Origin of the sequence: Oceanisphaera ostreae (assembly GCF_042676125.1) — a bacterium.
Classification (GTDB): domain Bacteria; phylum Pseudomonadota; class Gammaproteobacteria; order Enterobacterales; family Aeromonadaceae; genus Oceanimonas; species Oceanimonas ostreae.
This window is the reverse complement of record NZ_JBHTJS010000041.1, coordinates 1-57671: the sequence shown is the minus strand read 5'-3', so window position 1 is coordinate 57671 and position 57671 is coordinate 1. Positions and strand designations below refer to the sequence as shown.

The 57671-nt window shown below is 51.1% G+C and carries 53 protein-coding genes (1 of these 53 running past the window's edge); 39 read left to right on the top strand and 14 right to left on the bottom strand.

The window, feature by feature from the left end:
* The 3 genes from betB to ACFQ1C_RS11465 all read right to left on the bottom strand — a co-directional run.
* Positions 1–1309: the 5' portion of a betaine-aldehyde dehydrogenase gene (gene betB / locus ACFQ1C_RS11475; RefSeq protein WP_379558754.1), read on the bottom strand. The gene continues 155 nt to the left of window position 1, outside the view; the window shows 1309 of its 1464 coding nt (coding positions 1–1309); its start codon is at positions 1307–1309; the stop codon falls past the left edge of the window.
* Positions 1300–1908 carry a transcriptional regulator BetI gene (gene betI / locus ACFQ1C_RS11470; protein ID WP_379558753.1) on the bottom strand — a complete coding sequence of 203 codons (609 nt, stop codon included), beginning with the start codon at positions 1906–1908 and terminating at the stop codon, positions 1300–1302. Before betI ends, betB begins: the two co-directional genes overlap by 10 nt.
* 264 nt (positions 1909–2172) lie before the next feature.
* Positions 2173–3207, bottom strand: coding sequence for a GlxA family transcriptional regulator (locus ACFQ1C_RS11465; RefSeq protein ID WP_379558752.1), 1035 nt, complete (start codon positions 3205–3207; stop codon positions 2173–2175).
* Between the two features lie 357 nt (positions 3208–3564).
* Between ACFQ1C_RS11465 and glyA the strand changes: the two genes are divergently transcribed.
* The 7 genes from glyA to ACFQ1C_RS11430 all read left to right on the top strand — a co-directional run bounded on the left by glyA (position 3565) and on the right by ACFQ1C_RS11430 (position 11517).
* Complete coding sequence (gene glyA, locus ACFQ1C_RS11460) at positions 3565–4818, top strand: serine hydroxymethyltransferase (RefSeq protein ID WP_379558751.1); 1254 nt, start codon at positions 3565–3567, stop codon at positions 4816–4818.
* Positions 4819–4885: 67 nt separating this feature from the next.
* Positions 4886–6139 carry a sarcosine oxidase subunit beta family protein gene (locus ACFQ1C_RS11455; protein WP_379558750.1) on the top strand — a complete coding sequence of 418 codons (1254 nt, stop codon included), beginning with the start codon at positions 4886–4888 and terminating at the stop codon, positions 6137–6139.
* A 10-nt stretch (positions 6140–6149) separates the two neighbouring features.
* Positions 6150–6437, top strand: coding sequence for a sarcosine oxidase subunit delta (locus ACFQ1C_RS11450; RefSeq protein WP_379558749.1), 288 nt, complete (start codon positions 6150–6152; stop codon positions 6435–6437).
* Positions 6434–9463 (top strand): sarcosine oxidase subunit alpha family protein, encoded by a 3030-nt coding sequence (locus ACFQ1C_RS11445; RefSeq protein ID WP_379558748.1) that lies wholly within the window; start codon positions 6434–6436, stop codon positions 9461–9463. Before ACFQ1C_RS11450 ends, ACFQ1C_RS11445 begins: the two co-directional genes overlap by 4 nt.
* Complete coding sequence (locus ACFQ1C_RS11440; protein ID WP_379558747.1) at positions 9456–10085, top strand: sarcosine oxidase subunit gamma; 630 nt, start codon at positions 9456–9458, stop codon at positions 10083–10085. The genes ACFQ1C_RS11445 and ACFQ1C_RS11440 overlap by 8 nt, the downstream gene beginning before the upstream one ends.
* A gap of 103 nt (positions 10086–10188) precedes the next feature.
* Entirely contained in the window at positions 10189–11055 is an 867-nt protein-coding gene (gene purU / locus ACFQ1C_RS11435) for a formyltetrahydrofolate deformylase (protein ID WP_379558746.1), read from the top strand.
* A gap of 117 nt (positions 11056–11172) precedes the next feature.
* Complete coding sequence (locus ACFQ1C_RS11430; RefSeq protein WP_319783727.1) at positions 11173–11517, top strand: cupin domain-containing protein; 345 nt, start codon at positions 11173–11175, stop codon at positions 11515–11517.
* Between the two features lie 311 nt (positions 11518–11828).
* Here the strand turns inward: ACFQ1C_RS11430 and ACFQ1C_RS11425 are convergent, their stop codons facing one another.
* The 3 genes from ACFQ1C_RS11425 to ACFQ1C_RS11415 all read right to left on the bottom strand — a co-directional run bounded on the left by ACFQ1C_RS11425 (position 11829) and on the right by ACFQ1C_RS11415 (position 13452).
* Positions 11829–12110, bottom strand: coding sequence for a hypothetical protein (locus tag ACFQ1C_RS11425; RefSeq protein ID WP_379558745.1), 282 nt, complete (start codon positions 12108–12110; stop codon positions 11829–11831).
* A gap of 209 nt (positions 12111–12319) precedes the next feature.
* On the bottom strand, positions 12320–12913 hold the full coding sequence (locus ACFQ1C_RS11420) for an efflux RND transporter periplasmic adaptor subunit (RefSeq protein WP_379558744.1): 594 nt from the start codon (positions 12911–12913) through the stop codon (positions 12320–12322).
* 44 nt (positions 12914–12957) lie between these two features.
* Positions 12958–13452: a MarR family winged helix-turn-helix transcriptional regulator gene (locus ACFQ1C_RS11415; RefSeq protein WP_379558743.1), complete on the bottom strand. Its 495-nt coding sequence runs from the start codon at positions 13450–13452 to the stop codon at positions 12958–12960.
* Positions 13453–13614: 162 nt separating this feature from the next.
* On the opposite strand from ACFQ1C_RS11415, the gene ACFQ1C_RS11410 reads away from it, so the two are divergent.
* A complete protein-coding gene (locus ACFQ1C_RS11410) occupies positions 13615–13743 on the top strand; it encodes a hypothetical protein (protein ID WP_379558742.1) in 129 nt (42 codons plus the stop codon).
* A 39-nt stretch (positions 13744–13782) separates the two neighbouring features.
* Positions 13783–15099, top strand: a complete 1317-nt coding sequence (locus ACFQ1C_RS11405) for an NAD(P)/FAD-dependent oxidoreductase (RefSeq protein WP_379558741.1) — start codon at positions 13783–13785, stop codon at positions 15097–15099.
* Between the two features lie 352 nt (positions 15100–15451).
* Here the strand turns inward: ACFQ1C_RS11405 and tyrR are convergent, their stop codons facing one another.
* A complete protein-coding gene (gene tyrR / locus ACFQ1C_RS11400) occupies positions 15452–17002 on the bottom strand; it encodes a transcriptional regulator TyrR (protein ID WP_379558740.1) in 1551 nt (516 codons plus the stop codon).
* Positions 17003–17223: 221 nt separating this feature from the next.
* On the opposite strand from tyrR, the gene ACFQ1C_RS11395 reads away from it, so the two are divergent.
* The 6 genes from ACFQ1C_RS11395 to ACFQ1C_RS11370 all read left to right on the top strand — a co-directional run bounded on the left by ACFQ1C_RS11395 (position 17224) and on the right by ACFQ1C_RS11370 (position 22836).
* On the top strand, positions 17224–17790 hold the full coding sequence (locus ACFQ1C_RS11395; protein ID WP_379558739.1) for an acyl-CoA thioesterase: 567 nt from the start codon (positions 17224–17226) through the stop codon (positions 17788–17790).
* Positions 17791–17802: 12 nt separating this feature from the next.
* Complete coding sequence (locus ACFQ1C_RS11390; RefSeq protein WP_379558738.1) at positions 17803–19221, top strand: aminotransferase-like domain-containing protein; 1419 nt, start codon at positions 17803–17805, stop codon at positions 19219–19221.
* A gap of 177 nt (positions 19222–19398) precedes the next feature.
* Entirely contained in the window at positions 19399–20787 is a 1389-nt protein-coding gene (gene ccoG / locus ACFQ1C_RS11385) for a cytochrome c oxidase accessory protein CcoG (protein WP_379558737.1), read from the top strand.
* Between the two features lie 57 nt (positions 20788–20844).
* Entirely contained in the window at positions 20845–21165 is a 321-nt protein-coding gene (locus ACFQ1C_RS11380) for a DUF4144 family protein (RefSeq protein WP_379558736.1), read from the top strand.
* Positions 21166–21295: 130 nt separating this feature from the next.
* A complete protein-coding gene (locus ACFQ1C_RS11375) occupies positions 21296–21694 on the top strand; it encodes a septal ring lytic transglycosylase RlpA family protein (protein WP_379558735.1) in 399 nt (132 codons plus the stop codon).
* 77 nt (positions 21695–21771) lie between these two features.
* Entirely contained in the window at positions 21772–22836 is a 1065-nt protein-coding gene (locus ACFQ1C_RS11370) for a metal-dependent hydrolase (protein WP_379558734.1), read from the top strand.
* 381 nt (positions 22837–23217) lie between these two features.
* On the opposite strand, the gene ACFQ1C_RS11365 is transcribed toward ACFQ1C_RS11370, so the two are convergent.
* Positions 23218–23937 carry a DUF1499 domain-containing protein gene (locus ACFQ1C_RS11365; RefSeq protein ID WP_379558733.1) on the bottom strand — a complete coding sequence of 240 codons (720 nt, stop codon included), beginning with the start codon at positions 23935–23937 and terminating at the stop codon, positions 23218–23220.
* Between the two features lie 86 nt (positions 23938–24023).
* Here ACFQ1C_RS11365 and ACFQ1C_RS11360 point away from each other — a divergent pair, with 86 nt between their 5' ends.
* Entirely contained in the window at positions 24024–24602 is a 579-nt protein-coding gene (locus tag ACFQ1C_RS11360; RefSeq protein WP_379558732.1) for a peptide-methionine (S)-S-oxide reductase MsrA, read from the top strand.
* Here the strand turns inward: ACFQ1C_RS11360 and mobB are convergent.
* Positions 24553–25098 carry a molybdopterin-guanine dinucleotide biosynthesis protein B gene (gene mobB, locus ACFQ1C_RS11355; RefSeq protein WP_379558731.1) on the bottom strand — a complete coding sequence of 182 codons (546 nt, stop codon included), beginning with the start codon at positions 25096–25098 and terminating at the stop codon, positions 24553–24555. The two genes, ACFQ1C_RS11360 and mobB, sit on opposite strands and share 50 nt — an antisense overlap.
* A 202-nt stretch (positions 25099–25300) precedes the next feature.
* On the opposite strand from mobB, the gene tamA reads away from it, so the two are divergent.
* The 16 genes from tamA to ACFQ1C_RS11275 all read left to right on the top strand — a co-directional run bounded on the left by tamA (position 25301) and on the right by ACFQ1C_RS11275 (position 47244).
* Entirely contained in the window at positions 25301–27016 is a 1716-nt protein-coding gene (tamA, locus tag ACFQ1C_RS11350; protein ID WP_379558730.1) for an autotransporter assembly complex protein TamA, read from the top strand.
* Complete coding sequence (gene tamB, locus ACFQ1C_RS11345) at positions 27013–30699, top strand: autotransporter assembly complex protein TamB (protein WP_379558729.1); 3687 nt, start codon at positions 27013–27015, stop codon at positions 30697–30699. Before tamA ends, tamB begins: the two co-directional genes overlap by 4 nt.
* Before the next feature lie 236 nt (positions 30700–30935).
* Positions 30936–32753 carry a PglL family O-oligosaccharyltransferase gene (locus ACFQ1C_RS11340; RefSeq protein ID WP_379558728.1) on the top strand — a complete coding sequence of 606 codons (1818 nt, stop codon included), beginning with the start codon at positions 30936–30938 and terminating at the stop codon, positions 32751–32753.
* Positions 32754–32949: 196 nt separating this feature from the next.
* Positions 32950–33300, top strand: a complete 351-nt coding sequence (gene hinT, locus ACFQ1C_RS11335) for a purine nucleoside phosphoramidase (protein ID WP_379558727.1) — start codon at positions 32950–32952, stop codon at positions 33298–33300.
* A 245-nt stretch (positions 33301–33545) separates the two neighbouring features.
* Positions 33546–34160 (top strand): penicillin-binding protein activator LpoB, encoded by a 615-nt coding sequence (locus ACFQ1C_RS11330; protein ID WP_379558726.1) that lies wholly within the window; start codon positions 33546–33548, stop codon positions 34158–34160.
* Positions 34150–34980, top strand: coding sequence for a phosphotransferase (locus ACFQ1C_RS11325; protein ID WP_379558725.1), 831 nt, complete (start codon positions 34150–34152; stop codon positions 34978–34980). Before ACFQ1C_RS11330 ends, ACFQ1C_RS11325 begins: the two co-directional genes overlap by 11 nt.
* A gap of 489 nt (positions 34981–35469) precedes the next feature.
* Positions 35470–36495 (top strand): beta-N-acetylhexosaminidase, encoded by a 1026-nt coding sequence (nagZ, locus tag ACFQ1C_RS11320; protein WP_379558724.1) that lies wholly within the window; start codon positions 35470–35472, stop codon positions 36493–36495.
* A gap of 281 nt (positions 36496–36776) precedes the next feature.
* Complete coding sequence (locus ACFQ1C_RS11315) at positions 36777–38069, top strand: NAD(P)/FAD-dependent oxidoreductase (protein WP_379558723.1); 1293 nt, start codon at positions 36777–36779, stop codon at positions 38067–38069.
* A gap of 544 nt (positions 38070–38613) precedes the next feature.
* Positions 38614–39099 (top strand): ferredoxin-type protein NapF, encoded by a 486-nt coding sequence (napF, locus tag ACFQ1C_RS11310; protein ID WP_379558722.1) that lies wholly within the window; start codon positions 38614–38616, stop codon positions 39097–39099.
* Positions 39100–39123: 24 nt separating this feature from the next.
* Entirely contained in the window at positions 39124–39402 is a 279-nt protein-coding gene (locus ACFQ1C_RS11305; protein ID WP_379558721.1) for a chaperone NapD, read from the top strand.
* Positions 39403–39428: 26 nt separating this feature from the next.
* Entirely contained in the window at positions 39429–41921 is a 2493-nt protein-coding gene (gene napA, locus ACFQ1C_RS11300) for a periplasmic nitrate reductase subunit alpha (protein ID WP_379558720.1), read from the top strand.
* Between the two features lie 96 nt (positions 41922–42017).
* Positions 42018–42494 (top strand): nitrate reductase cytochrome c-type subunit, encoded by a 477-nt coding sequence (locus tag ACFQ1C_RS11295; RefSeq protein ID WP_379558719.1) that lies wholly within the window; start codon positions 42018–42020, stop codon positions 42492–42494.
* Between the two features lie 26 nt (positions 42495–42520).
* A complete protein-coding gene (locus tag ACFQ1C_RS11290; protein WP_379558718.1) occupies positions 42521–43096 on the top strand; it encodes a NapC/NirT family cytochrome c in 576 nt (191 codons plus the stop codon).
* Between the two features lie 31 nt (positions 43097–43127).
* Positions 43128–43265, top strand: a complete 138-nt coding sequence (locus tag ACFQ1C_RS11285) for a TIGR02808 family protein (RefSeq protein ID WP_379558717.1) — start codon at positions 43128–43130, stop codon at positions 43263–43265.
* 768 nt (positions 43266–44033) lie between these two features.
* Positions 44034–45299, top strand: coding sequence for a group II intron reverse transcriptase/maturase (ltrA, locus tag ACFQ1C_RS11280; RefSeq protein ID WP_379558716.1), 1266 nt, complete (start codon positions 44034–44036; stop codon positions 45297–45299).
* Positions 45300–45831: 532 nt separating this feature from the next.
* Positions 45832–47244 carry an MBL fold metallo-hydrolase gene (locus ACFQ1C_RS11275; protein WP_379558715.1) on the top strand — a complete coding sequence of 471 codons (1413 nt, stop codon included), beginning with the start codon at positions 45832–45834 and terminating at the stop codon, positions 47242–47244.
* Positions 47245–47321: 77 nt separating this feature from the next.
* Here ACFQ1C_RS11275 and ACFQ1C_RS11270 read toward each other — a convergent pair whose 3' ends face one another.
* The 3 genes from ACFQ1C_RS11270 to ACFQ1C_RS11260 form a co-directional block, all read right to left on the bottom strand.
* Positions 47322–47615, bottom strand: coding sequence for a HigA family addiction module antitoxin (locus ACFQ1C_RS11270; RefSeq protein ID WP_379558714.1), 294 nt, complete (start codon positions 47613–47615; stop codon positions 47322–47324).
* A complete protein-coding gene (locus tag ACFQ1C_RS11265) occupies positions 47615–47893 on the bottom strand; it encodes a type II toxin-antitoxin system RelE/ParE family toxin (RefSeq protein ID WP_379558713.1) in 279 nt (92 codons plus the stop codon). Before ACFQ1C_RS11265 ends, ACFQ1C_RS11270 begins: the two co-directional genes overlap by 1 nt.
* A gap of 133 nt (positions 47894–48026) precedes the next feature.
* Complete coding sequence (locus ACFQ1C_RS11260) at positions 48027–48623, bottom strand: DapH/DapD/GlmU-related protein (protein WP_379558712.1); 597 nt, start codon at positions 48621–48623, stop codon at positions 48027–48029.
* 216 nt (positions 48624–48839) lie between these two features.
* On the opposite strand from ACFQ1C_RS11260, the gene ACFQ1C_RS11255 reads away from it, so the two are divergent.
* Positions 48840–49199: a hypothetical protein gene (locus ACFQ1C_RS11255; protein WP_379558711.1), complete on the top strand. Its 360-nt coding sequence runs from the start codon at positions 48840–48842 to the stop codon at positions 49197–49199.
* A gap of 122 nt (positions 49200–49321) precedes the next feature.
* On the opposite strand, the gene ACFQ1C_RS11250 is transcribed toward ACFQ1C_RS11255, so the two are convergent.
* Positions 49322–50443: a baeRF11 domain-containing protein gene (locus ACFQ1C_RS11250; RefSeq protein WP_379558710.1), complete on the bottom strand. Its 1122-nt coding sequence runs from the start codon at positions 50441–50443 to the stop codon at positions 49322–49324.
* 284 nt (positions 50444–50727) lie between these two features.
* Between ACFQ1C_RS11250 and ACFQ1C_RS11245 the strand changes: the two genes are divergently transcribed.
* The 6 genes from ACFQ1C_RS11245 to ACFQ1C_RS11220 all read left to right on the top strand — a co-directional run bounded on the left by ACFQ1C_RS11245 (position 50728) and on the right by ACFQ1C_RS11220 (position 56117).
* Entirely contained in the window at positions 50728–51153 is a 426-nt protein-coding gene (locus ACFQ1C_RS11245) for an OsmC family protein (protein WP_379558709.1), read from the top strand.
* A gap of 321 nt (positions 51154–51474) precedes the next feature.
* On the top strand, positions 51475–52401 hold the full coding sequence (locus tag ACFQ1C_RS11240) for a LysR substrate-binding domain-containing protein (protein WP_379558708.1): 927 nt from the start codon (positions 51475–51477) through the stop codon (positions 52399–52401).
* A 105-nt stretch (positions 52402–52506) separates the two neighbouring features.
* Positions 52507–53280, top strand: a complete 774-nt coding sequence (locus ACFQ1C_RS11235; RefSeq protein WP_379558759.1) for an ABC transporter substrate-binding protein — start codon at positions 52507–52509, stop codon at positions 53278–53280.
* A 16-nt stretch (positions 53281–53296) separates the two neighbouring features.
* On the top strand, positions 53297–54400 hold the full coding sequence (locus tag ACFQ1C_RS11230) for an NAD(P)/FAD-dependent oxidoreductase (RefSeq protein WP_379558707.1): 1104 nt from the start codon (positions 53297–53299) through the stop codon (positions 54398–54400).
* Positions 54401–54403: 3 nt separating this feature from the next.
* The gene (locus ACFQ1C_RS11225; RefSeq protein WP_379558706.1) at positions 54404–54721 is read left to right on the top strand and encodes a (2Fe-2S)-binding protein; all 318 of its coding nucleotides are present in this window, start codon (positions 54404–54406) and stop codon (positions 54719–54721) included.
* Positions 54711–56117, top strand: a complete 1407-nt coding sequence (locus ACFQ1C_RS11220; RefSeq protein WP_379558705.1) for an FAD/NAD(P)-dependent oxidoreductase — start codon at positions 54711–54713, stop codon at positions 56115–56117. Before ACFQ1C_RS11225 ends, ACFQ1C_RS11220 begins: the two co-directional genes overlap by 11 nt.
* Positions 56118–56167: 50 nt before the next feature.
* Here ACFQ1C_RS11220 and ACFQ1C_RS11215 read toward each other — a convergent pair whose 3' ends face one another.
* Positions 56168–56848 (bottom strand): SDR family oxidoreductase, encoded by a 681-nt coding sequence (locus ACFQ1C_RS11215; RefSeq protein ID WP_379558704.1) that lies wholly within the window; start codon positions 56846–56848, stop codon positions 56168–56170.
* Positions 56849–57671 lie beyond the last annotated feature (823 nt).

Below are 57671 nucleotides of genomic sequence, written 5' to 3'. Positions count from 1 at the left end.
AGCAGATGCCGGCTTGCAGCCGGTGAATAACCCTATGTGCCCGACGAATGTCGTTGGTGAATACCCCGGCCGCCAGACCCGTTTCTGTGTCGTTGGCGCGGGCAATCACTTCTTCTTCGTGCTCGAAGGTCAGCACCGACATCACGGGGCCGAAGATCTCTTCTCGGCAGATGGTCATGTCGTCACGACAATCGGTGAAGATAGTGGGTGCCACAAAATAGCCATTGGGTGCCGCCGCCGGATGCAGCGCTTCGCCGCCGTGAGCCAGGGTGGCGCCTTCTTCTATGCCTTTGTGGATGTAGCCCAGTACCTTCTGCTGATGGGCATGGGAAATGAGGGCGCCGAAGTTGGTAGCCGGATCCATGGGGTCGCCGACGATGATGTTGTTGCGAGTGCGCTCCAGCAGTCGCTCCATAAAGGCCGGATAGATAGCCTTATGTACGAACACCCGGGTGCCGTTGGTGCAAATTTCGCCCTGAGTGTAAAAATTGCCGAGCATGGCGGCGGAGACGGCCTCGTCCACATCGGCATCGTCGAAGATGATCAGCGGCGACTTGCCACCCAGCTCCATGGTGACCCCTTTCAGCGAGCTGGCGGCGGCGGCCATCACCTTCTTGCCGGTGCCTACTTCGCCGGTGAAGGACACCTTGGCGATATCCGGATGGTTGGTAAGCCAAGCCCCCACGACGCCGTCACCCTGTACTACGTTAAATACCCCGGCGGGGACACCGGCTTCGATAAAAATTTCGGCCAGTTTGAGCGCCCCCAGCGGAGTTTCTTCCGAGGGTTTGAAGATCATGGCGTTGCCACAGGCTAGGGCCGGGGCGGCTTTCCAGCAGGCGATTTGCAGCGGGTAGTTCCAGGCGCCAATGCCGGCACAGATGCCGAGCGGCTCGCGCCGAGTGTAGTAAAAATCGCCACCGAGATCCTGCTGGTTGCCTTCGAGGGAAGGGGCCAGCCCGGCGAAAAATTCGATGCTGTCGGCACCGGTCACTACGTCCACCACCGAGGCTTCTTGCCAGGGTTTGCCGGTGTCCAGCACTTCGATGCGGGCTAGCTCATCATTGCGCTCGCGCAGTAGCGCAACTGCTCGCAACAGGATACGACTGCGCTCCATGCCGGTCATAACGGACCACTGCTCGAACCCGCGGCGGGCCGAAGCGATAGCCGCCTGTTGAATGTAGGAGTCGGCCACTTCCATCTGGTAGGCGACCTCGCCGGTGGCCGGATTGACGACGTCGAAGGCATCGCCGCTTTCGTTGGCTAGGTAGCGTCCGTCGACAAAATTCTGATAGCGCATTAATGACATGCTTTTGCTCCATGCGAGTTTAACAGTTGTTCGATAAAGGACTTGCACAAGCACTCAGCTTGGGCGAAGTCGGCTGACGGATCGGTACTCAGGGCGCTACGCAGCCAGAAACCGTCGATCATGGCTGCGGTCTGCTGGGCGGCACGGGTCGCCGCCTCGTTGCCCAATAGCGGACGGAAGGAATAACGCAGATTGCTATACAAACGGCGGCTGTTGATGTGTTGCAGTCGGGCTAGGGCCGGATCGTGCATCGCCTGGGCCCAGAAGCTGAGCCAGAATTTGATGGTCGGCTGCGAGCGTTGAAACTCGGTGAAGTTGGCTTCTACGATAAGCATCAGCCGCTGGTGGGGCGAGTGTTGTTCACCGCCGTCTATTTTGCGCAGCAGTGCCAGTTTCAGTTCTTCAAGCAGCCGTCTGACGGTGGCTTCCATCAGGCCCTGCTTGCCACCAAAATAGTGGCTGATGATGCCCGATGACATTCCCGCCAGTCGGCTGATGCTGTTGATGGTGGTGTTATGCAGGCCATACTCGGCTACCGACGCTAGGGTGGCATCGATTAGCTGTTTCTTGCGAATTTCCTGTACTCCGACGATAGGCATATTATTTTCATTAATTGACCGTTCAATAAAAATAAATCCTAGAGGCTGGTACGAGAATGATCAACCCAGCTTGCCAAGTTTATGTCGGCGGGATCACAGATAAAGAGTTAACGTTTTGTTTTTAAAGATTAATTATTTTTTAGAAATGGATGTTAAGAGGGGGCAGAGGCAAGAAACAAAAGGAAAAGGAGTAGTGACCCCCGCCTTTGCTGGGGGTCGGTGATGCATGCGGCGTTTAACTAGGTTAACTAGGTTTAACTAGGTTTAACTACGATTCAGACGGGCCTGACTTGGGGGAACGCCAAAAAACTCTTTGAAACAGTGGCTAAAGTGGGTTGAGCTGACGAAGCCACAGGCCACGGCGATATCAGAAATACTGACGCTACTTTGCAGTAACAAACGACGGGCATGGGTAATACGCAGTTCTAAATAATAGCGCGACGGTGTGGTTTCGAGGTGGCTCTGAAACAGCCGCTCGATGCGTCGACGCGACAAGCCCACATAGTCGGCCAGCTCTTCGATGCCGAGTGGCTCTTCAATGTTACAGCTCATCAGTCGTAGCAGGGTACGCAATGAATCGGGTAGGGTTGGGTCGTTGTCGGCCGACGTATGGCCGTCGTTGGTAATGCCATCGCTGCTGAGAATTTCGCGAATGGCGCGCACCGTGTTGGTGCCGTGCAGTCGTTCGATTAACGTCAGCATCATCTCTAGCGCACTGTTGGAGCCAGCACTGGTTAGTATGCGCGATTCAATCACCATAGTGTGAGGCGACACCTGTACCTGAGGAAAACCCTCTTGCACGAAGGCATGGTTGTCTGGATGCAAGGCGCAGATAAGTCCGTTGAGCACACCGGCGTGAGCTAAAGGTACGGCGCCGTTCCATAGTCCCCCCAGTATCTTTTGTCGCTTGGCTGTCGCCTTCAGCAGCTGGCTCAGTGGCGTGTATTCACTCAGACTGCAGCGAAAGCCACCACACACAATCAACACATCCAACGCACCTTCACCTTCCAGCATCATTTCGCCCAAGATGCGGTTGGCCGAAATCTCGATACCTAAATCACTTTGTACTTGTGTGCTTTGCAAACCATAGGTCGTAAAGCTGAACAGCGGCGCGGCCTGCACTAGGTTGGCGGTAACTAACGCATCCACGGCGGCGGTAAAGGCCATCATCGAAAAATGCGGTTGCAGTACAAACCCCACGCTGATGGGTTTGGTATTCGTTTCGCGCTTCGGTAAAAAAGCACTGTTAGTGTCACGCAGCCGATGGCTAAAATGGCGCTGTTCATTACTGTTGGACATGTATAAATGCTCACCAAGTGAAAGGTACCGAGTTAACCGCTAAAGGTTAGTGAATTTGTATTAAATATTACCCCGCCCGATCTGGCTTTGCATCTTTAATCCTACCCAATCAGGTCGATTGTCACAGAGCAATGTTCGATTTAGATCTCAAATGTTACTTAAATGTGAATATGCGACGCAAATACATAGCTTTAAGCCGCACCCAGTCATCCCTTGGTGATGAACAGCCAGTAGTATCCAGTTATCGCAAAGCATTTCATTAACACTTAAGTAAATTATTAGTGTAGTGAGCAACGCTGAGCCAATAAGGATATTTCCACACCGGGCGTCACCCGAGTCTAGCAAGGAGGTCGTAAGATGTTTAACACCCGCACCCGTATTCAAGATATGGACCCTACATTGTGGGCGGCCATGGAAGAAGAAGCCGTTCGCCAAGAACAACACATTGAGCTGATCGCTTCAGAAAACTATACCAGCCCGGCCGTAATGCAAGCGCAAGGCTCGGTACTGACTAACAAATATGCAGAAGGTTATCCTGGCAAACGCTATTACGGCGGTTGTGAAGCGGTAGATAAAATAGAGCAGTTAGCCATCGATCGCGCCAAAGAACTATTCGGCGCCGATTTTGCCAACGTACAACCTCATTCTGGCTCTCAAGCCAATGCCGCCGTTTATATGGCGTTGTGTAACCCAGGCGATACCGTGCTGGGCATGAGCTTGGCCCACGGTGGCCACTTGACGCATGGCGCTAAGGTTAGCTTTTCTGGAAAAATTTATAATCCCGTGCAGTACGGTTTAGACGAAGCTACCGGCGAGGTGGACTACGACCAAGTTGAACAGCTAGCACTTGAGCACAAGCCGAAGATGATAGTAGCCGGTTTTTCTGCTTACTCCAAAGTAATGGACTGGGCGCGCTTTCGTGCCATTGCCGACAAAGTAGGCGCTTATCTGTTTGTTGACATGGCTCACGTGGCCGGCTTGGTAGCGGCGGGTCAATATCCAAATCCAGTGCCGCATGCACATGTGGTAACCACTACAACTCACAAAACATTACGTGGCCCTCGTGGCGGCTTGATCTTGACTAAAGGCCAGCCAGAACTCGAGAAGAAGCTTAACGCTGCTGTGTTCCCTGGCAGCCAGGGTGGCCCACAAATGCACGCTATTGCGGGCAAGGCCGTGGCTTTTGCCGAAGCACTAACACCTGAATTTGTCGATTATCAAAAAGCGGTAGTAGCTAATGCTCGCGCTATGGTTCAGGTCTTTCAAGACCGTGGTTTCGATGTAGTATCGAACGGAACTGATAATCACTTGTTTTTGCTCGACTTGTCGGCCAAAGGCATTACCGGTAAAGACGCCGATGCAGTGTTAGGTGATGCAAATATTACGGTAAATAAGAATGCCGTGCCTAACGACCCTCAGTCACCTTTTGTTACTTCAGGTTTGCGTTTGGGTACCCCTGCAGTGACCACTCGTGGTTTCCAGGAAGAGCATTGCCGCCAGCTAGCGGGCTGGATCTGTGACATTTTAGAACATATGGACGATCCGGAAGTGATTATTGCGGTGAAGGATCAAGTTGCCAGCCTGTGCAGTAACTTCCCAGTATATCGCTAATTTTTTGAATACAGGCAGGGGGTGCCAAGAGTGCCGCCGACAGCATTAACACGGATAGGTGATAACTATGCAGAAATATTCAGGATTTGGGCTGATCAAACACGCCCTTACGCACCACGAAAACTGGCAGCGGGTATGGCACAACCCTAAGCCCAAGGCTGGGGGTTACGATGTAATTATCGTTGGCGGTGGCGGCCATGGTCTGGCCACGGCTTATTACCTGGCAAAAGAACATGGCATCACCAATGTTGCTGTAATCGAAAAAGGCTATTTGGGTGGTGGTAACACGGCCCGTAATACCACTATCGTACGTTCCAACTACTTGTGGGACGAGTCGGCTCAGCTGTATGAGCACTCCATGAAACTGTGGGAAGGCTTGGCGCAAGAACTGAACTATAACCTGATGTTCAGTCAGCGCGGCGTGCTCAACTTGGGTCACACACTGCAGGATATGCGCGACATCGAGCGCCGGGTAAACGCCAATCGCCTGAACGGCATTGATGGCGAAGTACTCAATCCTAAGCAGGTGCAAGACATAGTGCCTATTCTGGATTGCTCTAAGAACTCTCGCTATCCAGTGCTGGGTGCCTCTTGGCAGCCGCGCGGTGGTACCGCTCGTCACGACGCCGTGGCCTGGGGCTATGCCCGTGCCGCCGATGCTTTGGGTGTACACCTGATCCAGCAGACCGAAGTGACCGGCATCCGCCGCGAAAACGGTGCCGTGACCGGTGTGGAAACCACGCAAGGCTTTATTGCTGCGCCTAAAGTAGCTTGTGTTACCGCCGGTAACTCGGGTGTGATGGCTAAAATGGTCGGCATGCAGTTGCCGCTAGAGTCTCATCCTTTGCAGGCCATGGTTTCCGAGCCGGTTAAGCCGATACTCGACACGGTAGTTATGTCTAACCACGTGCATGGTTATATCTCTCAGTCTGATAAGGGTGACCTAGTTATTGGCGCCGGTATCGATAGTTACTTGGGTTACGGCCAGCGCGGTTCCTTCCCGACAGTGGAAGAAACGATGGCTGCGATTGTGGAACTGTTCCCGATTTTCAGCCGAGTGCGACTCAACCGTACTTGGGGCGGAATTGTTGACACTTGTCCTGATGCCTGTCCGATTATTTCCAAGACGCACATCAAGGGCCTGTATTTCAACTGCGGCTGGGGCACTGGTGGCTTTAAGGCCATTCCAGGCTCGGGCAACGTATTTGCTCACACTGTCGCCAAGGATGAGCCGCATCCTCTGGCCAAGGCATTCCACGTAGACCGCTTTACCAGCGGCCACTTAATCGATGAGCACGGCGCGGCCGGCGTAGCCCACTGAGGAGATAGAAATGTTAAATATTCACTGTCCGCATTGCGGCGAGCTTCGCGAAGAAGAAGAGTTTCACTATGGCGGCGAGGCACACATTGCCCGCCCGGCCGACCCCAGCGCGCTGAGCGATGCAGATTGGGCTAAGTATTTATTTATGCGTAAAAACCCGCGTGGCCTACACCATGAAATGTGGTATCACGCCTCAGGTTGTCGCAAGTTCTTTAACGCAACGCGCCACACTGTGACCTACGAAATTCAGGAAACTTACAAAGTGGGCGAACTGCCCCAGAAAGGAGACCAGTCATGAGTCAGCCGCATCGTCTTCAGGGCAAAGGTCGAGTAGACCACGGTAAAACGCTTAGCTTTATTTTTAACGGCAAGCGTTATCAGGGCCTGTCAGGCGACACTATCGCCTCGGCCTTGCTGGCCAATGGCGTCGACGTCGTCGGTCGCTCTTTCAAATATTCACGTCCGCGCGGCATTATGGCCGCCGGTGCCGAAGAGCCGAACTGCATCTTGCAGGTAGGTTGCTCAGAAGCCACCATGATCCCCAATATTCGGGGTACTCAGGCCGAGTTGTACGATGGTCTGACGGCTACCAGCACTAATGGCTGGCCAAACGTAGACAAAGATATCATGGGCGTAATGGGTAAGCTCGGCGGCAGCATGATGCCCCCCGGTTTCTACTACAAGACCTTCATGTATCCTCAGTCCATGTGGCCGAAATACGAACATTTGATCCGTAAAGCTGCCGGTCTGGGCCGCGTGCCTAAAGCCAATGACCCGGATACCTACGACAAGCTGAACCACCATTGCGATCTGTTGGTGGCCGGTGGTGGCGCCGCAGGTTTGGCGGCCGCGTTAGCGGCGGGCCGACGTGGTGCACGAGTGATTCTGGTTGATGAACAAAACGAGTTTGGCGGTCATTTACTGCACAGCACTCAGCCCATCAACGGCCAAGCGCCGCAGTTATGGGTGCAGGCAGTCGTAAAAGAACTGCAGGCGTTGCCTGATGTTACCTTGCTGCCTCGCAGCACGGTGGCTGGCTACTACGATCATAACTTTTTAACTGTATTAGAACGACGTACCGATCACTTGGGTGAGCGTGTTTCTGATAAAACTCGCCAGCGTTTACACCGTATTCGCGCCAAGCAAGTGCTACTGGCCACCGGTGCACACGAACGTCCATTGGTTTATGGCAACAACGACTTGCCCGGTACTTATGTAGCCAGTGCGCTGTCTACCTACGTTAACCGCTATGGCGTGACCCCAGGTCAGCGCTTGGTGCTGATGACGTGTAACGATTACGGCTATCAAGCTGCTATCGATTGGTTGGATGCGGGCCGCGAAGTTGTGGCAGTGATCGACAGTCGTCCTCAACCGAGCGGCATGCGCTATTTGGCACTCAAAGCTCGCGGCGTGAAGATTTATACCGGTCACGGCTTAATTGAAGCTGTTGGTAAGAAGCGAGTAACTGCGGCTAAAGTGGCAAAACTGTCTAGCGATGCCAGCCAAGTTACCGGTAAAGCCGAGACCTTAGCTTGCGACATTATCGCGACTTCAGGTGGTTGGAGCCCGGTAGTACACTTGTCGGCTCACACCGGTTCGCGCCCCGTCTGGAACGACGACATTATTGGCTTTGTACCTGGCGAAACCGTGCAAAAGCAGTTGTTGGCCGGTGGTGTACAAGGTAGCTACCAGTTATCGACTGTATTGGCCGAAGGTCTGGCCGCGGGCAAAGCTGCCGCCGAGGCTACTGGCTATGGCGAGATTTCTGCTGATGTAGTAGATGCCGATATTGTTACCGAAGATCCAAAAGAAGATGCGGCGCAAGCGCTGTTTATGGTGCCTCACACATTGAAGAGCAGTCGCTCGCCCAAGCAATTTGTGGATTACCAAAACGACGTAACTGCAGCGGGTATTGAGCTGGCCGTGCGCGAGGGCTTTGAGTCCATCGAGCACATCAAGCGCTATACCGCCATGGGCTTTGGTACTGATCAGGGCAAGTTGGGTAATATCAACGGCATGGCCATTGCGGCCCGCGCCATGGATAAGAGCATTGCTGAAACGGGTACCACAGTATTCCGTCCTAACTACACGCCGGTGACCTTTGCCGCCTTTGCTGGACGTAATGCGCACCACCTGTTTGACCCAGCTCGTTTTACTGCCATGCACGACTGGCATGTAAAGCAAGGCGCTGAGTTTGAAGATGTAGGACAGTGGAAGCGCCCTTGGTTTTTCCCGAAATCTGGCGAAGACATGCACCAAGCGGTTAACCGTGAGTGTGTTGCTGTACGTCAGAGCGTGGGCATTTTGGATGCCTCAACGCTGGGCAAAATTGATATTCAAGGTACCGGTGCTCGTGAATTTTTAGCGCGCATTTACACTAACGCCTGGGCTAAGTTAACCCCCGGTAACTGCCGCTACGGCTTAATGTGTAAAGAAGACGGCATGGTGTTTGACGATGGGGTAACTGCCTGCATCAACGATAACCATTTTGTGATGACTACTACCACCGGCGGCGCCGCAGGCGTACTGCAGTGGTTGGAATTATGGCACCAGACCGAGTGGCCAGAGCTGGAAGTGTATTTCTCTTCCGTAACCGATCACTGGTCAACCATGACGGTGACTGGCCCTAACAGCCGCAAGGTACTGGAAAAAATCTGTACTGATGTCGATCTAGCTGGCGAGAACTTCCCCTTCATGGGCTGGCGTGATGCCACCATTGCTGGGGTACGCGGACGTATCTTCCGTATCTCGTTTACTGGTGAGCTGAGCTTTGAGATTAACGTGCAAGCCAACTACGGTTTGACCGTGTGGGAAGCCGTGATGGAAGCGGGTGCCGAGTTCAATATTACGCCTTACGGCACCGAAACCATGCACGTACTGCGGGCAGAAAAGGGCTTTATTATCGTCGGTCAAGACACCGATGGCTCGGTAACGCCGTTCGACTTAGGCATGGACTGGTGTGTAGGCAAAGCCAAGCCATTCCCCTTCATTGGCCAGCGTTCTTGGACTCGTGAAGACACGGCACGTACCGACCGCAAACAGCTGGTTGGACTCAAGTGTAAAGAAGCGGCCACGGTTATTCCTGAGGGCGCACAAATTGTACTGGAGCCTAACCATCCAGTGCCGGTACCCATGGTGGGCCATGTGTCATCCAGCTATTACAGCGCCAACCTAGGCCACAATATTGCCATGGGTGTGGTTAAAGGCGGATTAAGCCGCATGGGTGAAACGGTTTACTGCCCGCTGGCCGATGGTCGCGTGCTGGAAGTCGAAATCACTAGCCCTGTATTTTATGATCCAAAAGGAGAGCGTCAGCATGTCTAACATCACAGCAATTGTGGCTGAAGCCGACACGGCAGTACGAGTGGAATCTCCGCTTTATCACGCTAACTTGCCAGCGCTTGCCAAAAAAGGTCAGGAAGGTGGAGTAGTACTCCGCGAAAAGGCACTGTTGGGCCATTTGGTATTACGCGGCAACGTAACTAACGAGCTATTTGCCACAACTGTGGCCAAGGTACTGGGAGTGGCTTTGCCCACCACCGCCTGTAGCTCGGTAGAAAACAACCAGGTATTGGTGCAGTGGTTGGCACCGGATGAGTGGCTGATAATTACCGCAAGCGGCGAAGAAGAGCAGTTACAAGCTCAGCTGCGCGAGCAGTTAACCGGACATTACTCTCTGGTTGATGTGAGTGGCGGCCAGACAGTATTGACGCTATCCGGCCCTAAAGCCGAGCTGGTGATCCGCAAGTCGTGCCATTACGACGTGCATCCCTCTAGCTTGCCCACTGGCAAGTGTGTAGGCACCACCTTTGCCAAATCCTCAGTGTTGTTGCGCCGCACCGGTGCCGACAGTTTTGAGATGGTAGTGCGCCGTAGCTTTTCTGACTATGTCTGGATGTGGTTACAAGATGCCAGTCGCGAATATGGACTGGTCATTGAAAAGTAACTAAGCCGTGCTTATCTGCACTGCGGTACAGATAAGCACATCGCCACTACGCGCCGGGCGTTGTAAGTACAACGCTCGGCACATTTCAGCAGGAGGCTGACTCATGGCACAACACGAAACTTTGATCTTGACCGCAAGTTGCGCCAGTCGGTTGGGTTCGGTGGACGCCGTTACCGGCTATTTGCGTGAGCAAGGTTGTTATGTAGTCGACATGCAAACCTTCGATGATGCCCGCGCTGGCCACTTTTTTATTCGCACTGAGTTTAGAAGACCCGAGCAAGGCGAATTTGACGAAACTAACTTTCGTGATGGTTTTGCCCTGCGCGCCGCCGATTTTGATATGGACTGGGAACTGACCGAGCGTAAGCGTAAGCCGAACGTAGTGATCATGGTTTCTAAGTTTGATCACTGCCTTAACGATTTATTGTATCGCTATCGTACCGGGCAACTGGCAATCGAAATACCGGCCATTATTTCTAACCATCCGGATTTACAGCGACTAGCCGATTGGCACCATATTCCTTTTTATCATCTGCCGGTGAATGCCGATACCAAGGAAGAGCAAGAAGAACAAATTTGGCAGATAGTGCAGGAATCAAATGCAGATTTAGTGGTGCTAGCGCGTTACATGCAGGTGCTTAGCCCAGAGCTGTGCAACCGATTGGCGGGGTGGGCGATTAATATTCATCACTCGCTGTTGCCTGGCTTCAAGGGCGCTCAGCCTTACCATCAAGCGTATGCCAAGGGTGTAAAGCTGGTGGGTGCTACCGCCCATTACATTAATAACGAGCTGGATGAGGGCCCGATTATTACTCAGGGCATTCAGACGGTAGATCACAGTCATTATCCAGAAGATTTGGTTGCTAAGGGTAAAGACATCGAGTGTTTAACCTTGGCTAAAGCCATTCAGTATCACATCGAAAAACGGGTGTTTATGTACCAGAGCAAGACGGTAGTACTGGGCAGTTAATACTCGTTCGATGTATTCCCGACAGGGGGGGGCGGCAAGCGCTGTGCCCGCTGTCTATTAAACAAGCTTGCTTGGCAGGTTTGTGAATGTAATAAAGAGTCATGACAAGGAGACATCATGTCTAACAATATCAAGTTATTGCGCGAAGCTCAGCCTGAAGTGTTATTGGACGCTACTCAGTGGGAGAAGTTATCTGGCGACCCGCATACGGTTAACCTGAACGCTTATAAGTCAGAAGATGGCACTAAGCTGATGGGTACTTGGATGTGTACTCCAGGTAAGTGGGCAGTAAACTATGATAAGTGGGAATATTGTGACTTCCGTGAAGGCTATTGCATTCTGACGCCCGAAGGCGGCGAGCCTATTCACCTGAAAGCTGGCGATATTTTCGTAATTGAAGTTGGCTTTAAAGGTACATGGGAAGTAGTAGAAACAGTACGTAAGTACTTCGTTTTTGCCTAATTGTCGTTGCTTAAGTTAGGCAACAGCCTGACGTAAAGAATGACCTCGGCCTGCGCATTGCGCAGGCCGTTTTTGTTTCTGGCACAGACGTTATGTTTTGGCCGTCATCCTCGCACTCCCTTTTTGTCATCCTCGCGTAGGAACGTCATCCCCGCGCAGGCGGGGACGGGGATCCAGAGCAGGGAGCACCATTTTCGATAAGGGTTGCTGGTCGGCAAAGGTCACTGGGCTCCCGCCTTCGCGGGAGTGACGGGGTGAGCGGGGGTAGTGACGAGGTGAGCGCGGGGAGTTCCTTCGCATTAGACGATAAATTAAAGAGCTGACACGCCTTCAATTTCCATTACCGAGCTGGCATCGGCACGATCGATTATTTTAACCAATGCCGATTGAATGACCTCGTCTTCTCGAACATCACTCTTGCTGGCAAAGCGCTCTTCTTGAACTTCTGCACCTTCTTCTAAGGTAAAGCGAATGGCGACTTCTGTTGCACAGTCTGGATTGGCACCAAAATATTCTAAGGTGATCTGCGGGTACCCTTTAAAGCCTTTTTTAACCTGTTTTGCGATGCGTTTTTTAGCTTTGTCTATGTGCATGTGAATTCCCTATATGGCTAAAAAGTATGACTAAAACGATATGACTGAAACTAAAATAAATCGAGCAGGCTGAATATGATAACTCGTGTTAAGTCATTGAACGCTAAGCAGTGGCCGAAGGCAAGAACACACTGGTGTGAAGTTCGAAAAGTGGTGCGTAGAGATTGAGTGGCAGTCTAGAGGTAACAGGGTGGCCTGTTACCTCTTCTTTATGTGCCCGAGTATAGATGGCTTACACTGGAGCGACCAATACGGCCGTCAATGGGTGAGGTAACGTTAGCGTATGCCAGTGAAATATTGGCAGCCTTCAGAGCGGCTTCGGCAGAAACAACCGCCAAAGAGGCCTGTTTGTAGGCCGCCTCGGCTTCTTCAGCGCTTTCGCGACTCACCGCTTCAATACGCACCAGTTCGCGGTAGCGTGTGGTTTTTGCTTTGGCGCTTGCCAAAGCTACGTTAGCGCTCGCGAGAGTGGCCTGCGCGCCACTCACTGTGATCTGCGCCGAGGTTGGGTCAATTTCATACAACACTTGGCCCGCTTTCACTTCGCTACCCTCAGTAAACAAGCGCTTGCGCACGATACCGCCAATCTGCGGTCGAATTTCGGCAGTAACGGCCGCTACTACGCGGCCGTTTAACTCTTCTATAACTGGTACTTGGGTACTTTCAACCGTGTAAGCGGTTACCTCTACGACAGGTGGTGCGGGAGGCGCAGGATCTGATTGGCCCTCGCAACCGTAGAGGGCCGGCACAAAGCCGGCCATTACTAGGAGTCGTAAGAGTACGGACCTGCGTAATATATGCATATTCTTTGTACCTGTGTACGTTAGAAGAAGGTGATCGAGCTTTGTTATGGTGATTTTTTAGGAGAGGAGGACGGCACTAGTGTACTTTCAAGTACGTCCTTATCGCCTGGGGTGGAACCACCGAATGCGTTTCGTAATTTACACGTTAAATCGCCAAGCTGGGCCATCGCCTCAGCACCGATGATCTCATCTATTTCCCGGTCTATTTCTTGCCACTCATGATAAATTTTCTTTAGCAAACTTTGCCCGAGTGGGGAGAGCGTTAACACGTTGCTACGCAGTTCTCGTTTATCCACCTGCCTTTCGATAAGACCTGCGTTCAATAAACGGGTGGTCATGGTACTCATGCTCGCGGCGGTCAACCCAAAATCCCGGGCTAATTTGACCTGGGATGTTTGGCCCATTCTCCCTAAAGCATCAAGCACGCGCGCTTGGCGTGGCTGAACGCCGAGCGGCACCAAGCGAGATCGCAATCGTTCTTCAAGCAAATGAGCGGAATGGAGCAGTAAATGAAATGTATAAGATTGTTTTGTCATCATAATAGTTAGCATGCTAACTATGTGTTTCGCGTCAAGCTTTGCTTGCTCTACAAAGGTGGGCGGCTAGTAGGTGTCGTTTACTTGATATAAAATGCTCCTTGCTTCGTGCAAGATAAAGCTGTGGCAATGCGGTTGCGGTTAACTCGAAGAAATGCCGTCATAATGCAACGTATATCTTTTCCTGCAGAACGTGCGCTGACCATTGCGGTTATGATGGTGGACTGGGAGGAAAACCTAGGAATGGAATTACGGGCCGCAGGCTTGTCAAATCGCTACTGTGTCACTCGATAGATAGAATAAAAAAGCCGGTTGATAATACGGAGTCGTTAGATGCAACAAATCACAAATTTACCCACCAAGGATGGTCGACTTGGCTGGTTTGAGTCAGTCCCTTTCCGACGCCCAATGCCGGTACAGCAAGCTGAGCATGATGAACATTTTGATGTCATCATCATCGGTGCTGGTTTCTCGGGGCTGGCTACCGCGGGTCGACTTGCTGAACTGCGACCGGAAGCTCGTATCGCCCTGATTGACGCTCTGGAAGTTGGCCAAGGTACCTCTGGCCGCAATGCCGGTTTTATTATCGATTTACCTCACAACTTGGATGCCACAGATCCTGATGTGGAGCTAAACACCCAGGTTCGGGATTTAAACTGTTTTGCCATTCAACGATTGAAACGTATTCAGGAGCAGCAAGGGTTTGATGTTTGTTGGCATTCAGCCGGGAAATACCTGGCCGCTCACGAAGAAAAGCATTTCTCTAGCCTGACCACCTTTGTGAAGACGCTGGAGGCGATAGGGGAAAAATACGAAATATTGAATGATAATGCACTGGCAAAAAAACTGGGTACTCATTACTACAAACGGGCCGTCTATACACCAGGTAATATACTGGTTAACCCAGCGGCCTTGGCTATATCTGTGGCCAGTGCGCTGCCAAGTAATGTCACCTTGCTGGAAAACACCCCTGTACGAGAAGTTGACCTAGCTAACAAAGTCATTCAGACCCCAAAGGCCCGGCTCAGTGCCGACACTCTGGTGTTAGCGACGAATTCCTTCACCGAGAAATTTGGTGTGTGTCGTAACAAAATGATACCGATATTCACCTACGCCAGTATGACCGCTCCCCTTGACGACAGCGAAATCAGCGAGTTTAAAGAGATAGAGCCCTGGGGGCTAACCTCTGCCCACCCCGCTGGAACAACGGTACGCCTGACCCCTGATAAGCGAATTTTTATTCGTAACACCTTGAATTATCAGGCGGATCTATCCAGTACTCAGGTATTACTCGATGAGGCAAGAGAGAAACATCGAAAATCTTTTCTAGCCCGTTTTCCACAATTGAAAAATGTTCCGTTCGAATACACTTGGGGGGGGATGATCTGCGTAACGATGAATCATGAACCTGTATTCAAGGAACAGGTTCCCGGCGTGTACGTGGTTGCAGCCATGAATGGGGTCGGAGTGGCGAAAGGCACTTATCTGGGTAACTATATGGCGGAGCTTATCTGTGGTAAAAAAAGTTCGGAGTTGGAATTTATCCTGAAGCACTCGTCCCCAAACTGGGTGCCGCCCGACCCACTGCGAAGCGTGGGCGCGCGTATTCGACTCTCCTTTGAAGAACATATGGCCAGAGGCGAGGTTTAGCTTTCAATAACTAGCAAGCCACCCATAGTATCGTTGGAACAGTGGACGAGATGCTCGGCTAAAAGAGCTTTGGGGGGGTAAAGCCACGGATAGATAAGAAACTCGATTCATCAGACCACGCTGCCGCCTCTTTTTCTGTGCTCAGGTGGCGCGTTATTAGCTGTGGCTAGACCAAGAATGGCAGTTTCCGCTCAAGGTGATCAGCAGCGATAACCGAGGCAACCGGCTAGAAACCGTCTGGCTGGAGCCAATAGAGCTTAACCCCGAATTTACGCCTCATTTTTTCTCACCTTAATTACCCTGATGAATGGTGCAGTAATATGTGACTGATAAGCCGACACCAAGTTTTGGCCTATTTTTTGTGCTTGCCGATACCGTAGTCTTTGAGCTTGTTGGCAATAGCAGTATGCGAAATATTAAGACGTTTAGCTAATTGTCGGGTAGAAGGAAACTGTGGATACAGTCGCTCGAGCAAGAGTCGCTCAAAGCCTTTTGCCGCTTCATCTAATGAGCCTTCACACAGGGCATCTAGCCCTTGCAGACTATTTTGCTCGGGCAGGGCGAGTAGAGCCAAGCTGAGCTCGTCGCCTTCTAACAGACTAATGGCACGATACAGACAGTGGCGAAGTTGGCGCACGTTGCCAGGCCAGGGGTAATGCTGTAAATACTCGCTTAAGTTGTTGGCTAGCCGTGGGCGAGGGCGCTCTAGCTCGGCGGCAAAGCGGGTACAAAAATGCAGCGCCAGCGCCAGTATGTCTTTTTGACGCTCGCGCAGTGGTGGAATATGCAGATTGAGTACATTAAGGCGATAAAAAAGATCTTGGCGAAACTGTCCCCCTTGAACCAAACAGGCTAAGTCTTGCTGGGTGGTGCAAATCACCCGAATATCGACTTTCACTTCTTGCTCATCGCCTACCCGGCGAAATACGCCATCTTGCAGTACACGCAGTAGCTTTAATTGCATCAACGGCGACATCTCGCCAATTTCATCCAGCAGCAAGGTGCCGCCATTGGCTTGTTCTAACACACCGCGCTTGCCTTGCATGTTATTGCCGAAGGCGCCGGCGGCGTAGCCAAACAGTTCGTTTTCGGCGGCGGTGTCCGGAATGGCAGCACAGTTAAGCAGAATGAACGGCCCTTCGCCGCGCAGGCTTGCCTGATGACAGGCGCGCGCCAGCAGCTCTTTACCGGTGCCGGTTTCGCCCTTAATAAGCAACGGGGCACCTAAGGTGGCGAGGCGTTTAGCTTCGCTAAGTAGTTTCTCCATCGCAGGGCTGTGGGCGATAATGCCGTCAAAATGACCGGTGTCACCGCTGCGCATGGCTTTAAAATGCAGGCCAATGCGGTAAGCGGACTTTAAGACCACCACGGCCCCAGCCAAGCTTTGCTCGCCAGACTCTTCCGTCAGCCAGATGGGTAACAAATCGGCCAAATAGGGTTCTCCCTCTAAGGTCACTTTTTTGTTAAGCGGCTGGGGGGAGGCTTGTTCTAACCACCGACTAATATGTATGCCCTTTAATAACGGGCCTAAATATTGCTGTAGTAGTTGTGCCGTTGTTTGCTGTAGTAAACTGCAAGCGGCGTCATTGGCGAGGGTAATTTTACCTTGCATGTCGATAGCGACCACCGCATCGGGCAGCACTTTAAGCAGGGCGCGGGTGGCATTATGTTCTTGCTCTGAGGGCATGCAGGCGATAGTTTTAACATCAAACACCCCTGGAGTACGTCGAATAGCAGGCAGAAGATGTTGCAGAGCGGCAAAGTCCAGAGTGGGAAAGTTAAGATAGATAATGCCGCTAATATCTATTTCGATACCGCGTAAATCAATGTGGTGCTCTACCAGAATATCGAGCAGTTCTCGGGTTAGACCTAAGCGGTCTTCACAGGTTACTTTTAAACGCATTGTGGTATCTTCCTCAGCAAGGTGTAAATAATACCTTACAGTTGGTAGCGATACGAGATTGCGCTGATGATCTGCACCACAAATTATAAAAATGTCAGTGTTTTCTGCTGTAAAAAGGTTTACTGCGAGAGGATGCTCATCCATCCTTAGCGCCTTGTTGGGCCTAGCGCCGGACGGATAACAATAATGTATCAAACTCAAGCGAATGATTAGGTGAAGTAATGAGCGAAGCGGTGTTTAGAACGGTTAAAGCGTCACAGGTTATCCTCAAAGAATTGATGGTGCCTGCTTATGCTAACTTTGGTGGCAAGGTACACGGCGGCGTTATTTTGGGGTTGATGGATAAAATTGCCTATACCTGTGCCGCCTCCCATTGCAAAGGCTATAGCGTTACTGCCTCGGTGGACTCAGTTGATTTTCTAAACCCAGTAGAAGTGGGTGATCTGCTAACACTTTATGCATCCGTGAACTATGTGGGCACCAGCTCGATGGAAGTGGGCATTAAAGTTGAGTCAGAAAACTTTCGTGAAGGGACGGTAAAGCACACCAATACCTCTTACTTTACGATGGTGGCTCTTAGTGAAGAAACGCGTAAGCCAGTTAAAGTGGCCGGTTTGTTACTGGAAGACGAAGAAGAAATTCGCCGCTTTGTGATGGGTAAGTTACGTAAAAAACTGCGCCGAGCACACCAGAAAGAAATTGAGGATATTCGCCAAATGTTGGACCTAGATTTGAATCAAGCGATGAAAGAGGTAGAAGGAGAGAATTGTCAGCTGTCCAAGAGCTAAGCATTTGTCGCTATGACCCGTTATGAGCAGCTGGCACAGCAGCTACGTGAACAGATCCGCACCGGAGTTTGGTTGGAGGGCGACAAGTTGCCCTCTCTACGTGAAACGGTGCGGCGCTCAGGACTAAGTCTGATGACAGTACTCAGTGCTTATCAGTTGCTTGAAAGTCAGGGCTGGGTGCGTTCTCGACCTCAATCAGGATATTTTGTTGCTCCCGCTCGGGAGGTTGCTCGTTATGTCTCACCACAGCAGCTGCTGCAGCCGGCTGAGACGGTGGATATTAATGCCTTTATCTTCAGTGTGCTGCAGGCTGGCAATAATCCTGATTGTGTTGCACTAGGCTCAGCCTTTCCCGATCCGTCCCTGTTTCCTCAACATCAATTGTCTCGTTCTTTAATCAGGATAGCCCGTCAGTTATTACCCCAGAGTGCAGGGGTAACTTTGCCGCCGGGTTGCGCCGATTTGCGCCGTAGTATTGCGCAGCGTTATGCCGCCCGCGGCCTAGAGATTTCGCCCAGCGAGATCGTGATCACCTCGGGTGCGCTGGAAGCACTTAACCTCAGTCTGCAGTCGCTGACTCGGCCCGGAGACTGGGTTGTCATCGAATCGCCAGCGTTTTACGGTGCGTTGCAGGCAATAGAGCGCCATCACCTTAAAGCTGTTGCGGTGGCAACGGACCCGCAACTGGGTATGGATATTGATGCACTGGCTCAGGCCTTGCAGCAATATCCCATCAAAGCCTGCTGGCTGATGAGTCATAGCCAAAATCCGCTGGGGGGGAGCATGCCAACGGACCACAAGCAACGGTTGCTGACGCTGTTGGCCGAGCACGAGGTTAGCCTTATTGAAGATGATGTGTATGGCGAGTTGTATGCAGGGCTTACGCCGCCGTTGCCAGTCAAAGCCTGGGATAGTGAAGGGCGAGTGCTGCACTGTGGATCTTTTTCTAAGACCTTGGCAGCTGGATTCCGTATCGGTTGGGTGGCGGCAGGGAAGCAAGCAGAGGCAATTCAGCGTCTGCAATTGATGAGTACTTTATCGACCAGCGCTCCTATGCAGCTGGCCTTAGCCGATTATCTCTCTTCGCATCGCTACGATAAGCATCTGCATACACTGCGGCGCACTTTGGAACAGCGTAAACACATTTTTTATCGGGCTATCAAACGGGAGTTTTCCGATCAGGTGCAAGTAAACTATGCCGAAGGCAGCTATTTTTTGTGGTTGGAAATGCCGGAACACTGCTGTGCAACCGAACTGTACTGGCGAGCGCTTAAGGAGGGTATCACCATCGCACCCGGTCGGATGTTTGCCGCTGGCGAGCAGTACCGGCACTGCTTTCGTCTCAATGCCTCGCTGCCTTGGAATGCGCGCAGTGAAACAGCCATCAGGCAGCTTGCCGCACTGATTGATGAGCAAATCACCCTGAGTTGACCGACCGGTGATATCAGCACTGTTATAGGTGATGGCTCACTGAATAACACTGTTATAGTCTATTTTCTCTCAACTGTTTATGTTGCCATCTGGCCCACCATGTTCTACTGCGCGGGTTGCCGCAGGTTGTGCTTCCGGTACTGGCCTGTCTTTCTCATAACAAGCAGTGTGAGCCTTATGGAAAACCTTTCTTCCCGAATTGACGTTAATGTTTGTACCGAACCCCGTCCCATTGATCAGGGCCATGTTTATGTGCGCGCTCAGCAGGGGCGCTGGCAACGGATACGCCAGCTTACGGGGTGGGTGCTGATGTTGTTTTTTATGGTGGGACCTTGGTTGCGTTGGAACGGGCAGCAGGCCTTGCTGCTGGATCTGGAACAGCAACGTTTTCATCTTTTCGGCATTACCATCTGGCCTCAGGATCTGACCTTGCTGGCTTTGTTTTTGATGGTGGCCGCCTTTGGCCTGTTTCTTGTTACTGTCTTTTTGGGGCGGGTGTGGTGCGGTTATCTCTGTCCACAAACAGTGTGGACCTTCTGGTTTATCTGGGTAGAAGAAAAACTGGAAGGCAGCGCGAACAAGCGCCGCCAGTTAAGCAAAGCCCCCTGGAGCCTGAACAAGCTGGCCCGCAAGGGGGGGAAACATCTGATCTGGGTGCTAATCTCTCTTTTGAGCAGCTTTACATTTATTGCCTATTTTGTACCGGCCGCCGAGTTGGGCTCCATTCTACTGCAGTTTTCTGCCGGCCTGTTGCCGACCTTTTGGGTGGCATTTTTCGCCCTTTGTACCTACCTCAATGCAGGTTGGATGCGGGCCATAATGTGTATCCACATGTGTCCTTACTCCCGTTTTCAGTCGGCGATGTTCGATAAAGATACCTATAGTGTCGGCTACGACGCGACCCGAGGCGAGCGCCGCGGACCTCGTTCACGCAAGGCCGATGTCGCTACGCTGAAGCTGGGAGATTGTATCGATTGCAATCTGTGTGTGCAGGTGTGCCCCACCGGCATCGATATTCGGGATGGCCTTCAGTATGAATGTATTAACTGCGGGGCCTGCGCCGACGCCTGCGATCAGACGATGCGCCAGATGGGTTATACAACCGGGCTGATTCGTTATGCCAGCGAGCACCAGCTGGCTGGTGGCAAAACCCGGCTTTGGCGACCCAAACTGATCGGCTATGGCATCATGTTGTTGTTGATGTTAGCGACGCTAGTGTATGCCGCTGCCAGCAGAGTACCCATGGCGTTAGACGTGCAGCGGGATCGCAATCAGCTGTTTCGGGAGACCACGGAAGGCTGGGTGGAAAACACCTATATTCTCAAACTGTCTAACCGGACTCAGCAGCCACAGCACTATTGGGTGCGCGTAGAGGGAATAGATGCATTACATTGGGTAGGAGCAGAGACTGTCACGGTACGGGCAGGGGAAATTATCTACCTGCCCGTTAGCCTTGCAGCAGACCCTTATCTGTTATCCGAGTCCAAGTACTCGATTCAGTTTGTGGCCGGTAATGACGAACTGCAGGTGCATGCCGGCAGCCAGTTTTTCAGCTCAGGGCGCTAACCAGGTGTTACACTAAATCACCAGTTTAATGACTCAATCGGACTAAAGGAATATGCAGTGGTAATTCAGTGGCCGGTGATTATCGAGTTTGCCCAAGGCCATGATTATGCTTGGGCGGCAGGCTTTGATGAGGTGACTGAACATCGACTGGAGGCGGGAGACCGCTTGCTCGATAGTCACGGTCATGCCCATGTTCTGTCGCATGCAAACGGCGCCGGGCTGTACTGGCAGCATAGTGAGGGGGTAGTATCTGTGCCCCAGCTTAATATTAAGCTACAACGCTATGCTGCCAGCCTGGGTGTTTGTTGTACCAGCAAGTTGCAGGTACGTACCCCAGCCGATGCCATTGCACTGGTTGCCTGGTTAGAGCAGCACTAAAAAGTGATAAGCCGTGAAGGGTAAAGCGTGAAGAGTAAAAAGAGCAGGGTGAAATACCTGAACTTTAACTTCTTACGTTTCACTCTTCACGGTTTTTGCTTTACCCCTCATGGGCTTTAAGAGACAAACTATGACACTTAATTTACGAAAGTATGGATGGCTAGTATTGCTGATAATACTACAGTCTTGCAGTAGTGATCCAAACACATTCGTTGCGCCCGAACGCTCAAATGTGGTGAGTGTGCAGCAGGGCAAAGCCTCCTATTACGGCGCGCGCCATCACGGCCGCAAAACTGCCAGTGGTGAACCCTTTAATAAAAACGCCCTTACAGCCGCCCACCGCACCTTGCCGTTTGGCACTCGCGTGAGAGTGACTAATCTCAACAACCAACAATCGATAGTGGTACGCATTAACGACCGAGGCCCCTATGCCAAGGGCCGTATTATCGACTTGTCTGAGCAAGCGGCGCGCGAAATAAACATGATCCGTGCCGGTGTCGCTAAGGTAAAGGTAGAGCGGCTGAAATAGTCAGCGCACAACGCTTTCGATAGCGTCAATCGGGATCTTGCCGATCTAGATTTTTAATAAACAGGATATTAACCATCATGGACTCACTTTCACAATTAGCTTTGGGCGCCGCCATCGGGGTTGCCGTGATGGGCAAACGGGCTGGGGTGGGGCGTTCGGCATTGGTGGGCGCCTTTTTTGGTACCCTGCCAGATTTAGATGTCTTGATTGATTATGGTGATCCAGTCAGCAATATGACCTTTCACCGCGGATTTAGCCACGCGTTGTTTTACCTGAGCCTAGCGTCACCAGTGTTGGCCTGGTTACTGTGCCGCTTGCTCGGCCAGCAGGGGCACTGGCGCAGTTGGACACTGACCATCTGGCTGGTACTGATTACCCATGCACTGCTGGATAACATGACGGTGTATGGCACCCAGTTGGCGCTGCCTGTTACCGATTACCCCTTTGCCATCGGCAGTATCTTTATTATCGACCCGCTGTATACCCTACCGTTATTAATCGGGCTGGCGATGGCGCTGTGGCGACGGCAACAGCGCGGGCTAAACGCCAACCGCTGGGGTCTATATTTGAGTACCCTGTATTTGTGCTGGAGCCTAGTGGCGCAGTGGCAGGTGACGCAAACCGCCGATCGCTGGCTGGCGGAGCAGGGCGTTCAGGTTGAGCAACGGCTGGTAACTCCCACCGCATTCAATACCCTGTTATGGCGGGTGTTGGTGATCACGCCACAGGGGTACAGTGAGGGCTTTATTTCATTGTTTGACCGAGAGCCTCCGGTGTTTAGCGAACACGACCGAGGCAACAGCTTGTATCAGGCGTGGCAACAGCATCCTGCGGTAGCGCGCTTGGCTTGGTTTAGCAAAGGCTACTTTAAGATGAGCGAACAGCAAGGGCAGCTGATGATCACCGACTTGCGCATGGGCCAAGAGCCCGGTTATGTGTTCAACTTTGTGGTGGCAGAGCAAGGGCCAACCTTAGAGTGGCAGCCCTTGCCCCAGCCGCAACAAATTAGTACGCGCTTGCCGCTAAAGCCGGCGCTGCATTGGCTGTGGCGTCGTGCTCAAGGAGAGCCTTTGCCGTCGTTGCCACGTTGGTTGGCAGACAGCCAGTTGGACTACCCAGTTGCAGATAAGGCCTTAAAATAAGCACCATAAGTAATCACGCATAACTTATATGGATTATGTGGCTAGCTTACCTTTATCGTCACCCTCGCTAAGGCGGGAATGACGACAGAACTACACCTGTTATGCGGGGTTACTTAAGTAATTGCTCATAACTCCTGTGGTACTGTCGGTTGGCTGTTAGTTTTTATTTCAGTAACTCAAGATATTTTTGCCACGGAATCCACTGAATCCACGGAAAAATAGTGAGAAAATCTGAAGGTGACCTTAATGGTAGAAGCCAGATACAAGGTCATCACAGTGGGGGGTATAAAAAGGGGTCGGGGTCATTTCGCTATAAAAATATGCAAAATGACCCCGACCCCTTTTTGAATCCTGATAGTTAAAACGTGAGGGCATATTAAGTTAAAGCTGATTTAGCTCGATCAAAAAGGCACGAATGCGCTCGGCATTGGCGCCTAAATCACTTTCCCCCACTCTAGATGCAGAGCGCATGTCGACCTTAGTTGCCGATTGTTCCGAGTTTAAGTCGTGCACATCATTGCTAACGGCAGTGGGCTCTACGGGGGTTAGCCGAATGGCTATATCGTCGCGAAACCCAAACAAAGTGCTGCTGACGACCGCTTCTAGCTGGGTGTCGCTATTCGCCGTTATGGTCCAGCCCCGCTGGGCAATAAGCGCTTGTACCTGAGCATGCACCTGCTTGATGGGTTGTTGTATTATCAAGGGTTGTATCTCAGGCCACGTCGCTCGCTGCTGTGCTACGGTGGTTCCGGCATAATCGGTGTTGTGATCGCCACCGGATCGCAAGGTAGTTGCGGCTGTGAGGGTGGGAGGCGTTTGAGTGTCTGTGCTGATGTCATGAATGGCTGGCAGTGTGAAGGCCTTAATCATAAAGGGCAGTACCAGCAGTATCAGCAGGGTGGGCGATGCTGTGGCTAGCCACTGGCGTTGCCACAAAGCCAAGGGTAATAGCAGCAAGGCACAGGCCAGCGCTGCAACTAGCCATAACAGGCCTACATAATAAGGCCACCAGTGCAAACGCGTACCTACTATGCCGACCAAAGGCAGCAGTAAGCAGAGCAAAGAACCGAGTGTCCAGCGATAAATAAAAAGTGTTTCCATCTTATTTCAATCAGTTAGCATACGCATGGAAGGTCAACAGACCCTAACTATGGGTAAGCGCAACGGGCTTGTAAAGGAGCAAATCAGTGTTTGGAAAAACCATTACGATGTTGCTGTTGAGTTTTATGGCCGTGTTGCCGGCACAAACCCGCGCAGCACAGGCGGTGTTTGCTGGGGGCAGTTTTTGGGTGATGGAAGCGTTGTTTGCCAATCGAGCAGGTGTAACAGATATTACCGTCGGTTGGGTACCAACTAGCAGACGAGAACAGCGTCGCCAAGCCGTGCGACTGGAGTATGACCCGCAACATATTAGCTACGGCAAGCTACTCACCTTATATTGGGCTGCCATAGATGCCTTTGATGGCGAAGGACAGTTTTGCGATCGTGGGCAACAATATAGCCCTGCTCTATATGTGCAAACGGCACTGCAGCAGCGTTTTGCTCAGCAAAGCCGCGCTAAAATAGCACTAGAGCAGGATAAACGCGTGCGAGTACGTATTTTGCCAGCCGGCTCTTTCACCCCAGCGGCCAAACGTCATCAACAGTATTACCAGCGACACTCACTGTTGTATGGCGGTTATCGCCGAATGTGTGGCTATCCGGCGGGTGAGCGTCTTACTTTGTCGGCACTTGCAGGCGGCCCGTTTGCCACCAGTGCACAATAACATCGGCAATCGCGCTGGCATCGTTTAAATCCAATAGTGGCACGGGGGCCGTTAAACTAGGCTCATCCGTTGCCACCGCCAAAATATGGGGATCATGCAAGCACAGTAAGGGTTTGTGGTACTTAGGCCGATGTACCTCTATTTTGTGCATAGGCGCCTCACGAAACCCCTCTACTAACACCAAGTCAAGCTGGTCTAAATTGAGACGCGAAAGGGATTCCTTTAAATTTGGCTCTTGTTGTTTGGCATTTTCATAAGTGAGAATGCTACGATATGGCCCTGCCAGTAAGCATTGACTGGCACCGGCATGGCGCAGTTCAAAGCTGTCTTTACCCGGTAAGTCTTGCTCTACATCGTGGTGAGTATGCTTAATAATACCAATGCGCAGTTGATGCTGAGTAAGCAAACTGACTAACTGACGTAACAAAGTGGTTTTACCGCTGCCGCTAAAACCGGCAAAGCCTAATAAAGAGTAACTACCAGAAGACGCAAACATAGCAAGCCCTAGCATACCAAGTGATTATAACGGCCAGTGTGCCACGTCAAGGCGCCCTAGTAGATAACTAAATAGTGGCGAGCTAAGTATAAAAACTTTCAGCGAGCCCATGCGTGTTGAAGGTTGGTAGGATAAACAGCATAAGTAGTGCGGGTAGCCAAAACAGTTTGAAAACATATAACTTATAAAAATAGGGTGTGCTATGAATAAAAGATCATGGGGATTGGTGGTCTTACTATTGCTCAGCCTGGGTGTAAAGGCTGAAGAGGTGAGCTTTAGCTTAAAAGGCCTAAAAGGTGACTTAAAAGACAATACCCGAATTTATTTGGATCAGTTGCCGCCCATTGAAGTTGAGCAATTACCGCGTTTTCGTAAAGATATTCAAACGGCGGTGATCACCAGCCTACAGGCGCTGGGCTACTACAGCCCTGACATTGAAATTACCGTCGATAAAGACAAGCCCGCACGGGTGTTAGTACAAGTGAAGGCCGGCGAGCCAGTGCGCATTCGTGAGCTAAACATAACGCTTGAGGGCGAGTCGCAAACCGATCCTCGGTTTGAATTATTGGTCAGCCAGCTGTCTTTGCACCAAGACGATGTGTTTCAACATGATATTTACGAAAAAACTAAGGCCAGCCTGCTCAGCCTTGCGCTGTCTCGTGGCTATTTTGATGCCCGATATCAGCACAGCCAAGTGCTGATACACCCACAAGATACTGCCGCCGATGTGATCTTGATTTTTGACTCCGGCCCTCGTTACAAGTTTGGTGAACTGCAGGTAGACAGCGACCGCCCCGTTGCTCGTCTGCTGGATCCCTTGGTCGATATCAAGCCGGGTGACCCATACCAAGCTAACAGAATATCACAGCTGAGCCGCTCGCTATCGAGCACCCAATATTTTCGCCGTGTAGAAATCCTACCCATGGTGGGTGACGCCGACGAAAATAATCAGATTCCGTTGGCAGTAGTGTTGCGTGCCAAAGCTAATAACGAAGTGGAAGTGGGAGTGGGCTTTTCGACCGATGAAGGTCCCAGAGTATCGAGCAGCTGGGATAAACCCTGGATCAACAGCCTAGGCCATAGCTTGCAAACCAACCTTAAAATATCTGCGCCCAAGCAAGATATTACCGTTGTTTATAAAATTCCTCGTGGTAACCCGCTCAATAACTATTACACGGTGCAGGGCGGCTACCAGATGCTGGACCAAGACGACACCAAGAGTGAGCGCATGGTGGCCTCAATACACCGCTGGAATAAAGACTTGGACGACTGGACGCGCGATGTGTTTATTCGTAGCGAATTTGAATCCTATACCCAGGGTAAGCAAGAGGCCGAGAGCTTCTTGCTGATCCCAGGCGTTGCTTATAGTCGTACTCGAGTACGAGGCGGGCTGGACGCTAACTGGGGTGATGCGCAAACCGCGACCCTGGAGCTGTCGGAGCCCTGGTGGGGGTCCGATACCCGTTTTATTCGACTGTTTGGCCGCAGTAAATGGCTGCGCACCGTGGGTGAGGGCCAGCGGGTGATTGCTCGTGCCGAGCAGGGTGCGGTGTGGGTCGATGAAGTAGACGAGTTACCGCCGTCGTTGCGCTTTTTTACCGGTGGTGACATGACGGTACGGGGTTTTAGTTATCAATCTATTACGCCAGTGGATGAGAATGGCGATCGCTTAGGTGCTAAATATGCCACCGCGTTAAGCCTTGAATATGACTATAAAGTAGCCGAAAAGTGGCGCTTAGCCACCTTTGTCGATACGGGTACTGCCACCAACGATTATAGCGAAGACTGGAAAGTGGGTACTGGGGTGGGGGTGCGCTGGCAAACTCCTGTGGGCCCAGTGCGCCTTGATCTGGCATTTGGGGTGTCAGAAGACCAAGTTCCCATGCGCATTCATTTTACTCTGGGGCCTGATTTATGATGTTAACCCGAATACTGTCCGGCTTGGTCGTCGGTTTATGCTTACTCCTCATGTTGGTGTTCAGCTTGCTGTTTACTCAGGTGGGAAACCAGTGGCTGTGGGGCATTGCCAAGCAACAGGTAGCTGGCCTGAGTGGCACCATGGAGTCGGGGCAGTTAGGCCAAGGTTGGCACTTTAATGAATTGAGCTACGAGCAAGACTCGCTCGCCTTTTCGGCGAAAGAGGTCACTATTGATTGGCAGCTAGGCAAGTTGCTGGAGCGGCGCTTTTGGTTGCAACAGTTGGTGGCCGAAGACATAGAAGTCACCATCAAGCACTTTCCCGACGCCAAAGAGGAGCAGCCCTCTGAACCTCTTGCTGAATTTACCCCCCCTGTGCGCATCGACTTGGACGATATTCGTGCCAACCGCGTAAAAATTTCGTTGCCCGGGCAAACCATTGCCTGGCAAAGCCTACAAGTGGCGATGCACTGGGATGCGGAGGGCATGGTGGTGACTGGCCCCGATATGAGTGGCTTGACCTTAACGCTACAGCCTAATGACCAGGCGCCGTCTGCGGATAAGCAACCGGTGAGCACCGAGACATCTCCACTGGTATTACCCGAAGTCGTACTGCCATTTCCTATTAAGTTGCAGGGCTTTAGCCTGACCGACAGCCAATTGATTCAAAACGGACAGACTCAGGCTCTGCATGCCCTAGTACTGGAGCTGGAAGGTGAAGGCAGCACCATCAATATTGTGAATGCCGAGCTGGATCACGAGCTGGCGGTGCTAAAACTGGGCGGCGATGTAACCCTGACCGGTGATTATCCGCTGGATCTGGCGCTAAGCGCTAAGGTTCGCAAACCTCTAATGGACGGCCAACTCAACGGCCAAACCGTGGATCTGACCCTAACGGACAGCCTAGCCAAACTCAAAGGCAAGCTGGCACTGGGCGGCGTACTCAAAGCGAAGGCCACGTTAATGGCCGAGCCGCTCAACCCTAAACTGCCGTTTGATGTCTCTCTTAACTGGCAGCAATTAGGCTGGCCGTTTACCGATCCGCAATGGCTACTGGAACAGGGTAAGTTGGGCCTGAAAGGCCGACTTGAAGATTATCGTCTGACCCTGAGCAGTGAAGCCCATGGGCCAGACTTGCCACCGGTAGGCATAAAGCTGGCGGCCAAGGGCGACTTAAAGAGCGCTAATATTGCGCCCTTGACCCTGACGCTGCCCAAGGGCGAAGCCAAGATAGAAGGTAAGGTCAGCTGGACCGATGGCGTTAACTGGCAAGGGCTGCTGGCGCTGACCGATGTGGATCCCAGTGCTTTTGTGGCGGGTATGGACGGTAAGCTTAATGGCAAGCTGGACACGCGCTTTGCGTTGCAAGGTAAACAATGGCAGCTGAATGCCGACCCAGATATTCACGGTACCTTACGTGATTACCCCCTGTCACTAAAAGGCCAGGTCACCCTGAACCAAGAGCTGCAAGGCAGCGTTAACGAATTGCAGCTGACCAATGGTGATAATAAACTCACGGTTAATGGTGAAATCACCGAACGCTGGCAGCTAGATGGCGTGCTGTCGGCACCTAATCTGGCGGTATACGCGCCCGGATTATACGGTGACTTGGCCGGGAACATTCAGGTGCGCGGCGCGCTAAAAGCGCCAGAGCTTAAGGCGAACCTCAACGGCAAAAAAGCTGGCTTTAACGATAATGAAGCCCGTGATATTCGCCTGCAAGCCAACGCTAGCCTCGGCGAGAACATGAAGGGTGATGTGCGCTTTACCATAGACCGCATTCGCTCGGGCGAAATGACCATTAATAAGCTGCAACTGACCGGCTCGGGTAATGAAGCCGCGCACCGGCTCGACTTAAGCTTTAACGGCGATCCGCTGGCGGCAGAACTTGGCTTGACCGGCAGCTTGAGCAAAGACGGCTGGCGCGGACGCCTGAACAAGGGCGTGCTGGACACGCCGCTTGAACGTTGGACGCTGCAGCAAGATCTAGTGATGAACGTTAAAGATGCGCGGATGCTCGCTCAGCCTCATTGTTGGAGCTCACGCGAAGCCTCTTTATGTTTTGATGCCATTAATGCCGGCGCCAAGAAAGGTGAGGCAGGGCTTAATATTCGCGACCTAAATATGGCGCGTCTCAAGCCTTTCTTCCCTAACGATTTTTCGTGGGAAGCGGTACTCAATGGTCGAGCCAAAGTAGAGTGGAGCGGTGGCACACCACGGCTTAATGCCAATATCAGCACTACGCCGGGCAATTTTGTTAGCGGTGATACCCGCTTGAGCTATCAAACCCTGTCCCTGACCAGTGATATGGCCGATAACCGATTGCAATCGGCGTTGACCTTTCGCTCTACTCAGTTGGGACAACTTACAGTTAACGCCAATGTGGCCGATTTGAAAGGCCGGCGGGCGCTAAGCGGTAACCTGAATATCGACCAGCTTAAATTAGACTGGTTGGCACCGCTATTGCCAGAAGTTGCACGGCTGCAAGGCACGCTGGCGGGGCAAGCGCGATTAGAAGGAACCCTAGCTGCGCCCTTATTATTTGGCAATATTAGCCTAAGTGGCGGCGAAGTAGACACCTATGCGGACATGGTCAAGGTGCGTGACTTTACTACTCGTCTCGATATTAGAGGCACCAATGCCACTATTAACGGCCAGCTTAAGGTGGGCGGCGGGCCGCTAAATATCAGCGGTGAACTCGACTGGCGTGAACTGCCGGTGAGTGGCGAAATTCGCCTAAAGGGCCGTGAGTTGGAGGCGGGTTATCCGGGTATGGGCCGAGTGCGAGTGAGCCCAGATATGCAGATTACCCTAGGCGAAGAGGCCAAAATCCGCGGCGATATCATCATTCCTTGGGCGCGTATCGAAGTAAAAGAGTTACCAGAAAGTGCAGTGGGGCTGTCGTCGGATGTGATAATAGTACAGCCCTCGGGCATTATTCCCGAAACAGTCGCCCCTAAATTGCCGGTCGATATACGTCTTAATGTGATTATCACCGAAGATGTGCGACTAGAAGCCTTTGGCCTAGATACTCGGCTGGAAGGCAAGTTGAACATTGTGCAAAACCCCAATCGGCCCATGCGCAGTAATGGCGAAATCCGCCTAGTGGACGGTAAGTTTAAAGCCTATGGCCAAAATTTACTGATCCGCGAAGGCAGCATTTTATTCAACGGACCGCTGGATGTGCCTAACTTAAGAGTAGAAGCGATTCGTAATCCATCAAGCATGTCGGATAGCGGCATTACGGTGGGGGTGCAGGTAACAGGTAACGCGAGTCAACCTAAGCTTAAGGTGTTTTCAGAACCGGGTATGCCACAGGCCGAGCAATTGTCTTATCTATTGCGTGGTCGAGGGTTAGACGGCGGCGGAGAAACAGACGGTAATGCGTTAGTTCAGTCTATGCTATTGAGCGCTGGCGTCAGTACTGTCGGGGGCGTAGTGAGTAATGTGGGCGAGGCGCTGGGCTTGCAGGATGTGGCGTTAGACACTGGTGGCAGTGGTGAAGACACAGAAGTGAATATTAGTGCCTATGTATTGCCAGGCCTGCAAGTTGGTTATGGCGTGGGGGTATTTTCGTCGATTGGTGAATTACGTTTGCGCTACGAGCTGCTACCGCGGTTGTACCTGCAAGCAGCCAGCGGCTTAAACCAAGCGATAGACTTATTTTATAGGTTTGAGTTTTAACCAACTGATAGCGCCGAGCGCCCGGCGCCCAGCTAAAGATAGACAACCACCTTTAGCTGGGGCTGTCTATTAGCCGTCTTCCTGAACTCGATTCAGGACCTCGCTAGGTGCTTGGCGCTTCACCAATTGCATGTGGCAGAATCTGCCCGTTGCACGCTTAATGGCTCATGCTTTTTATATAGACCTTGGGTAAAGTAGTGCTTTGTAAATTGTTTCAGCACGCGAGTATACGCTTAATGACGTTTTCGCCTTTATTGCGACAGGAACGGCTGGCCCAAACGATGTTGGCTTGCATGGCTTTTTACTCCCTGTTGGCGATGCATCTATACTTACCACATTTATTTGGCATTGGCTTACAGCTGCCCTTTAACGTGATGGGCTGGCTTTTTATTGGCCTAATGACGGCCCTCGGCCTATGGAACTGGCAACGTCGTCGCCTACTGACCACCCGCCTTTGGTTAGGGCTTGTTGTGGCCAGCACCTTACTGTGGGTGCCCTTCTTTTATCTGCATAATAACTCGGTAGCCGGCCACGCCTTGCCACGCATGCTGGGGTTGTTCGGCGGCTTAGTATTTTATCTTGCTCTGCAACAGTGTCGTTTTAATGAGCGGGGGCGTCGCTATTTACTGTATTGCTTGCAAGGTGCAGTCAGCGTTGAAATTCTCTTAGGTATGGCACAGTTTTTTGTGTTGGAGCCGGGTAATTGGTTTGGCTATAACACCGAAGTACGCTCCCCGTATGGCATTTTTCAGCACCGTAATGTGATGTCCAGTTTTGTAGCCACCGGCATGGTACTGGCTATTTACTTGTGGCTACACGAAGCAAAAACGCCCAAGCGTTGGTTTTTACTTAAATCGGTGTGGTTCTCGACTGTTTTAGGAGCCGGCGCGATATTGATAGTCTTACTACAATCGCGGGCAGGCCAACTTGGTCTGTTGTTTGGGTTGTTGTTGTTACAACCTTTGCTGTGGCAAACCCTGATTAAAACCCGATCTAAACGCTTGCTGGCAAGCTTACTATTAATTCCCATTGGCATTGTATTAGGCGTATTTGGCCTCGATGTCTTCGACATGAGTAAGCGTAGCCTCAGCATTTATACCGAAGCCGATGGCCGCTTTGATATTTATGCACACGGCATGCGCATGTGGTTAGACAAACCATGGTTTGGCTTTGGTTATGGCAGTTTTGAGTCGGCGTTTTATCGCACCTATGCCACTTGGCGCGAATTAACGCCGGGGGTTAAGCCGCTGTTTACCGAAATGGGACACCCGCATAACGAATTTCTACTGTGGGCTATTGAAGGTGGAATCTTACCTTTGCTGGGGCTGATCATCATGAGCGGATTAGTGTTGCGGTTGCTTTATCGATTGCCATTAGTACAGAGCTTGGCTTGGATTGGGGTGCTTGCTCCTATTTTTATTCATAGCCAAACCGAGTTTCCTTTTTATCACTCGCTGCCGCATTGGTTTATGGTGTTGGTATTGCTTTATGTGATGGATGCTCAATATGGCCAGCGCCGCTTGCTTCGCGCACCACCGCAGTGGACTCGCTGGCCAGTCAGGGCATGGGGGGTGGGGCTGATGCTGTTTATGGCCTTGGGATTGTACGCCGGCCAGCAACTAACCCGTTATGCACAAAACGACGACCATACCGAAGCGGAGTTAAAAGCGGTGATCAACCCGTTAATCTGGTATGACAGAGCGGCCTTTTATCGCCATCATTGGCAGTTAACCCATGCACTGTTAAATCAAGAGCCAGCTGGGCTACTGGACTATGCCGCCTGGGCGCGGCGTTTTGTGATTCATACTCCCAGAGCGGGGGTTTACTACAACGCCTATTTAGCATTGGGCAGTGCTGGGCACGAAGATGAGGCCCAGCAACTGTTAAGCGAAGCGCGGCGGCTATACCCGAATGTGCAGTTACTGCGCAGCACCCGAATTCAACATGCCAGAAATCATCTTGGCGAGTTAACGCCTAATATGACTGCCGCCGAGTTGAACGATGCCATTCCGCTATACGATAATTTGCGGCCTGCCATTGGCGGCGCGTATTAATACTCGCTAGACGAGAGTGTTGAATGTTGAGGAGAACAAAATAGCGATAAGCATTCCGTGCTGCGGGTGGGCTTGATTCCTCGTATTTTTAAATCCAAGTGGCTACATTCTTTGACGACAAACAAGGCTATAATGGCGAGTCTGACTGCAGCGCTAAGAGCGCGGTTTGGTGACTGATCATTCAAGGAGATGCGTAATGGCAGAAGAAACCATTTTCAGTAAGATTATCCGTAAAGAAATTCCTACCGACATTCTGTATCAAGACGAACTTGTGACCGCCTTTCGCGATATTGCGCCACAAGCTCCCACTCATATACTCATTATTCCTAATGTATTAATCCCCACCGTCAACGACGTAGAAGCCGAGCACGAGCTGGCATTAGGGCGATTATTTACCGTGGCCCGCAAACTGGCGGCCGAGGCGGGCATAGATGAAAGCGGTTATCGCTTGATCATGAACTGTAATGGCGACAGTGGCCAAGAGGTGTATCACATTCACATGCACCTACTCGGTGGCCGAGGACTGGGCCCCCTGTTAGCTAAATAAGTTAGCCAAATGACCGTGACGAGTTCGGTATAAAGAGCATTTTGCCACGGAATACACAGACGAAGAGAATAATAAATGGCGGTACGCCTTACGCTGTATGCCGTAAGTTAAAGACAAACACTGTCTTTTTTACTGATAGCGTATGGCTTAAAACGTACAGTTACCCGAAGAGCTTGGTCTTTATTTTTCCGTGTATTCCGTGGCTAAGAAGTCTTTAATCTTAAATGAATCAATAAGGACGCTGGATGAACGTATTTCGCTTAACATTAATACTCGCCGCCTCAGTGGCCGTTGCTGCCTGTAGCATGACCAATCCATACTCTTCGCAACCGGCACCGGTTAAACCCACCGGCCCAAGCCAGCCAAGCCAGCCGCTGCCACCACCGGTATTATCACCGCCCACTCAGCCGCCAGTTATTGAAATGCCTTCGGCTCCACCGTCACCTATCCCCGAAGTGCGAAACGCCAGTCTCGAGCGATTGGTGGATGGCTTAGCCGCTAAGCTTAAAAACAGCACCGCATTGAATGAAGTGACAGGGCCGGTGTTGCTGAATAATATTACTAACCAAGCAGGCAGCCCCGTGGACACCAGTGGACTGACTGCACGGCTGCGCGCTAGCTTAAGCGGACAGCTGAACTTTGCCGACGGAGCTAAAGTTAGTAGTTTGCGCCAACAGCTGGCCTATCAAGGTGGCCGAGCCGACATGGCAGCCTTGGTGCGTTTAGGTAAACAAAGTGGTGCCGACTATTTACTGTCGACCGAGCTTACCCGCAGTGGCAGTACCATGAAGTTGCACGGACAATTAATGGAGCTGGCAAGCGGCGAACTGCTTTGGTCTGATAGCGTGAGTGGACGCTAACTTACCGGCGAACTTACTGCTAGAGCAGTTGCCCTCACGCTTTTGGGGGCAGCTAACACCGCTAGCGGGCGGTTATACCAATCGCTGCTGGCGACTTGATACGCCACAAGGCTGTTACTGGTTGCGCCAAGGCAGTCCTCACGCTCAGGCGTTAGGCATTAATCGAGAGCATGAGTTGCGTGCCCATCAAGCGGCAGCTCAAGCAGGATTAGCACCCAAGGTGCATTTTGCAGAGCCACAGCGCGGGTTATTGTTGCTTGATTGGCTGACCGAGAGCGACTGGCTGCAAGCGCCCGGCGATGTTAATACCCTGATGCAATCGGTTGCTCGGCTGCATCAGTTAAGCGCGACACTACCACTGTTAGATTTATCAGCCCAAGCGGCGCATTATTGTCGACAATTAATTCCGCTAGCGCCTGAACTTGCCGGATATATACCTTATTTTGCCCAGTCTGCCTTGAACTTGCCTTTTCATCCGGTGCTGTGTCATCACGACATTAACGCTGCCAATGTGCTGGGTAAGCGTCCTTGGCTGCTGGACTGGGAGTATGCGGCTTATGGTGATGCCGCCTTTGAATTGGCGGTGATTAGCGACAGTTTTAATCTTAACGCGGCGCAACAGCAGGCGTTATTGGCCGCTTATAATCTGGCTGGCGGCAAGGTTAGCGAAGTCCGTTTTCAGGCCCGTTTACCTTGGGTACAATGGCTAACCGCCTTGTGGGCAGCGCTGCAATATCAGCAAACGGCCAAAGCGGAATACCTCGACATGCAGCAACAAGCACTGATTAAATTAGCTAAGTTGGTGATGGGTGAAGGGTGAAGGGAACAAGATGACACCCGCTCCAATACTTAAAAACCAAACCATTTTTTGCCACGGAATCCACGGAACCCACGGAAAAATTAAGATGGGATAAAAGCGAAAAACACCAAGAGATCTTATTGGTAAGAGAAAAAGCAAGAGATAGCGCCCAGCTCCCTGTACTGAGGAAGACAAAGGGCGAAGGATTTTTGTTTAAGCCGTCTTCCTGACGAAGGTCAGGATCTCGCTTTGCTGTTTTAGTGCTAAGTGCGAGATACCGGATCAAGTCCGGTAAGACAGCACCGCACAGGGTAGCTTTCTATGTTAGCTGGACGCCTGCACTGCGCGCTGCTTTTTTTGGCTCTTACCCATAAAATATTTTTTCAGATTTTATCTCTATTTTTCCGTGGGTTCTGTGGATTCCGTGGCGAAGAGAGCTTTAAGTTATTTCGGAGTTGGGTCAGGTTTATCCCTTCACTCTTGACGCATCACACCTCACGGATTTTAAATATGTACCGCCATGCGGCGGCAATGGGAGTGGCAATGGGCCCCTTTATTCTTGATGTAAATAGCTATGAACTAGACGCCGAAGAGCGAGAACTGTTAGCGCACCCTGCGGTAGGTGGCGTTATTTTTTTTAGTCGTAACTACCACGACCGTGCCCAGCTTAGCGCCTTAGTGAAAGCGATTCGTGCCGTAAAGCCCGGATTATTGCTCACCGTAGATCACGAAGGCGGGCGAGTGCAGCGCTTTCGTGCCGGTTTTTTTCCACTGCCAGCTCCCGGCCAATTAGCTCAGTACATGGGCGCAGATAAAATAACCTTATTAGAAGATGCGGGGTGGCTGATGGCGGCAGAACTATTAGCTCATGACATTGATCTTAGCTTTGCCCCGGTATTAGATTTAGAGCGCGGCAGCGAAGTGATTGGCGATCGCAGCTTTGGCAGTGATCCTGAAGAGGTGATCATTCATGCGCGCGCTTATATTCAGGGTATGCACAATGCGGGCATGGCCGCCGTGGCCAAACATTTTCCGGGCCATGGCAGTGTACGCGCCGATTCCCACAAAGAAAGCCCGGTGGATGAACGCGACTTTCACACCATAGCCGAGCTGGATATGGCGCCGTTTAAAGCCTTGATTAGCCAAGGCTTAGTGCAAGGCATAATGCCGGCCCATGTGATTTACGCGGCAGTAGATGCCAACCCGGCGGGTTTCTCTGAATTCTGGCTGAAGCAGGTGTTACGCCAGCAGCTAGGCTTTAAGGGGCTGATCTTTAGTGATGATCTGACCATGGAGGGTGCTGCGGTAGTAGGCGGTTATGCAGAACGTGCTCACAGTGCGCTACTGGCAGGTTGCGACTTATTGCTGGCCTGTAACCACAGAAAAGGTGCCGTCGAGATTATCGATGCCTTACCCCATGATCTGAACTGCGATTTTTCTGCGTTACGTGGTCGTACGGCTAAAGGTGCTGAGATAATGCGCAGTGCGCAATGGCGCGCAGCCAGCGAGCGGATGAAGCGTTTTCTTGATCGTTAATTGAGCACTAGTTAGCAGTGTATTGTTGGTGCTCAATAGTGGCGAGCGCAGTACGAAAAAAAACGCCAGACAGACGCTAAAAATAATGATCCGTAATGCATTTTATGCAAAGATAAAGTTGTGATCTAAGTCACAACTTTTTGCCTTTCTTGTTAGAGTTACCTCATCAACAGAATCTATAGCTATAACCATATCCGTTCTGCTTGCAGTTAGTGCTACAGGCACAACCCTTGGTGCGCTTATATCCCTAGGTTTTACTATCTTGTTTAAGGACCAGATGAATGACAAAAATTATCGTAGTGGGCGGCGGTGCCGGTGGACTGGAGCTGGTGACTAAGCTGGGGCGAAAGCTGGGCCGTAAAGGCAAAGCAGAAATCAAGCTGGTCGACAGAAATCGCACCCATTTGTGGAAGCCACTGTTACACGAAGTGGCAGCAGGCGCGATGGATGCAGGCATAGATGCCTTAAGCTATCGTTCTCATGCTCATAACCACGGCTTTAGTTTTCATCTGGGTTCACTGAGCAACATCGACCGTGACGCTAAAACCATTACCCTTGCGGCCATGCTGGACGAAAGTGGCAAGCCAATGTTGTCTGAGCGCACCCTAGAATATGATATTTTAGTGCTGGCCATTGGCTCAGTCTCTAACGATTTTGGTACTAAGGGTGTGAGTGACAACTGTATTTTCTTAGACCGTCCGCAACAGGCCGAGCACTTTCATGACGAGCTAATGAACCGTTTTATGCAATACGGCGAAGGTGAATTGTCGGAAGATAAAGTGGATATTGCGATTGTTGGCGGCGGAGCAACTGGTGTTGAATTGTCGGCCGAGTTGTACAATGCGGTGGAGCACCTAGGTGCGTATGGCTTTAAAAACCTCAGCTCTAGCTGTTTGCGACTGACATTAGTAGAAGCTGGCCCGCGTATTCTACCTGCCTTGCCCGATCGCATTGCCGCCACGGCGCAAAAAGAGTTGCGTGAACTCGGAGTCGATGTTCGCACTAATACCATGGTAGTAGAAGCTACCGACAAAGGGCTAGTCACTAAAAGCGGTGAACTGATCCCTGCTACGCTCATGGTGTGGGCTGCGGGCATTAAGGCACCCGACTTTTTAAAAGATATAGGTGGGCTAGGAAATAACCGTAATAATCAGCTCACGGTGAACACGACGCTGCAAACTACCCGTGATGAAAATATTTATGTGATTGGAGATTGCGCCCACTGCATGCAAGAGAATGGCAAAGCGGTACCGCCACGAGCCCAATCGGCTCACCAAATGGCCAGTTTGGCTTACAGAAATATTCGTGCCCAGCTGAGCAATAAACCTCTTAAGCCGTATGTTTATAAAGATCACGGTTCATTAGTTAACCTCAGCCGCTACACGACAGTGGGCTCGTTAATGGGTAACCTGATGCGTGGCACCATGATGGTTGAAGGCCTTGTTGCTCGTACCGTTTACGTCTCTTTATATCGCATGCACCAAGTAGCGCTGCACGGCTACATTCGCACTGGCTTAATGATGCTAGTAGGGCGCATCAACCGCTTATTACGCCCAAGACTGAAATTGCATTAATTACGGTGAAGGGGGGAGAGGAAAAGCCAGACCAAGCCCACAGGTTTGGCGTTTAGTCTCGGTTTTGTGCTTGTGAAGAAGACCCTTTGTTCGGCAGTTATGTAAGACGATCCGACTACATTACGCCACCTCATTTTTATTTTTAATGCAATCAAAAGATGTGACTAAGAGACAGGCTTGAAGCCTGTCTCTTAAGTAATGCCGCTTAACAGGCTTAGTTCTGCCGTCATTCCCGCGACGGTAAAATGCAGGGGTGACGGTAAAGTGCGAGGGTGACGATAACGGCAAGCGCGCCTCGGAATGCACATTAGTGACAGAATATTACCTAAGCGGGAAGGGCAGCCTTTCCGCTTTTTTAATGTGCTAAACGAGGTGTGACCTTTATTGCTGAATTAATTGATCTAAATCAATGTTACCTCTCAAATACCACTTTGTGGCTATTCAGCTTTGTTTATTAAAACTACACTAGTATCTAGCTTAATAAAGCACTGAATATAAAAATTTTCATAGTGCTTAACTTCTCACTTTCGACAAGGTATTTGGCATGTCACACGCTCAAGTTAACCTTTCAAGACGCCAACTGCTTACTCGACGAAAGGTCACAGACAGGCCCATGCTGCCATGGGTAAAAGAAGCACAATTTACTGATTTATGTACTCAATGTGGTGAGTGTGTAAAGCAATGCCCAACGCAGATTATTCGCCCCTCAGATGGGGGCTTTCCGCGTGTAGACTTTCAACTCGGCGAATGTACCTTTTGTTATCAATGCGCGCAGGCGTGTCCTGAACCGTTATTTTTGCCTAAAACCCAACCAGCTTGGCAGGCGAAGGCGGTTATTGAAGACAGCTGCTTAGCGAAACAGAAGGTGGATTGTCGAAGTTGTGGTGACAGCTGTGAACCCTTTGCCATTAGCTTCAAGCTGGCAGTAGGAACAGTCGCACAACCACAAATAGACATGAACAGTTGCACGGGATGCGGGGCGTGTGTGTCGGTATGCCCAACCTCAGCCATCACCATCACAGCCACTTAAAGGTTACTTAATAAGAGAGCGCTAATGTCACTTAATGAAGTTCATATTTCAAGTTTAGTCGTTCACGCGGTGCCAGAACATTTGAGCGCCATTAAACGCCAGATTGAGTCTTTTGATGGTGCCGAAATTTACGGTGAAAGTGCAGCAGGGAAGTTAGTGGTGGTGATTGAAACCCAAAATCAAGGTTATATCACCGACACCATTGATGCGATAAATCAGCTTGATCACGTATTAAGCGTGGCGCTCATTTTTCATCAAATTGAGACTGAACTCGATGATGAAGTTATTACCACCGCATTGTAATACTGGATCTGAAGCAAGGATGAATTATGAAAATAACTAGACGTGCGTTTGTAAAAGCAAATGCAGCAGCAGCTGCCGCAGCAGTAGCAGGGATCACCCTTCCAGCTTCCGCCACCAATTTAATCGTCAGCTCCGATGAAACCGCCATTAAATGGGACAAAGCCCCCTGTCGTTTTTGTGGTACCGGTTGCTCGGTGTTAGTCGGCACCCAAAAAGGCCGCGTGGTAGCCACCCAAGGCGACCCAGAAGCCCCAGTAAACAAAGGGTTAAACTGCATTAAAGGCTACTTTCTGTCTAAAATCATGTACGGCAAAGACCGCTTAACCACGCCTTTACTGCGCATGAAGAATGGTCAGTTTGACAAAGACGGCGACTTTGAACCCGTATCATGGGATCAGGCGTTTGATGTGATGGCCGAGAAATTCAAAAAAGCCCTTAAAGAAAAAGGCCCCACCAGTGTGGGCATGTTTGGTTCTGGCCAGTGGACCATCATGGAAGGCTACGCCGCCTCTAAATTGATGAAAGCGGGCTTTCGTTCAAACAACCTAGACCCTAACGCTCGCCACTGTATGGCGTCTGCCGTAGTCGGCTTTATGCGTACCTTTGGCATCGATGAGCCGATGGGCTGTTATGACGACTTCGAACACGCCGACTCCTTCGTGCTGTGGGGCTCGAATATGGCCGAGATGCATCCCGTATTGTGGACGCGGATCACCGACCGTCGTTTGAGCTATTCCCACGTTAAAGTGAACGTGCTTTCCACCTATTACCACCGCAGCTTTGAGCTAGCCGACCGCGGCATGATTTTTCACCCGCAGTCTGACTTGGCCATTGCCAACTTTATTGCTAACTACATCATTGAAAATGATGCGGTGAATTGGGATTTTGTCACCAAGCACACCCATTTTAAACAAGCGGCCACCGATATTGGCTATGGCTTGCGTGATGAAGACCCCTTGCAAGTGAGCGCGAAGAACCCTAACTCAGGCGATATGTCAGACATTTCGTTTGAAGAATATAAGGCATCGGTCGCACCCTACACACTAGAAAAAGCCCATGAAATGTCTGGCGTGCTGCCCGAAGACTTAATTGCACTTGCCCAGCAATACGCGGACCCCAAAACCAAAGTCATGTCGCTGTGGACCATGGGCATGAACCAACATACGCGCGGCGTGTGGATGCAAAGCTTGGTGTATAACCTGCATTTATTGACCGGTAAAATATCCGAGCCGGGTAACAGCCCATTTTCGTTAACCGGTCAGCCTTCCGCGTGTGGTACGGCGCGTGAAGTGGGTACCTTCTCTCACCGTTTGCCAGCCGACTTATTAGTGGCTAACCCTGAACACCGCAAAATTGCCGAGAAAATCTGGAAGTTACCGGCAGGCACCATTCCACCGAAGCCGGGTTTTCATGCGGTAGAGCAAGACCGTATGCTTAACGACGGCGTACTGAATGCCTACTGGGTGATGTGTAACAACAACATGCAAGCGGGCCCAAACATCAACACCGACCGTTTACCGGGCTACCGACACCCAGACAATTTCATCGTTTGTTCAGACCCGTACCCCACCGTGACCGCGCAAGCTTCAGACCTCATTTTGCCGACCGCCATGTGGGTAGAAAAAGAAGGGGGCTATGGTAATGCCGAGCGCCGTACCCAAGTGTGGTACCAACAAGTATCGCCGGTAGAAGGGGCAAAGTCTGACCTTTGGCAAATGATGGAATTCGCCAAGCGCTTTAAGATAGAAGAAGTGTGGGATGAAGAATTGATGTCCCAAGTCCCCGAGCTACGTGGCAAAACCATGTATGACATCTTATTTGCCAACGGTAACGTAGATAAATTCCCACTGTCTGAAGCACAAGAACTAAACGACGATGCACAAGCCGCCGGCTTCTACGTACAAAAAGGTTTGTTTGAAGAATATGCCGAATTTGGTCGTGGTCACGGGCACGATTTAGCCCCCTACGATGTTTATCACCAAGTGCGAGGTTTACGTTGGCCGGTGGTGGATGGCAAAGAAACCTTGTGGCGTTTCAACCCAGAGTATGACCCGTACGCCAAGCGTGAAGGCCGAGACTTTTACGGTAAGCCCGATGGTAAAGCGCTAATTATTTCAGCACCTTATGAAGCGCCACCAGAAGTGCCTAATGACGAATACGACATGTGGCTATGTACGGGGCGAGTGTTGGAGCATTGGCATACAGGTACCATGACCCGTCGTGTGCCCGAGCTATATAAAGCGGTGCCGGATGCGAATTGCTATATCCACCCCGATGATGCGCTGTCTCGTAATCTACGCCGCGGAGACGAAGTGTTAATTCAGTCGCCTCGTGGTGAAGTGCGAGCGCGTGTAGAAACTCGTGGACGTAACCGCCCGCCACAAGGCTTGGTGTTTGTACCTTTCTTTGATGCGCGCATTCTGGTCAACAAGTTGATCTTGGATGCCACCGATCCGCTTTCTAAACAGACTGACTACAAAAAGTGTCCGGTGAAGATAACCAAGGTCGCGAGTGTGTAGTTCTCAGTCAATTTAACAGGCTAAGCATTTAGACCGACAGTCACCCACCCACTCATTTAGGTGTTATGGGTGACTCAAAAGGAATCGGAGAAGGTTATGAAAAAAATCATGATGGCACTGCTTGCAGCCACTACATTACTGTTTGGTGCAGTGCACGCAGAAGAGCCAGCCAACGCCTCAACTGCTGCTAACCCAGGTGGCATTGGTGGCGTGGCCTCGTTACGAGGCTTAAGTGAAATAGAAACCACTCGCCCTGCGGATGAGTTTAAGCGCTTCCCAAGAGATCACACCTTAGACAGTAGCTATGTGTATCAGCCGCCTTTGGTGCCCCATACTATTCGTAACTATGAGGTGTCGTTAAACGCCAACAAGTGTCTGTCTTGTCATAGTTGGAAAAATGCCAAAGAAATGGGCGCCACCAAAATTAGCGTGACTCACTATGTAAATCGTCAAGAACAGGTGCTGTCAGATGTATCGCCGCGCCGTTACTTCTGTTTGCAATGTCATGTACCCCAAGCAGACGCAAAACCTTTGGTTGATAGCACCTTCCTGAGCGTTGATTCATTGCGCTAATAAAACGCGACTAAAGAGTGAGAGCGATGAAAATATTAAAAAGATTTTGGAAGCGTTTATCCACCCCCAGTAAGGCCGCAGCAGGCGTGGTCTTGTTGATGGGCTTTATCGGAGGCTTGTTATTTTGGGGGGCGTTTAACACCGGAATGGAAGCCACTAATACCGAAGCGTTTTGTTCAAGCTGTCACGCGCCCATCGTAAAAGAGATTCGTGAAACCATTCACTACTCTAACCGCTCGGGTGTGCGTGCCATCTGTTCAGACTGTCATGTACCTCATGACTGGACCGATAAAATTGTGCGTAAAGTACAAGCATCAAAAGAGCTAGCCTTTCACTTTCTTGGCACCATTGATACCGATGAAAAATTCAAAGCACGCCGTGGGCATTTAGCACACCGAGAATGGCAACGAATGAAAGACAACAACTCACAAGAGTGTCGTAACTGTCATCAATTCGACTATATGGACTTCTCAGAGCAAGGCCCGCGTGCGGTAAGTCAACACTCTACCGCCTTGGCTGTTGGCGATAAAACCTGTGTTGATTGCCATAAAGGGATTGCCCATAAACTGCCGGACATGAGATACGTAGCTGGCTGGCAATAAGCACCTCGAATTAAAATAAGAGGGGAAACGAATGAGTACTTTAGAATACGTTATCTGGCATATATTAGGTTATGCCGCCATGCCGGTGATTATCTTAGGTGGGTTTCTTGCTATCGCAGTAGTGTGCATTAGCATCTTGTCTGTGACCAAAGATAAGCAGATTGACTAACAGAAAAAGCGGGGAGGGCAACCTTCCCGCTTTTTTGTTTGCCCAGCAAAGCTGGCAAACCCGATAGGCTGAAAGAAGCCTTATCACCCGGACTAAGGGGAAGATAATCTGAATGGCAAGGGCGTCACTGGCCAACGGTGGGGTCTGAAGGAAGCCATAGGAAGTTAGATGTACACAACTAACCGTAACCTGTTTCGGCAGTGTTGGTGGGTAAGCGTGCAAAATAGCGCAAAGCCCAATACTTAGTCAGACCAATGCTGTGCTTGAGGGTGGCATATCTAACAGGGAGCCAGTGCAATAACTGGGGAAGCCTGGCATCAATTCCGGTCTCGTGCCGGACGCAGTCGCACAAGAGGTGACTCGAGGCGACTGTGGATGTGAGGTGGCAGATGAACCCGTAGTAGTGAGTAAGGCCCTGCCGATGAAAGCCCGTAAGGGTGTGGAGGAGAAAACGGGGCCGATCAGCGACAACATGTTTGCTGGAGTGGTGGGTTGCCAAAAGCACCCATCATTGCGAAGGGGTGAAGCATACTTTAAACGCGTGACACCGCGTCGCACTTCTTGGGTGACGTGCACAAGCTGCCTGACGAGGCAGGGCACCTTCAGTCGGTAATGCGGGGAGCCGCAACACTGAATGACAGGGCCGCACAAGAGAGTAGCAACGAACGAGCCGGTAGATTGCCAGTGAGCTAGTACGCCGGTCAGCCGTTGCCAAGCGTTCATCACCGATGAAGTGAGGCGAGGATAGGCACGCTGCGAGGAGAAAAGGTGCGAGTGTATTACAGTCTGTATGGTCGTTTGCTGTCAAAGCAGGCGCTGTACTCCGGATTCAAAAAGGTGTGGAAAGCGAAAGGCGCGGCCGGAATAGATGGGCAGAGCCTAAGCGACTTCGCCTCGAGACTGGATGTAAACCTCGAACTGCTCTTGAACGAACTGCGAGAAAAACGGTATCAACCGTTACCCGTGAGGCGTGTCGAAATCCCGAAAGAGGATGGCGGCATACGTCTATTGGGGATCCCCGCAGTGCGGGACCGTGTTGTCCAGCAAGCTCTGCTGGATATTCTAAACCCTATTTTCGATCCGGAGTTTCACCCATCGAGCTATGGGTATCGACCGGGTCGGAGTTGTCATCAAGCCATTTCCAAGGCGACGCTGTTTATTCGTCAGTACCATCGACGATGGGTAGTCGACATGGATTTATCGAAGTGCTTCGATATGCTCGATCATGAGCTGATCATCAAGGCGTTTCGACGGCGTGTGGCAGACAGCAGCATACTGAACTTACTGAGACAGTTTCTGCAAAGTGGGGTGATAGTGAGCGGTCAATGGGAAGCGACTCGAGTCGGCAGTCCACAAGGTGGGGTGATCAGTCCGCTGATCGCTAACGTCTATCTTGATGAATTTGATCAGGAAATGAAGCGACGTAACCACCGTATTGTGCGCTATGCGGATGATATCCTTATTCTGTGTGGCTCACGGGTGGCAGCCGAGCAAGCCCAACGAGTGGCGACTCAGCTACTGGAAGGTGATCTTAGACTGAAAGTGAATGAGCGGAAAACGCACCTCGCGCACAGCGACGAGGGTGTTAAGTTCTTGGGTGTAGAAATCAGTACGCATTACACCCGTATCCAAGAAAAGAAGCTCATCTCACTTAAAACACGAGTAAAAGCACTGACGAAACGTAACCGAGGCAGTCAACTTAGCCGAATAATCAGCGAGTTGAACGCGGTACTACGTGGATTCGGTTATTACTTTAGGATTGCTAACAGTAGTCGCGAATACGTCAAACTAATGCAGTGGATCCGGCGCCGGTTGCGCTGTATCCAGTTGGTGCATTGGAAACGTCCGACTCGCCTGCACAAACGACTGCGGCAGCTGGGATATAAAGGACGTTTTAAGCGTATCAAGATGGGATCATGGCGAAGCTCAGCGAGTCCGCTTGCGAGTTACGCGATGCCAAATGCATGGTTCGATGAGAAAGGCTTGTTTAATCTGACGAGGATTAAGACAGGTCAACTCGCCTTGATATATTAAGAGATAAAAGTATGCAGGAGCCGTATACGAGGTCCGTACGTACGGTTCTGTGGGAGGGATGAGGAGTAATCCTCACCCTACCCGATGTTTTTTGTAGGCGAACGCTTGCTCTCGCATTTCGCCGCAGGTGGAACGATTTAAACTATCGACACCAAACCCTTTTTTCGCCACGGAATACACGGAAGAACACGGAAAAATAGAGATCAGATCTGAAAAGGACCTTTAATGGTAAGGGCTAAAACAAAGCTTTAAGCCGTCAGCTGTACGCTATAAGTTAAATATAAGTCCTCGATCCTGTGACCTTTGTAGGCTGCCGCTTTAGCTGGCAGTCCCGCCTCAGCGGGATTTTAAAATATTTTTCGCAACGGATGAACGCGCAACCCAAGCAAAAGTGATAGGCGAAATAAAGACTGAATATGCAGGCGGTTTGGGTGTTTAACTTGGTGCTTGGCGCTATCTTCCATGATCACTTAATATTCCCCATCGTTGCTAAGCTTGTGTCAGCGGAATACTTCTCTAAGTTGAGGGCGTAATGATGACCAAACATATCGAAATTAAACATCATGGGGCCGTGTTGGGTGTTACCGGCTCTTGTCATGAGTTACGGGTAGGGGACTCGGGAATATTAATTGATTGCGGCTTGTTTCAAGGTACGGACTACCGAGAAGACTTGGATATAGACTTTGAAATTGAGCACATTCGCGCACTTGTGGTAACTCATGTGCATGTGGATCATGTGGGGCGCATTCCATATTTGTTGATAGCCGGTTTTAAAGGTCCCATTTTTTGCACCGAGCCCTCGGCCCAGCTGTTGCCCACGATGCTGGAAGATGCGCTCAAGTTTAATGATAAGTACAGCAAGCAGCAGGATAAGCAAATATTAAAGCAGATGAAGCGCCAAATTCGGCCGCTCCCTTATGAACAGTGGCAGTCACTGCTGGGCACCGACATCAAGTTCAGGTTTCAGCATGCAGGGCATATTTTAGGCTCGGCCTATGTGGAGTGTGAAGCCGCGGGGCAGCGGGTTATTTTTAGTGGTGATATCGGTGCGCCACACTCGCCACTCATCATGGAAGCGACACCGCCTACGCGCTGTGATGTCTTGGTGCTGGAAAGCACCTATGGCGATATGGATCACGAAAGCCGAGTCGATCGGCGCTTGCGCTTGAAGTCGGAGATTGAACAGTCCTTTGCCGATGGCGGCACTGTCTTGATACCGGCTTTTAGCTTGGGGCGCACCCAAGACTTATTATATGAACTGGAAAGCATCATTCACGATTTTGGCCAAGACTTGGCGGCACCTAATGTGCCCTGGAATAAGCTAAACATTATCCTCGACTCGCCGTTGGCGATCAAAATTACCGAGCTGTATCGCAGTTTAAAATCCTACTGGAATGAAGATGCGCGCAAGGTGCTGAAACAAGGTCGCTATCCGCTGGCGTTTGATCAGTTAACCATCGTAGATAGCCATGAAGATCACTTGATCTGCGTTGAAAATATCACCAACTCCGATAAACCCGCGGTGGTCATTGCCGGCTCCGGCATGTGTGCCGGCGGACGCGTGGTCAACTATTTAAAAGCGCTATTAGACAACCCGCACAACGATATAATCTTTGTCGGCTTTCAGGCCGAAGACACTCCAGGACGAGTGATAGTAGAAAGTGGACCGCGCTTTGGTGAGGCAGACGAGCCTGATGAATACGCTTGGGTAGAATTAGACGGTGAGCGTTTTGAAATTAACGCCCAAATACACAAGCTAAACGGCTACTCGGCCCACGGCGGACAAACTGACTTAATCAACTTTGCGATGGCTATCGATCCACCACCTAAGCAAATTCGCTTAGTGCACGGCGAAACCGACGCCAAACTTGCCTTGCAGGCCAAGCTGCAAGCAATGATGTCAAGCGTTGAGGTAGTGATCCCGCTTACTGAGGATGTTGGATAAAGGTTGTCGGATAAGAGCAAGCTGTAGAATGAAAATTGGCGCCCTAATGGAAGGGCGCCAATAATGCGGCGGTGAAACTACGCCAAAGAGAAGTCGATAGTATGAACGTTGCTTAGATTAAGACTCTGTTTTGCTTGCCATAAATCGTAATTGTCTTGCATGGTTAGCCAGCTTTCAGGCGTGCGGCCTAGAGTTTTTGAAAGTCGCAGCGCCATTTCAGGAGAGACGGCACTGGTCCCTTTTAACACGCGATTTAATGTTGAAGCGGCAACATCAAGCTGCTTTGCTACAAAGCGACAACTATAGCCAAATGGTTCCATATAAACATGATGGATAAACTCACCTGGATGTGGGGGGTTATACATAGACATTAATGATAATCCTCATAATTTAGAATGTATGCATTACCATCAACAAACTCGAAAGTAACACGCCAGTTGCCGTTAACTGTAATTGACCAGACTCCATTTCTATCTCCTTTTAAAGGGTGAAGATTAAAACCGGGTAAATTCATGTCATCGATAATGCTTGCGGTGTCAATAGCAGCCAATTGCATCCTTAGCTTGCTCTCATGTTTAACCTGAATACCTGCTTTACTGCCTGTCTCAAAGAACTTCTTAAGGCCTTTGTGCTTGAATGTTTTAATCATGCATCGAGTGTAGCGTGTTGCGCACCGGTGCGCAATGCTGTTGCGTTGTGGTCGGTGAACAACGCGGTACTTAAGAACAGGTTACGGTCACGACTCCACGACCCGAGTGGGAGTGTTTTTTAGTCGCTTGTAACTATTTATCTTCAGTTATTGTTTTAATGACCTTGGCTGGAACACCCGCCACTAGGGTATTGGCTGGCACGTCTTTAGTGACTACGGCGCCGGCGGCCACCACCGCGTTTTCTCCCACCGTCACACCGGGCAATATGGTCACTCCCACACCTAACCAAGCGTTCTTTTTGATAACAATGGATTTAAGGTCAAGGTCTTTTCTTTGCGAGGGAGCTAACGGATGATTTTCTGTAATCAGGCTTACCTTTGGGCCTATCTGAACATTATCTTCAATGGTAATTCCGCCCATATCCAGAAAGCTGCAATCGTGGTTGATAAACACATTACGGCCCATTGTTATGTGTTGACCAAAGTTGGTATAAAACGGCACAAAGATGATGGTGCTGGTATCTATCTGGCTTTTAATGATTTCACTCAAACGGCCTCTGCTTTGATTCACATTAGTTGAACTATTCAGCTCTGCTGATAACTTGATGGTTCTGGATATTTGAGCCCAGACCTTTTTCATTTCCGGATCATCGTTTGCAATGACACCGCCAGCAAGCATTCTGTCGAAAATTCCAGTGTGATCCTTACTCATCAACTTATGTTCGCTCATAAACGGAGATGTCCTGTTAGTGTCTCTATAAAGCTAGGGCAAAGAGTCTACTCCACCGGCCCGTTTCGAGCCAATCACACTCACCATGTCAGCTCATTGCGAGCAGAGCGAACAAGCTGATATTTTCACACACCAAGCACTAGGAATGGAGTAATATCAACAGCAGGGCACTCCCCTTCTTTATGTTCCCCAAGTTCACACTTCAATGGAGCAACCATGAAAACTAAAATCATGTTAGCACTGACTACTGCGACTTTTGCATTCACCGCACATGCTGCCCAAGACCCGATTCCAGATCTTATTTTTGTGCCGGATAATGCCCAGGTGGTTGAAGCCGAAAAGAAATGGTTTGGCGGCTTTGAATTGGAAGCAAACATACCAGATGGCACCTTGCTTGTTATTAGTGAGCAGGTGAAAGCCTTCTACACCGATAAGGGTTTTGAGCTTAGCCGCGAAGAGGCCGATGACGACGACGTTGAGCTGCTGTTCGTTAAAGAGCAAGAGAGTGTTGAAGTAGACATCGAGTTAGAACATAACGACATCATCGAATACAGCGTCGATTACGAAACCAAGTAACGGCGGCAGTGTAAAAGTTGCAAGAAAAAGGGTTAGCTTAGCTAACCCTTTTTTGTGTCTGAGATTTATCTGTTAGCCATATTTGGCGATAGTTAGCTTAGCGTTATTTAAGCTGGCGTGGGTTAGACGGGATAGCGTGCAATTACCGCCAAATCGTGGCCGCCTGGAATATCCTGTTTGCGAACCGCCATGACCTTGGCACCGGTGCGCAAAGCACGACAGGTGATTTCATCGACGATGCCATAATTCATCGCATCGCTCTCGGCATCAAAGATAACTTCTCCTGTTTCATCGTCAACAAAGCCATCGACGACGCCGTCAATATCAACCAGCAATCGTTCGATACCGCCGAAGGTGGCGAGCCGTGCCGCACTGGAAATATCAGTCGTGGTGCGGTTTTGGCCGGTGCGATCTTCAAACAAACGATGAAAGTTAGCAATAATGCTGGCGTAATGGGCGTCGAGTAGCGGTCGGGCCGCGGTTTCTAAGTTTGCTTCGCTTAAGTGTTCAGGGTTACCCGCAATAATGTCTGGTAATACGGTAGTTGAACTTAGTGAGCGGAACAAAGAGGCTAACGGCTTGGTTGATGCTAACAGTAATGGATGTTTGCTATGCGTCAGTATCGGCCTAAGTGCCGCATTAATTTTGCGCACATAGTTGGTCAAATAGGCTTTTTGTCCTGGTCCACCAGGGCGGTGGCCGCTGCCCTTAAAATCTTTGTCGATTAGCTTATTAGTGGCATCTGCTGCATCGGTGGGTAGATTGGGTACATCAACGACCCGAGCTGGAGCATCAGGAGATATTTCGATGAGTCGTACGGCATTTTCTGACAGCGCTAAAATATGTGCGGCATGGCGAAAGGTAATCGCGCGTAGTAGCGGTTTAAGATGGAAGCGATCAGACACTTCAACAATATCGCTGAGCTTGTTCGCCAAGCGGTAGGTACGCAGTGATACTGGTGTGGCCAGAATTGCCAGACTGTTGGTTTGATGTTCCCAGAATACGTCATCGGCTAACAGGTCATCAAATTGATCTTGTAATGCTTGAATATGTTGTCGTTTATCGAAGCCGGTGGCTTCAAGCTGGGTAATGGCCTTTTTGAATAGGCTATTAAGATGAGTGCGACTCTGCTTACTCTCGCGGCTAAGCGGCGAGGTTGACAGGTAGATTGAGATGCAGGCATCAGAGCGCATCAGGTTGAGATCACCGATTTCTTCGGTACTAGGCATGTCCACGTAATACATTTAAAGCCCCTTGTAAGTCCAAGTTCTCGACTGTCCAACATAGCACATGGGGCCGCGGAATAAACACCTACACTTATCTTTGCGTGCGAGCCGTCAATTTTTAAATTTTTCCTAAACTTGCTCATGCTGAAACTCGTACACATCTGATATTTGTAGCAATATTAGCGGATCAAAGGTGTCAGATTAACTCGATGAACCGAACACGGTTTTGTGTTGTCCAAACAAGTCTGGGAAGTCGGCCATCAGGTCGGCTTTCATCTTGAAGTCTAAAGAGGGGACACATCATGAAAAAGACTGCATCAGCTCACTGGGAAGGCGACCTTAAAAAGGGCAAAGGTACTATCTCGACCCAGAGCGGCGCTTTGAAAGAAAATCCTTATGGTTTCAATACTCGTTTTGAAGATGCACCCGGTACCAATCCGGAAGAGTTGGTTGGTGCGGCCCATGCCGGTTGCTTCTCTATGGCATTTTCTATGTTGCTGGGCCAAGAAAACTTTACCCCAGACAGCATCGACACCAAAGCCACGGTCACGCTAGAAGAACAGAGTGATGGTTTTGCCGTAACCGCGATACATCTAGAAATGACCGCGCGCATTCCCGGTATCGATCAGGCCAAGTTCGATGAAATAGCCGGTAAAGCCAAGGTGGGCTGCCCTATATCCAAGCTACTTAATGCTGACATTACGCTAGACGCCACGCTACAAAGCTAACGCGCACAGGGTGCCTCAGGCGAGGCACCCGTATTTTCTCGTTCCCACGCAATACCTGCAGATCTCAGTCTTTTGTCGCCGCCGCTTTAGCTGGCGGGACTGCGGAGCTTAGGCCGCGATCTAATACCAATCGCACTAAATAAATAGTCTGCTTTTATTTCCTATAAAGGTCGTGTCAATGGCCTACTCCACCGACACGCTTTGGGCTAATGACACTCACCGTATCAGCCTATAAAGGGCACTACTCTTTCGACTCGCAACCACTTAACATGAGTGTCAATGTGAGCCAGTGGATAACAGTGACAGAAAGGGATGTGCTCGATGATAAAGTTTCAACAGCTCAACGCTTTTAAGGCCGTTTATGAGCTTGGCACCATGATGGCGGCATCGGCGCATATTCATGTTACCCAGCCGGCCATCAGCCGACTGGTGGCAAGCCTTGAGCATCAGCTTGGTTTTGCCTTGTTTCAGCGCATACGGGGGCGGCTGGTTCCCACCGACAAGGGGCGGGCCTTCTATCAGGAAGTAGGCAAGGCGTTCTTGGCACTAGAACACCTTGAACACAGTGCGCGAGACATTGCCGAGCAGCATCATGGCAGCCTGCACATCACCGCCTTTCCCATGCTGTCCAACAGCTTTCTGCCGGCGATTCTCGGGCATCTGATGCGAGAAACCCCCGGGCTCAAGGCGTCGCTGAAGAGCTATCGCTCGGAAGAGGTGCTCAGGCGCACCGAGATCCAGTCTTGTGATCTGGGCTTCGCCGATACCGAGATAAACAGCGACAGCGTGACGGCCATTCCGGTGTGGGGAGATTGCGTTTGTATTGTTGCAGCGGACAGCAAATTGGCAACGGCGGCCTATCTGACGCCGGCAGATCTGTCTGGGGTACCTTTTATCCGTTATGAAAACAGCGATTCGGCCCAGCAGGTACTGGATAGGGAGCTACAACAAGCCGGCATCCATAGCCTAGATGTCGTTGAAGTCTCTTTCGCCTCGGTCGCGGCATTGTTGGTGGCCGAAGGGGTGGGCGTGGCGGTGGTCGACCCCTTTACCGCCCTGCATGCGCAGCGCAGCGGCTTGAACATCGTTATTCGCGACTTTAAACCGCGTATTCCCTATCGGTTCCAGATCCTCTATCCCGCCTTTCGTCCGGTATCCGACTTGGCGCGTGCCTTTGTTGACTCCCTTTTCAGCCAGGCTGAGGCCGCCGGGATCCTGTTGCGTTGTGATCCGAGTGACAAGCTATAACATTTGATCATACCTTGTGTGGCAAACGGCATTGGCCTCCGGCGACAGACGCACCTATAAATTGAGCACTGACAAGCGTCTGTCACCGATGACAAGGAGTGCATGATGAAAATGAAGATAATTGGCCTGGCTGCAGCGAGCATAATGATCGCAGGGCCGGTGAGTGCCAAGGAGTGGAAGCAGGTGCGGGTTGCGGTGGAAGGAGCCTATCCCCCTTATAGCTGGACGACCACGGAGGGGGAACTGAAAGGGTTTGATATCGACATGGCCAACGCCCTTTGCGAGCAGATGCAGGTAAAATGTACCCTGGTCACACAGGAATGGGACGGCATGATCCCCTCGTTGCTGTCGCGAAAGTTTGACGCCATCGTCGCCTCCATGTCAATTACCGAGGAGCGCAAGCTCAAGGTCGACTTCACCGATAAGTACTATCAGATTTCGTCCCGCTTCGTAGCAAAGCAAGGAACCGAACTCAGTTTTGACAAAACGGGTCTTAAAGGAAAGTCAGTGGGCGTACAGGGCTCCAGCACCCATGAAAAATACGTCGAAGATAATTTTGAGGGGGTAGATATCAAACGTTACGGCTCTCCTGAAAATGCCTTTCTGGATCTGATTTCCGGTCGTGTCGACCTGGTGTTCAACAACATTCCGGCCATTGAAAGTGGGTTGCTGGAGAAGGAAAAGGGCGGCGACTTCGCTTTTACCGGTCCGCTCATTACCGACAAGCAATGGTTTGGTGAGGGGGTAGGCATTGCGGTTCGCAAGCAGGATGATGCGCTGCGCGAAAAATTAAATGATGCCATTAAGGCCATCCGTAGCAACGGTGTCTATCAGCAAATTCAGGACAAGTATTTCGATTTCGATATCTATGGTGGCTAAATAAAGGTGGCTAAGCATGAGGGATAGCCGGGTAGTCGTTATCGGCGGTGGCATGGTGGGGGCGGCGCTAGGTTATGGCTTGGCTCGGCAAGGCATAGAGACGCTGATGCTGGACGAAGGAGACCAGGGGCTGAGGGCGGCTCGGGGCAATTTCGGACTACTGTGGGTGCAGGGCAAGGGGGCGGACTTTCCGGCCTATGCCCGCTGGACCCTGGACTCCTGCCGATTGTGGCCTGACTTTGCCGCCGAACTGACCGAGCTGACCGGCATCGATGTGCAGTTTATCCAGCGTGGCGGTATTCATTACTGCCTAGATGAGCCGGAGCTAGAAGCCTATCGGCTCGAGCTGGCGCAACAGGCAGCAGTCAGTGACGGTGACTTCGAATTCCAGTTTCTAAACCACGGGCAGCTGGCTAGGCTGGAGCCCCATATCAACGTTAATATTCCCGGTGCTTGCTACTCGCCCAACGACGGTCACGTTAACCCGCTGTATCTGCTGCGCGCCCTGCAGGCGGGCTTTCTGGCTAAAGGTGGCCACTACCGACCTCGTCATCATGTACTGAACATAGAAACCACCCATAATGGCTTTGTGCTGCATACGGAGCAGGGGCCGATACGGGCCGAGCAGTTGGTGCTGGCGGCGGGGCTCGATAATCATCGGCTGGCGCCCATGGTCGGCTTGTCGCAGCCTCTGACTCCCCAGCGGGGTCAGCTATTGATCACCGAACGCTTGCCCAAATTACTGAATTATCCGTCCATCTACCTGCGCCAGACTGGGGAGGGGTCGATCCAGATTGGTGATTCATCCGAGCAGGTCGGTCTGGATGACGGCAATACCCCGCAGGTGATGGCGCAGCTGGCCCGGCGCGCCATTTCGTTGCTGCCCGCATTGCGTCACCGGAACATAGTGCGAGGCTGGGGAGCACTCCGGGTGATGAGTCCGGATGGGTATCCGGTGTATGAGCAAAACCTGACTCAGGGGCCGCGGGCCCATGCTTTTAGCTCTCACAGCGGCGTTACTCTGGCGGCGGTTCATGCCCTGACGCTGGCTCCCATGCTGATGGCCCCTCGTTTAAGCCCGTTACTGGATGCCTTCACTCCTCAACGATTCAAGGATTAAGCCATGTTTAAGGATGTCAGCCGGCAACCGCGCCCCTTACAGACCTTTTATGTTGACGATCAACCCCAGCAGATACCCGCCGGCTATACGGTTGCCGCCGCCTTGCTGGCGCTCGGCTACAAGAGCAATCGCGCCAGCCCAGTTTCCGGCAGTCCGCGTGGCCCTTATTGCATGATGGGGGTCTGTTTTGAATGTTTGGTGGAAATCGACGGCATCCCCAATCGACAGGGGTGTTTGACCGAGGTGCAGCCGCAGATGCGCGTTCGTTTGTCCTTGTCGAAAGAGCAGGAACCAGGAGAGGAGGTCGATAATGGATGCTGATCTGGCCATTGTCGGTGCAGGGCCGGCGGGCATGGCGGCGGCCATTGAGGCGGGTCGTTTGGGCTTAAAGGCGGTACTGCTGGACGAACAACCCCGAGTTGGCGGGCAGATTTATCGCAACATTGGTCAGCCCTCAATGGCCAACCCACGCATTCTGGGGCCCGACTATTATGCAGGGCGTACGCTGGCTGACGACGTTGCCAACAGCGGCTGTCGTTATTTGTCGAATACTCAAGTTTGGCAGCTCGACCGCGATGGCCGGGTGTATTACAGCCGAGAAGGCAAGGCCGCCTCAATACAGGTGCGTCAGGTGATGATTGCCAACGGTGCTCAGGAACGGCCCTTTCCCATCCCCGGCTGGACTCTGCCCGGGGTCATGACCGCCGGATCAGCGCAAATACTGCTAAAAAACCCAGGCCTAGCGGCCGACGGCGCCGTGTTTGCCGGCTGTGGGCCCTTGCTATATCTGGTGGTGTGGCAATATTTGCAGGCCGGGGTCAAGGTGAAGGCGTTGCTGGATACCACGCCAGCTGCCAACTATCGTCAGGCCCTTGGTGCGCTGGACGGTGCCCTGCGCGGGGCTGGGTATCTGTGGAAGGGACTGAAACTGCTGCGAGACATTCGCGCCGCCGGCATTCCCTTTGTACGCGGGGTGACCGAGCTGGCTGCCTGCGCCGAAGACGGCGTGTTGAGCCGAGTGACCTATAAAGCCGGCGGGCGGCAGCAGCATCTTGAAACCGAGCAACTGTTCTTACATCAGGGTGTGGTGCCCAGTGTGAATCTAGCCATGGCCAGCGGCTGTGAGCACGAATGGAGCGAACAGCAACTGTGCTGGCAACCGGTGCTGGATGACTGGGGGCAAAGCTCGCAGCCGCACATTCGCATTATCGGTGATAGCGGGGGCATAGGTGGCGCCTTGGCGGCGGCGCTAAAAGGGCGGCTGGCGGTACTGCAGCTTGCCCATACTCTGGGCCGTCAAACCTCGGCCGAGCGCGACGATAGTGCTAGCCCGCATCGTCGTCAGTTGAAGCGGGAAACGGCTTTTCGTCGTTTTATCGACCGGCTTTATCGGCCATCCGACGCCCTGCGCTTGCCCGAGAAGGACGAGGTGCTGGTGTGTCGTTGTGAGGAGGTGAGCCTAGGCGACATTCGCCGTGCCGTCCATCAGGGTTGCATGGGGCCCAACCAGCTGAAAAGCTTTACCCGCTGCGGCATGGGGCCCTGTCAGGGGCGCCAGTGCGGGCTGGTGGTCTCGGAGCTGATGGCCAAATTGCAGGGGCAAGCAGTAGAGCAGGGCGGCTATTACCGCCTACGCGCCCCAGTAAAGCCCCTGACCTTGAACGAGCTGGCCAGTCTAGATGAGCCTTCAGAGCCGGTTAAAGACCGGCCAGCTTAACCAACCAATTTCTCACTCTCACGGTCCTGTGGGAGTGTTTCAATAACCCATTATCTGGTTGGCATTAGGGTAATTTCGCGGATATCGCATCTGGGATTGGCAGAAATCGCATACACCACCGCATCCGCGATATCGTTGGGGTCTAATTTGTCCGGTTTGGCTTCATCAAAAAAGGGCGTGTTAACCATGCCCGGGCAGATGGTGGTACAACGACCATTCCATTCGGCCATTTCGGCTGCTAAATTTTGGCCGAATCCGTAAGCAAACCATTTAGTGGCGCCATACACGGATCCTTTCAGGGTTATCTTGCCGGCAACGGAGCTGGTAATAATAAAGTGGCCCTGGGTTTCTTTTAACGAGGCCAAGCTGGCTTTTGCAGTAAACAATAACGCATTGATATTGACGTCCAGCATGGTTTTCCATTCATCTGGGTCGCCATTTTCGATGCCTGGAGCGTTAACACCGGTGCCGGCATTAGCGAACACCACATCAATTCTGCCAAATTTCTGTTTGGCCTTTTCCACCACGTTTTTTATCTCATCCAGTTTGGATGCGTCTGCCGTTACCGCCAACACTTTGTCGTCACCCCAACGTTTGACTATTTCATTGAGTTTGTCGGTACTTCTCGCCGTAATAACGACTTTGTGTCCCGCTTCAATTACTTTATCAACGGTGGCCGCTCCTATGCCGCTAGAGGCGCCGGTGATCAGTACAATTTTTTCATTTTTCATGGTGTGTATCCTCGATTCAGCGGAGTTTAGCCAGTTCACTTTAGCTCTATATAGCCACTAGGTTAAGTCCTGTCATGTGCTGGTCGGTGGAGCAGATCCCTGCATCCGACCCTATGTTATGGAGTTGCCCGCGGGTAGATGTAATCGGCAAGTCTGAGCATGAGGTGATATTAAATGTAAGGGCGGTCAACTTTACTTTACAGGTCACCGCCTTTTGTAGCCGCCGCTTTAGCCGCGGGACTGCGTAGCAGGATGATTTTTATAGCAGATAAATTAAATAATGAATCTGCTTTGCTGCTCAGTTTAAAGGCCGAATAAAGGGCCTACTCCACCGACTCGCTCAAGCACATCCATGTGCCGCTCAAACACGTGACATCCCTGTCATGTGATGGTCGGTGGAGCAGATCCCTCCATCCGACCCTATGTTATGGAGTTGCCTGTAGGTAGAGGTAATCGATGTATCAGTGACTAAAATACAGAGACAGCCGAGATCTTTAAATGGATAGAACGCCCCTGCAGGTTAATGAAATGTTACATTTCTATTTATTGTTCAGTAAAGTTAATATTTTCGATATTTAAAATTGTATCGAGAAAATAATTTTGGCTTGCAATTTCCTTTCATGTGCGTCAAGTTCTGGTTTGAAAGAGCTAAATGACACCCTTTATATATTAAATACAAAGAAAATTAAACTGCTGATCTGATTGTCACAAGTTAATAAACAGACCTTGGATGTACGGCTAAAAAATAAAATCTTCCGTAAGCGCCCTTAAATCAGCATCTATTAACCCAACTTATCCAGCATCACACTAATACCTCTCATTT

Coding starts and splice junctions, on each gene's coding strand:
- ACFQ1C_RS11365 (WP_379558733.1), bottom strand. CDS start 23,937: ATGGAAACACTTTTTATTTATCGCTGGACACTCGGTTCTTTGCTCTGC.
- ACFQ1C_RS11290 (WP_379558718.1), top strand. CDS start 42,521: ATGAAAATATTAAAAAGATTTTGGAAGCGTTTATCCACCCCCAGTAAG.
- ACFQ1C_RS11390 (WP_379558738.1), top strand. CDS start 17,803: ATGACCCGTTATGAGCAGCTGGCACAGCAGCTACGTGAACAGATCCGC.
- mobB (WP_379558731.1), bottom strand. CDS start 25,098: ATGTTTGCGTCTTCTGGTAGTTACTCTTTATTAGGCTTTGCCGGTTTT.
- ACFQ1C_RS11340 (WP_379558728.1), top strand. CDS start 30,936: ATGACGTTTTCGCCTTTATTGCGACAGGAACGGCTGGCCCAAACGATG.
- tamA (WP_379558730.1), top strand. CDS start 25,301: ATGAATAAAAGATCATGGGGATTGGTGGTCTTACTATTGCTCAGCCTG.
- ACFQ1C_RS11375 (WP_379558735.1), top strand. CDS start 21,296: ATGACACTTAATTTACGAAAGTATGGATGGCTAGTATTGCTGATAATA.
- glyA (WP_379558751.1), top strand. CDS start 3,565: ATGTTTAACACCCGCACCCGTATTCAAGATATGGACCCTACATTGTGG.
- ACFQ1C_RS11220 (WP_379558705.1), top strand. CDS start 54,711: ATGGATGCTGATCTGGCCATTGTCGGTGCAGGGCCGGCGGGCATGGCG.
- ACFQ1C_RS11260 (WP_379558712.1), bottom strand. CDS start 48,623: ATGAGCGAACATAAGTTGATGAGTAAGGATCACACTGGAATTTTCGAC.
- ACFQ1C_RS11225 (WP_379558706.1), top strand. CDS start 54,404: ATGTTTAAGGATGTCAGCCGGCAACCGCGCCCCTTACAGACCTTTTAT.
- ACFQ1C_RS11415 (WP_379558743.1), bottom strand. CDS start 13,452: ATGATGACAAAACAATCTTATACATTTCATTTACTGCTCCATTCCGCT.
- ACFQ1C_RS11285 (WP_379558717.1), top strand. CDS start 43,128: ATGAGTACTTTAGAATACGTTATCTGGCATATATTAGGTTATGCCGCC.
- ACFQ1C_RS11405 (WP_379558741.1), top strand. CDS start 13,783: ATGCAACAAATCACAAATTTACCCACCAAGGATGGTCGACTTGGCTGG.
- tyrR (WP_379558740.1), bottom strand. CDS start 17,002: ATGCGTTTAAAAGTAACCTGTGAAGACCGCTTAGGTCTAACCCGAGAA.
- ACFQ1C_RS11255 (WP_379558711.1), top strand. CDS start 48,840: ATGAAAACTAAAATCATGTTAGCACTGACTACTGCGACTTTTGCATTC.
- napA (WP_379558720.1), top strand. CDS start 39,429: ATGAAAATAACTAGACGTGCGTTTGTAAAAGCAAATGCAGCAGCAGCT.
- ccoG (WP_379558737.1), top strand. CDS start 19,399: ATGGAAAACCTTTCTTCCCGAATTGACGTTAATGTTTGTACCGAACCC.
- tamB (WP_379558729.1), top strand. CDS start 27,013: ATGATGTTAACCCGAATACTGTCCGGCTTGGTCGTCGGTTTATGCTTA.
- ACFQ1C_RS11245 (WP_379558709.1), top strand. CDS start 50,728: ATGAAAAAGACTGCATCAGCTCACTGGGAAGGCGACCTTAAAAAGGGC.
- ACFQ1C_RS11265 (WP_379558713.1), bottom strand. CDS start 47,893: ATGATTAAAACATTCAAGCACAAAGGCCTTAAGAAGTTCTTTGAGACA.
- ACFQ1C_RS11425 (WP_379558745.1), bottom strand. CDS start 12,110: ATGCACATAGACAAAGCTAAAAAACGCATCGCAAAACAGGTTAAAAAA.
- nagZ (WP_379558724.1), top strand. CDS start 35,470: ATGTACCGCCATGCGGCGGCAATGGGAGTGGCAATGGGCCCCTTTATT.
- ACFQ1C_RS11250 (WP_379558710.1), bottom strand. CDS start 50,443: ATGTATTACGTGGACATGCCTAGTACCGAAGAAATCGGTGATCTCAAC.
- ACFQ1C_RS11215 (WP_379558704.1), bottom strand. CDS start 56,848: ATGAAAAATGAAAAAATTGTACTGATCACCGGCGCCTCTAGCGGCATA.
- ACFQ1C_RS11275 (WP_379558715.1), top strand. CDS start 45,832: ATGATGACCAAACATATCGAAATTAAACATCATGGGGCCGTGTTGGGT.
- ACFQ1C_RS11330 (WP_379558726.1), top strand. CDS start 33,546: ATGAACGTATTTCGCTTAACATTAATACTCGCCGCCTCAGTGGCCGTT.
- betI (WP_379558753.1), bottom strand. CDS start 1,908: ATGCCTATCGTCGGAGTACAGGAAATTCGCAAGAAACAGCTAATCGAT.
- ACFQ1C_RS11240 (WP_379558708.1), top strand. CDS start 51,475: ATGATAAAGTTTCAACAGCTCAACGCTTTTAAGGCCGTTTATGAGCTT.
- ACFQ1C_RS11455 (WP_379558750.1), top strand. CDS start 4,886: ATGCAGAAATATTCAGGATTTGGGCTGATCAAACACGCCCTTACGCAC.
- ACFQ1C_RS11235 (WP_379558759.1), top strand. CDS start 52,507: ATGAAAATGAAGATAATTGGCCTGGCTGCAGCGAGCATAATGATCGCA.
- ACFQ1C_RS11370 (WP_379558734.1), top strand. CDS start 21,772: ATGGACTCACTTTCACAATTAGCTTTGGGCGCCGCCATCGGGGTTGCC.
- ACFQ1C_RS11440 (WP_379558747.1), top strand. CDS start 9,456: ATGTCTAACATCACAGCAATTGTGGCTGAAGCCGACACGGCAGTACGA.
- ACFQ1C_RS11395 (WP_379558739.1), top strand. CDS start 17,224: ATGAGCGAAGCGGTGTTTAGAACGGTTAAAGCGTCACAGGTTATCCTC.
- ACFQ1C_RS11450 (WP_379558749.1), top strand. CDS start 6,150: ATGTTAAATATTCACTGTCCGCATTGCGGCGAGCTTCGCGAAGAAGAA.
- ACFQ1C_RS11465 (WP_379558752.1), bottom strand. CDS start 3,207: ATGTCCAACAGTAATGAACAGCGCCATTTTAGCCATCGGCTGCGTGAC.
- purU (WP_379558746.1), top strand. CDS start 10,189: ATGGCACAACACGAAACTTTGATCTTGACCGCAAGTTGCGCCAGTCGG.
- ACFQ1C_RS11420 (WP_379558744.1), bottom strand. CDS start 12,913: ATGCATATATTACGCAGGTCCGTACTCTTACGACTCCTAGTAATGGCC.
- ACFQ1C_RS11445 (WP_379558748.1), top strand. CDS start 6,434: ATGAGTCAGCCGCATCGTCTTCAGGGCAAAGGTCGAGTAGACCACGGT.
- ACFQ1C_RS11270 (WP_379558714.1), bottom strand. CDS start 47,615: ATGTCTATGTATAACCCCCCACATCCAGGTGAGTTTATCCATCATGTT.
- ACFQ1C_RS11315 (WP_379558723.1), top strand. CDS start 36,777: ATGACAAAAATTATCGTAGTGGGCGGCGGTGCCGGTGGACTGGAGCTG.
- ACFQ1C_RS11305 (WP_379558721.1), top strand. CDS start 39,124: ATGTCACTTAATGAAGTTCATATTTCAAGTTTAGTCGTTCACGCGGTG.
- ACFQ1C_RS11230 (WP_379558707.1), top strand. CDS start 53,297: ATGAGGGATAGCCGGGTAGTCGTTATCGGCGGTGGCATGGTGGGGGCG.
- ACFQ1C_RS11295 (WP_379558719.1), top strand. CDS start 42,018: ATGAAAAAAATCATGATGGCACTGCTTGCAGCCACTACATTACTGTTT.
- hinT (WP_379558727.1), top strand. CDS start 32,950: ATGGCAGAAGAAACCATTTTCAGTAAGATTATCCGTAAAGAAATTCCT.
- napF (WP_379558722.1), top strand. CDS start 38,614: ATGTCACACGCTCAAGTTAACCTTTCAAGACGCCAACTGCTTACTCGA.
- ACFQ1C_RS11410 (WP_379558742.1), top strand. CDS start 13,615: ATGCAACGTATATCTTTTCCTGCAGAACGTGCGCTGACCATTGCGGTT.
- ACFQ1C_RS11430 (WP_319783727.1), top strand. CDS start 11,173: ATGTCTAACAATATCAAGTTATTGCGCGAAGCTCAGCCTGAAGTGTTA.